The 57,160-nt window shown below is 29.6% G+C and carries 67 protein-coding genes and 2 tRNA genes (2 of these 69 running past the window's edge); 45 read left to right on the forward strand and 24 right to left on the reverse strand.

What is annotated here, in order from left to right; all coding sequences use genetic code 11:
* On the forward strand, positions 1-1,141 hold the 3' portion of the coding sequence (metH, locus tag EV02_RS07280) for a methionine synthase (protein ID WP_032518913.1). 2,426 nt of this gene lie to the left of the window's left edge; 1,141 of the gene's 3,567 nt are visible here — the last part of the coding sequence; its start codon lies off the left edge, out of view; its stop codon occupies positions 1,139-1,141.
* 9 nt (positions 1,142-1,150) lie between these two features.
* On the opposite strand, the gene EV02_RS07275 is transcribed toward metH, so the two are convergent.
* Entirely contained in the window at positions 1,151-1,369 is a 219-nt protein-coding gene (locus EV02_RS07275) for a hypothetical protein (protein ID WP_025888346.1), read from the reverse strand.
* 99 nt (positions 1,370-1,468) lie between these two features.
* Between EV02_RS07275 and EV02_RS07270 the strand changes: the two genes are divergently transcribed.
* Positions 1,469-1,852 (forward strand): DUF2237 family protein, encoded by a 384-nt coding sequence (locus EV02_RS07270; RefSeq protein ID WP_011862954.1) that lies wholly within the window; start codon positions 1,469-1,471, stop codon positions 1,850-1,852.
* Positions 1,853-1,900: 48 nt separating this feature from the next.
* A complete protein-coding gene (locus tag EV02_RS07265) occupies positions 1,901-2,731 on the forward strand; it encodes a DUF4922 domain-containing protein (protein WP_032518914.1) in 831 nt (276 codons plus the stop codon).
* A 3-nt stretch (positions 2,732-2,734) separates the two neighbouring features.
* Here the strand turns inward: EV02_RS07265 and EV02_RS07260 are convergent, their stop codons facing one another.
* Positions 2,735-2,914: a hypothetical protein gene (locus tag EV02_RS07260; protein ID WP_032518915.1), complete on the reverse strand. Its 180-nt coding sequence runs from the start codon at positions 2,912-2,914 to the stop codon at positions 2,735-2,737.
* 148 nt (positions 2,915-3,062) lie between these two features.
* Here EV02_RS07260 and EV02_RS07255 point away from each other — a divergent pair, with 148 nt between their 5' ends.
* Positions 3,063-4,073 (forward strand): molecular chaperone DnaJ, encoded by a 1,011-nt coding sequence (locus tag EV02_RS07255; protein WP_032518916.1) that lies wholly within the window; start codon positions 3,063-3,065, stop codon positions 4,071-4,073.
* A gap of 421 nt (positions 4,074-4,494) precedes the next feature.
* Here EV02_RS07255 and EV02_RS07250 read toward each other — a convergent pair whose 3' ends face one another.
* Both EV02_RS07250 and pheT read right to left on the reverse strand, forming a co-directional pair.
* Positions 4,495-4,743, reverse strand: coding sequence for a hypothetical protein (locus tag EV02_RS07250; protein WP_032519177.1), 249 nt, complete (start codon positions 4,741-4,743; stop codon positions 4,495-4,497).
* Between the two features lie 105 nt (positions 4,744-4,848).
* The gene (pheT, locus tag EV02_RS07245; RefSeq protein WP_032518917.1) at positions 4,849-7,293 is read right to left on the reverse strand and encodes a phenylalanine--tRNA ligase subunit beta; all 2,445 of its coding nucleotides are present in this window, start codon (positions 7,291-7,293) and stop codon (positions 4,849-4,851) included.
* Positions 7,294-7,394: 101 nt separating this feature from the next.
* On the opposite strand from pheT, the gene rpmG reads away from it, so the two are divergent.
* The 5 genes from rpmG to lptC all read left to right on the forward strand — a co-directional run bounded on the left by rpmG (position 7,395) and on the right by lptC (position 11,278).
* Entirely contained in the window at positions 7,395-7,589 is a 195-nt protein-coding gene (gene rpmG, locus EV02_RS07240; protein WP_002805540.1) for a 50S ribosomal protein L33, read from the forward strand.
* A gap of 17 nt (positions 7,590-7,606) precedes the next feature.
* The gene (gene rpsR / locus EV02_RS07235; protein WP_002806014.1) at positions 7,607-7,828 is read left to right on the forward strand and encodes a 30S ribosomal protein S18; all 222 of its coding nucleotides are present in this window, start codon (positions 7,607-7,609) and stop codon (positions 7,826-7,828) included.
* 45 nt (positions 7,829-7,873) lie between these two features.
* Positions 7,874-9,058 carry a ribonuclease catalytic domain-containing protein gene (locus EV02_RS07230; protein WP_032518918.1) on the forward strand — a complete coding sequence of 395 codons (1,185 nt, stop codon included), beginning with the start codon at positions 7,874-7,876 and terminating at the stop codon, positions 9,056-9,058.
* A gap of 68 nt (positions 9,059-9,126) precedes the next feature.
* Positions 9,127-10,671: a methionine--tRNA ligase gene (gene metG, locus EV02_RS07225; RefSeq protein WP_032518919.1), complete on the forward strand. Its 1,545-nt coding sequence runs from the start codon at positions 9,127-9,129 to the stop codon at positions 10,669-10,671.
* The gene (gene lptC, locus EV02_RS07220) at positions 10,655-11,278 is read left to right on the forward strand and encodes an LPS export ABC transporter periplasmic protein LptC (protein ID WP_241433694.1); all 624 of its coding nucleotides are present in this window, start codon (positions 10,655-10,657) and stop codon (positions 11,276-11,278) included. The genes metG and lptC overlap by 17 nt, the downstream gene beginning before the upstream one ends.
* On the opposite strand, the gene EV02_RS07215 is transcribed toward lptC, so the two are convergent.
* Positions 11,275-11,901, reverse strand: a complete 627-nt coding sequence (locus EV02_RS07215) for a cofactor assembly of complex C subunit B (protein WP_032518920.1) — start codon at positions 11,899-11,901, stop codon at positions 11,275-11,277. The two genes, lptC and EV02_RS07215, sit on opposite strands and share 4 nt — an antisense overlap.
* Positions 11,902-12,012: 111 nt before the next feature.
* Between EV02_RS07215 and EV02_RS07210 the strand changes: the two genes are divergently transcribed.
* From EV02_RS07210 to EV02_RS07185, 6 genes are all read left to right on the forward strand, one after another.
* Entirely contained in the window at positions 12,013-12,324 is a 312-nt protein-coding gene (locus EV02_RS07210) for a hypothetical protein (protein ID WP_032518921.1), read from the forward strand.
* A gap of 11 nt (positions 12,325-12,335) precedes the next feature.
* Entirely contained in the window at positions 12,336-12,896 is a 561-nt protein-coding gene (locus EV02_RS07205; protein ID WP_032518922.1) for a bifunctional adenosylcobinamide kinase/adenosylcobinamide-phosphate guanylyltransferase, read from the forward strand.
* A 2-nt stretch (positions 12,897-12,898) separates the two neighbouring features.
* The gene (locus EV02_RS07200; protein WP_032518923.1) at positions 12,899-13,381 is read left to right on the forward strand and encodes a tRNA (cytidine(34)-2'-O)-methyltransferase; all 483 of its coding nucleotides are present in this window, start codon (positions 12,899-12,901) and stop codon (positions 13,379-13,381) included.
* 29 nt (positions 13,382-13,410) lie between these two features.
* Positions 13,411-13,484: transfer RNA gene (locus EV02_RS07195), tRNA-Met, on the forward strand.
* A 62-nt stretch (positions 13,485-13,546) separates the two neighbouring features.
* Entirely contained in the window at positions 13,547-13,834 is a 288-nt protein-coding gene (gene clpS, locus EV02_RS07190; protein ID WP_032518924.1) for an ATP-dependent Clp protease adapter ClpS, read from the forward strand.
* Between the two features lie 11 nt (positions 13,835-13,845).
* Entirely contained in the window at positions 13,846-14,097 is a 252-nt protein-coding gene (locus EV02_RS07185) for a DUF1651 domain-containing protein (protein ID WP_032518925.1), read from the forward strand.
* Positions 14,098-14,619: 522 nt separating this feature from the next.
* Here EV02_RS07185 and EV02_RS07180 read toward each other — a convergent pair.
* Positions 14,620-15,009: a hypothetical protein gene (locus EV02_RS07180; RefSeq protein ID WP_032518926.1), complete on the reverse strand. Its 390-nt coding sequence runs from the start codon at positions 15,007-15,009 to the stop codon at positions 14,620-14,622.
* A 416-nt stretch (positions 15,010-15,425) separates the two neighbouring features.
* The gene (locus EV02_RS07175) at positions 15,426-15,791 is read right to left on the reverse strand and encodes a hypothetical protein (protein ID WP_032518927.1); all 366 of its coding nucleotides are present in this window, start codon (positions 15,789-15,791) and stop codon (positions 15,426-15,428) included.
* A 77-nt stretch (positions 15,792-15,868) separates the two neighbouring features.
* Between EV02_RS07175 and EV02_RS09395 the strand changes: the two genes are divergently transcribed.
* Complete coding sequence (locus EV02_RS09395; RefSeq protein ID WP_193742601.1) at positions 15,869-16,021, forward strand: hypothetical protein; 153 nt, start codon at positions 15,869-15,871, stop codon at positions 16,019-16,021.
* 338 nt (positions 16,022-16,359) lie between these two features.
* The gene (locus EV02_RS09400) at positions 16,360-16,533 is read left to right on the forward strand and encodes a hypothetical protein (RefSeq protein WP_193742602.1); all 174 of its coding nucleotides are present in this window, start codon (positions 16,360-16,362) and stop codon (positions 16,531-16,533) included.
* A 109-nt stretch (positions 16,534-16,642) separates the two neighbouring features.
* Here the strand turns inward: EV02_RS09400 and EV02_RS09405 are convergent, their stop codons facing one another.
* A complete protein-coding gene (locus tag EV02_RS09405) occupies positions 16,643-16,819 on the reverse strand; it encodes a hypothetical protein (RefSeq protein WP_193742603.1) in 177 nt (58 codons plus the stop codon).
* Positions 16,820-17,004: 185 nt separating this feature from the next.
* On the opposite strand from EV02_RS09405, the gene EV02_RS09410 reads away from it, so the two are divergent.
* Both EV02_RS09410 and EV02_RS07170 read left to right on the forward strand, forming a co-directional pair.
* The gene (locus EV02_RS09410) at positions 17,005-17,175 is read left to right on the forward strand and encodes a hypothetical protein (protein WP_187151015.1); all 171 of its coding nucleotides are present in this window, start codon (positions 17,005-17,007) and stop codon (positions 17,173-17,175) included.
* A 63-nt stretch (positions 17,176-17,238) separates the two neighbouring features.
* Complete coding sequence (locus EV02_RS07170; RefSeq protein ID WP_025891704.1) at positions 17,239-17,460, forward strand: hypothetical protein; 222 nt, start codon at positions 17,239-17,241, stop codon at positions 17,458-17,460.
* Positions 17,461-17,464: 4 nt separating this feature from the next.
* On the opposite strand, the gene EV02_RS09415 is transcribed toward EV02_RS07170, so the two are convergent.
* On the reverse strand, positions 17,465-17,623 hold the full coding sequence (locus EV02_RS09415) for a hypothetical protein (RefSeq protein WP_179852468.1): 159 nt from the start codon (positions 17,621-17,623) through the stop codon (positions 17,465-17,467).
* 303 nt (positions 17,624-17,926) lie between these two features.
* On the opposite strand from EV02_RS09415, the gene EV02_RS07165 reads away from it, so the two are divergent.
* Positions 17,927-18,511: a peroxiredoxin gene (locus tag EV02_RS07165; RefSeq protein ID WP_025881525.1), complete on the forward strand. Its 585-nt coding sequence runs from the start codon at positions 17,927-17,929 to the stop codon at positions 18,509-18,511.
* A gap of 801 nt (positions 18,512-19,312) precedes the next feature.
* On the opposite strand, the gene ftsH is transcribed toward EV02_RS07165, so the two are convergent.
* Positions 19,313-21,067 (reverse strand): ATP-dependent zinc metalloprotease FtsH, encoded by a 1,755-nt coding sequence (gene ftsH, locus EV02_RS07155; RefSeq protein ID WP_032518929.1) that lies wholly within the window; start codon positions 21,065-21,067, stop codon positions 19,313-19,315.
* A gap of 131 nt (positions 21,068-21,198) precedes the next feature.
* On the opposite strand from ftsH, the gene rpmF reads away from it, so the two are divergent.
* On the forward strand, positions 21,199-21,369 hold the full coding sequence (rpmF, locus tag EV02_RS07150; protein WP_002805281.1) for a 50S ribosomal protein L32: 171 nt from the start codon (positions 21,199-21,201) through the stop codon (positions 21,367-21,369).
* A gap of 3 nt (positions 21,370-21,372) precedes the next feature.
* Here the strand turns inward: rpmF and EV02_RS07145 are convergent, their stop codons facing one another.
* Genes EV02_RS07145 through psb30 form a run of 3 tightly spaced genes read right to left on the reverse strand, consistent with a single transcriptional unit; the run spans position 21,373 to position 22,538 of the window.
* Entirely contained in the window at positions 21,373-21,699 is a 327-nt protein-coding gene (locus EV02_RS07145) for a DUF565 domain-containing protein (RefSeq protein ID WP_032518930.1), read from the reverse strand.
* Positions 21,686-22,447: an HAD-IA family hydrolase gene (locus EV02_RS07140; RefSeq protein WP_032518931.1), complete on the reverse strand. Its 762-nt coding sequence runs from the start codon at positions 22,445-22,447 to the stop codon at positions 21,686-21,688. The genes EV02_RS07145 and EV02_RS07140 overlap by 14 nt, the downstream gene beginning before the upstream one ends.
* 13 nt (positions 22,448-22,460) lie before the next feature.
* Positions 22,461-22,538, reverse strand: a complete 78-nt coding sequence (gene psb30 / locus EV02_RS09875) for a photosystem II reaction center protein Ycf12/Psb30 (RefSeq protein WP_144010216.1) — start codon at positions 22,536-22,538, stop codon at positions 22,461-22,463.
* An 82-nt stretch (positions 22,539-22,620) separates the two neighbouring features.
* On the opposite strand from psb30, the gene EV02_RS07135 reads away from it, so the two are divergent.
* The 10 genes from EV02_RS07135 (at position 22,621) to fmt (ending at position 32,080) form a co-directional block, all read left to right on the forward strand.
* Entirely contained in the window at positions 22,621-22,968 is a 348-nt protein-coding gene (locus EV02_RS07135; protein WP_032518932.1) for a YkgJ family cysteine cluster protein, read from the forward strand.
* A complete protein-coding gene (locus EV02_RS07130) occupies positions 22,965-23,291 on the forward strand; it encodes a TMEM165/GDT1 family protein (protein ID WP_032518933.1) in 327 nt (108 codons plus the stop codon). Before EV02_RS07135 ends, EV02_RS07130 begins: the two co-directional genes overlap by 4 nt.
* Complete coding sequence (locus EV02_RS07125; RefSeq protein WP_032518934.1) at positions 23,292-23,603, forward strand: TMEM165/GDT1 family protein; 312 nt, start codon at positions 23,292-23,294, stop codon at positions 23,601-23,603. It begins immediately after the preceding gene.
* Between the two features lie 72 nt (positions 23,604-23,675).
* A complete protein-coding gene (locus EV02_RS07120; protein ID WP_032518935.1) occupies positions 23,676-25,898 on the forward strand; it encodes an RNB domain-containing ribonuclease in 2,223 nt (740 codons plus the stop codon).
* Between the two features lie 66 nt (positions 25,899-25,964).
* Positions 25,965-26,408 (forward strand): hypothetical protein, encoded by a 444-nt coding sequence (locus EV02_RS07115; protein ID WP_032518936.1) that lies wholly within the window; start codon positions 25,965-25,967, stop codon positions 26,406-26,408.
* A 58-nt stretch (positions 26,409-26,466) separates the two neighbouring features.
* Positions 26,467-27,033, forward strand: coding sequence for a DUF2996 domain-containing protein (locus tag EV02_RS07110; protein ID WP_032518937.1), 567 nt, complete (start codon positions 26,467-26,469; stop codon positions 27,031-27,033).
* A gap of 80 nt (positions 27,034-27,113) precedes the next feature.
* Positions 27,114-28,286, forward strand: a complete 1,173-nt coding sequence (gene acsF / locus EV02_RS07105) for a magnesium-protoporphyrin IX monomethyl ester (oxidative) cyclase (protein WP_032518938.1) — start codon at positions 27,114-27,116, stop codon at positions 28,284-28,286.
* A gap of 30 nt (positions 28,287-28,316) precedes the next feature.
* Complete coding sequence (locus EV02_RS07100; protein ID WP_032518939.1) at positions 28,317-29,741, forward strand: TldD/PmbA family protein; 1,425 nt, start codon at positions 28,317-28,319, stop codon at positions 29,739-29,741.
* A gap of 3 nt (positions 29,742-29,744) precedes the next feature.
* Complete coding sequence (locus tag EV02_RS07095) at positions 29,745-31,097, forward strand: TldD/PmbA family protein (RefSeq protein ID WP_032518940.1); 1,353 nt, start codon at positions 29,745-29,747, stop codon at positions 31,095-31,097.
* Positions 31,094-32,080 (forward strand): methionyl-tRNA formyltransferase, encoded by a 987-nt coding sequence (gene fmt / locus EV02_RS0108570; RefSeq protein WP_032518942.1) that lies wholly within the window; start codon positions 31,094-31,096, stop codon positions 32,078-32,080. The genes EV02_RS07095 and fmt overlap by 4 nt, the downstream gene beginning before the upstream one ends.
* Here fmt and EV02_RS0108575 read toward each other — a convergent pair.
* Complete coding sequence (locus tag EV02_RS0108575; protein ID WP_032518943.1) at positions 32,077-32,787, reverse strand: TerC family protein; 711 nt, start codon at positions 32,785-32,787, stop codon at positions 32,077-32,079. The genes fmt and EV02_RS0108575 overlap by 4 nt on opposite strands.
* 74 nt (positions 32,788-32,861) lie before the next feature.
* Here EV02_RS0108575 and mfd point away from each other — a divergent pair, with 74 nt between their 5' ends.
* Positions 32,862-36,371 carry a transcription-repair coupling factor gene (gene mfd, locus EV02_RS07090; RefSeq protein ID WP_032518944.1) on the forward strand — a complete coding sequence of 1,170 codons (3,510 nt, stop codon included), beginning with the start codon at positions 32,862-32,864 and terminating at the stop codon, positions 36,369-36,371.
* 72 nt (positions 36,372-36,443) lie between these two features.
* Entirely contained in the window at positions 36,444-36,605 is a 162-nt protein-coding gene (locus EV02_RS09420; RefSeq protein ID WP_193742604.1) for a hypothetical protein, read from the forward strand.
* 459 nt (positions 36,606-37,064) lie between these two features.
* On the opposite strand, the gene EV02_RS07080 is transcribed toward EV02_RS09420, so the two are convergent.
* From EV02_RS07080 to dapB, 6 genes are read right to left on the reverse strand one after another with little or no spacing between them, the layout of a single operon-like run.
* On the reverse strand, positions 37,065-37,652 hold the full coding sequence (locus EV02_RS07080; protein ID WP_032518946.1) for a DUF4335 domain-containing protein: 588 nt from the start codon (positions 37,650-37,652) through the stop codon (positions 37,065-37,067).
* Positions 37,653-37,656: 4 nt separating this feature from the next.
* Positions 37,657-38,181 carry a DUF3038 domain-containing protein gene (locus EV02_RS09170; protein ID WP_342665564.1) on the reverse strand — a complete coding sequence of 175 codons (525 nt, stop codon included), beginning with the start codon at positions 38,179-38,181 and terminating at the stop codon, positions 37,657-37,659.
* Positions 38,182-38,220: 39 nt separating this feature from the next.
* Positions 38,221-38,418, reverse strand: a complete 198-nt coding sequence (locus tag EV02_RS07070; RefSeq protein WP_032518947.1) for a DUF2949 domain-containing protein — start codon at positions 38,416-38,418, stop codon at positions 38,221-38,223.
* Between the two features lie 5 nt (positions 38,419-38,423).
* On the reverse strand, positions 38,424-39,578 hold the full coding sequence (locus tag EV02_RS07065) for an FAD-dependent monooxygenase (RefSeq protein ID WP_032518948.1): 1,155 nt from the start codon (positions 39,576-39,578) through the stop codon (positions 38,424-38,426).
* A gap of 19 nt (positions 39,579-39,597) precedes the next feature.
* Complete coding sequence (locus EV02_RS07060) at positions 39,598-40,239, reverse strand: hypothetical protein (protein ID WP_025952812.1); 642 nt, start codon at positions 40,237-40,239, stop codon at positions 39,598-39,600.
* A 1-nt stretch (position 40,240) separates the two neighbouring features.
* The gene (gene dapB / locus EV02_RS07055; protein ID WP_032518949.1) at positions 40,241-41,089 is read right to left on the reverse strand and encodes a 4-hydroxy-tetrahydrodipicolinate reductase; all 849 of its coding nucleotides are present in this window, start codon (positions 41,087-41,089) and stop codon (positions 40,241-40,243) included.
* Between the two features lie 102 nt (positions 41,090-41,191).
* On the opposite strand from dapB, the gene EV02_RS07050 reads away from it, so the two are divergent.
* A complete protein-coding gene (locus EV02_RS07050) occupies positions 41,192-45,202 on the forward strand; it encodes a magnesium chelatase subunit H (protein ID WP_032518950.1) in 4,011 nt (1,336 codons plus the stop codon).
* An 8-nt stretch (positions 45,203-45,210) separates the two neighbouring features.
* On the opposite strand, the gene folP is transcribed toward EV02_RS07050, so the two are convergent.
* Genes folP through EV02_RS07035 form a run of 3 tightly spaced genes read right to left on the reverse strand, consistent with a single transcriptional unit; the run spans position 45,211 to position 46,994 of the window.
* Entirely contained in the window at positions 45,211-46,056 is an 846-nt protein-coding gene (gene folP, locus EV02_RS07045) for a dihydropteroate synthase (RefSeq protein ID WP_032518951.1), read from the reverse strand.
* On the reverse strand, positions 46,040-46,765 hold the full coding sequence (tpiA, locus tag EV02_RS07040; RefSeq protein WP_032518952.1) for a triose-phosphate isomerase: 726 nt from the start codon (positions 46,763-46,765) through the stop codon (positions 46,040-46,042). Before tpiA ends, folP begins: the two co-directional genes overlap by 17 nt.
* 52 nt (positions 46,766-46,817) lie before the next feature.
* Positions 46,818-46,994: an RNA-binding S4 domain-containing protein gene (locus EV02_RS07035; protein WP_032518953.1), complete on the reverse strand. Its 177-nt coding sequence runs from the start codon at positions 46,992-46,994 to the stop codon at positions 46,818-46,820.
* A gap of 117 nt (positions 46,995-47,111) precedes the next feature.
* Here EV02_RS07035 and EV02_RS07030 point away from each other — a divergent pair, with 117 nt between their 5' ends.
* Entirely contained in the window at positions 47,112-48,758 is a 1,647-nt protein-coding gene (locus EV02_RS07030) for an ABC transporter ATP-binding protein (protein WP_052043478.1), read from the forward strand.
* A 31-nt stretch (positions 48,759-48,789) separates the two neighbouring features.
* Entirely contained in the window at positions 48,790-49,008 is a 219-nt protein-coding gene (locus tag EV02_RS07025) for a DUF6447 family protein (RefSeq protein ID WP_032519184.1), read from the forward strand.
* A gap of 4 nt (positions 49,009-49,012) precedes the next feature.
* Here EV02_RS07025 and carB read toward each other — a convergent pair whose 3' ends face one another.
* Positions 49,013-52,309 (reverse strand): carbamoyl-phosphate synthase large subunit, encoded by a 3,297-nt coding sequence (carB, locus tag EV02_RS07020; protein ID WP_032518955.1) that lies wholly within the window; start codon positions 52,307-52,309, stop codon positions 49,013-49,015.
* A gap of 107 nt (positions 52,310-52,416) precedes the next feature.
* On the opposite strand from carB, the gene EV02_RS07015 reads away from it, so the two are divergent.
* From EV02_RS07015 to EV02_RS06985, 9 genes are all read left to right on the forward strand, one after another.
* Positions 52,417-53,055 (forward strand): DUF3318 domain-containing protein, encoded by a 639-nt coding sequence (locus tag EV02_RS07015; RefSeq protein ID WP_032518956.1) that lies wholly within the window; start codon positions 52,417-52,419, stop codon positions 53,053-53,055.
* Complete coding sequence (gene rsfS, locus EV02_RS07010) at positions 53,045-53,389, forward strand: ribosome silencing factor (RefSeq protein WP_032519185.1); 345 nt, start codon at positions 53,045-53,047, stop codon at positions 53,387-53,389. Before EV02_RS07015 ends, rsfS begins: the two co-directional genes overlap by 11 nt.
* A 9-nt stretch (positions 53,390-53,398) precedes the next feature.
* Positions 53,399-53,893, forward strand: coding sequence for a CGLD27 family protein (locus tag EV02_RS07005; RefSeq protein WP_032518957.1), 495 nt, complete (start codon positions 53,399-53,401; stop codon positions 53,891-53,893).
* Complete coding sequence (locus EV02_RS07000; RefSeq protein ID WP_032518958.1) at positions 53,894-54,859, forward strand: asparaginase; 966 nt, start codon at positions 53,894-53,896, stop codon at positions 54,857-54,859. It abuts the gene before it with no gap.
* Positions 54,860-54,903: 44 nt separating this feature from the next.
* Positions 54,904-54,980 (forward strand) — tRNA-Met (locus EV02_RS0108580).
* Positions 54,981-55,343: 363 nt separating this feature from the next.
* The gene (locus EV02_RS09425; protein ID WP_193742605.1) at positions 55,344-55,490 is read left to right on the forward strand and encodes a hypothetical protein; all 147 of its coding nucleotides are present in this window, start codon (positions 55,344-55,346) and stop codon (positions 55,488-55,490) included.
* 70 nt (positions 55,491-55,560) lie between these two features.
* Complete coding sequence (gene petP / locus EV02_RS06995) at positions 55,561-55,950, forward strand: cytochrome b6-f complex subunit PetP (RefSeq protein ID WP_032518959.1); 390 nt, start codon at positions 55,561-55,563, stop codon at positions 55,948-55,950.
* Positions 55,951-56,027: 77 nt separating this feature from the next.
* Positions 56,028-57,023, forward strand: coding sequence for an ABC transporter ATP-binding protein (locus tag EV02_RS06990; protein ID WP_032518960.1), 996 nt, complete (start codon positions 56,028-56,030; stop codon positions 57,021-57,023).
* A protein-coding gene (locus tag EV02_RS06985; RefSeq protein ID WP_032518961.1) for an ABC transporter permease crosses the window boundary here: on the forward strand, positions 57,013-57,160 show its beginning. Its footprint extends 647 nt past the window's final position; 148 of the gene's 795 nt are visible here — the first part of the coding sequence; the start codon lies at positions 57,013-57,015; its stop codon lies beyond the right edge, outside the window. Before EV02_RS06990 ends, EV02_RS06985 begins: the two co-directional genes overlap by 11 nt.

Here is a 57,160-nt window from a genome sequence, read left to right on the forward strand (position 1 = left end):
CAATGAAGATATTAGTGTACCAGTAATATTAGGAGGTGCAGCCTTAACCCCAAAATTTGTAAATGAGGACTGCAGCAAAATATATAAAGGGAAAATTTTATACGGAAAAGATGCGTTCACTGATCTTAAATTCATGAATGAATATATGGACAATAAAAAAAAGGGTAATTGGTCAAATACAGAGGGATTCATCAACAATGAGGGAATAGATATTAATTTAGCCTCATCAAAGTCCAACTCTCAAGCAGTTAAAAAATCAATATCTATAGATATAGAGACTTCTAAATTAAATTTAAAAGAAAATTTTATAAGATCTAAATTTATAAATGAAGAAGAACCAATTCAAGCTCCTTTCTTGGGAACGAAAGTCTTGAACGAGATTGATATAGATTTAAATAAGTTAATTTTTTATTTAGATACAAAAGCTCTATTTAGCGGACAATGGCAAATAAAAAAAGGAAAAAACCAAAGCGTAGATGAATATAATAACTATTTGGATTCATATGCTAAACCATTGCTAGATAGATGGTTAGAGACAATTGTAGAAAAAAAACTTATTTCACCCAAAGCAGTTTATGGATATTTCAGATGCGGTAGAAAAGATAATAGTATTTTCTTATTTGATGATAAATCATTAAATAAAATTTCCGAATTTAATTTCCCAAGACAAAAATCTGGGAATAATTTATGCATAGCTGATTTTTATTGTGATTTGAAAAAGGATAAACCGATAGATATATTTCCTATGCAGGCAGTAACGATGGGCGATATTGCCAGTGAATATTCTCAAAAATTATTTAAAGAAGATAAATATAGCGATTATTTATTATTCCATGGACTTACAGTGCAATTAGCAGAAGCTCTAGCTGAGTATGTCCATGCATTAATTCGTATTGAATGTGGTTTTAGGACTGAAGAACCAGACAAAAATAGAGAAATACTAGCTCAAAAATATAGAGGAGCTAGATATTCATTTGGTTATCCTGCATGTCCAAAAGTATCTGATTCAAACATACAATTATCATTGTTGGATGCAAAAAGAATAAGCTTGACCATGGATGAATCTGAACAACTTCATCCAGAACAAAGTACTACAGCTATCATTTCACTGCACTCAAAAGCTAAATATTTCAGCGCTTAATCTAAATCTTTAGTTGTTTTCTAAATATTCAATAATTTCTTCTTGAAGTTCTTCCATCGTTTCATTATCACCTAAATCAAGTCCCTCACCCGCCGCGTCCTGTGTTAACTCAAGATAATATGAAGCGCCATCACTAGATAAAAATTCTAATGCGGAAGTTTCATCACTATCTTTAAAAGCTTCATAAAGAGCTTTAAATGCTATGTTTTCAGTAAAGTCCCAATCCATAATGAAAAAAACCTTATTAGAATTATTACCTCCTTACCCCCCATACTCGTCAACCTTTTTTAAAGAAATGTTGGTGTTTTATTATTATTAAAAAAATCTATGAACATAAATAATCAAAATCAATTAAATGTCCTTGGAGAAAAAATTGAGATTTGTAGTTGCGCACCTATGACAGGGTGGTTCAGGGATGGATTTTGCAACTATGACAAGAATGATGGAGGGAATCATTCCATATGTTGTGTGATGGATGATAATTTCCTGAAATATAGTAAATCACAAGGTAATGATTTAATTACTCCTATGCCTATTTATTCCTTCCCAGGACTAAAGGATGGTGATCATTGGTGTATTTGTCTTGATAGGTGGAAGCAAGCATTATTAGACGGTCTTGCACCAAAAGTCATATTAGAATCAACTAATATTGTAGTCTTAGAATCAGTACCTCTAGAAAAATTGAAAGAATATCAATTTAATAAAAAGTAACTACAAGTTTATTTTTTTTTTTAAAATGGTTATGATAATTTTTTTTTAATGAGTTTAGAAATATATTGGAAAAAAGCATTAGAACAAACTCGATTATCAATTGATGATGAATCTTTATATCCTCTCAAAACTGATATTATTACAAGAGATTTATATGAAAAAGACGACTTCATAATTAGGAAACTCGATACTTCAAAATTTATTAAAAAAAAAATTTATGGTCCTAAGCAAAATCCGTTTTGTCCTTGGGAAAAGATACTAGAAATTGATAAAATTGGTGATAATCATCAACTAATATTAAATAAGTACCCTGTACAAAAAGGTCATATTTTACTTATTACAAATAAATGGAAACCTCAAAATGGATGGTTAGATATTAAAGATTGGAGAGCGATCCAACAAGTTAATAATGATACTAGTGGATTATGGTTTTTCAATAGTTCTCCAATTGCGGGAGCAAGTCAACCTCACAGGCATTTTCAACTTCTGCGTAGATCTAAAGGTGAGATATCATGCCCTAGAGAAAAGTGGTTTTTAGAGATGAACTCATATCAAGATCTAGATAGTAAGCTTAAAAAAAATATTATTGTATCCAAATTTGATTTTTTAGAAAATCCATCATGTCTTTTTGAGTTTTACTTAGAATTATGCAAGAAATTGGGACTTGGGGATCCTATTAGTGATAAGAAACCGATATGTCCCTACAATATTTTAATAACTAATAAATGGATCGCTATTATAAAAAGAAAAAATGATCATATTCATGGTTTCAGTATTAACGGTTTAGGATTTGCAGGATATCTACTAGTAACTGAAAATTCAAATATTAATTATTTAAAGAAATTTGGCCCTGAAAAACTTCTAGAAAGTTTTGTTTGAATACTAATTAGTTACCTCAACTTTCTTATCCCTGCTTATTTGGCTTTCTAGAACTTCTATAGATGCTGTTACTGATGCAATTTTACGTTCAAGTGAATCCTTAATATAGTTGAGCATTTCTAATTTCTTGTGTTGATAAAAACTCTTTTTTTCTTTAGATGACTTGGAATAACAATTAAACATTTTTTTTTTTTTTTATTATAAAAAGATACTTAATTGACTTGTGACAGAAAAAATAAATTGGTTTTAATTTAAAAACAATATTCCTTATGGACTTTCAATATTTTTTGAATAAAATTAAATAAATTCCATACTCTTCAAGAAAATATTATTGAATAGTCCTGAAAATTCAAATACAAAAAGAATTTCAATTGATTTACCTGAGGAACTAATTTCCAGGTTTGATCAATTACGAAAAGAGTGGGGATTTAGAGCAAGAGGACCTGTAATAGAAAAGATACTTAAAGAACTTCTTCAAGAAGATGATTTACTACCTAAAAACCAACAGCAAGAAATAGACTTTAACGATAAGAATACTAATGAAAATTTAAATATTGATGAAGATACTGCATTGGTATTAATTAAATCAGACGTAAAAAAAGAAGTTAATGAGATATCTCTAAATAAAAGATCTACAAATAACAATCAATATAAAGAAACAGCCAACTCAAATATAAGCCTTCCCAATTTCGTTGAAAAAAAAGTAAAGAATCTAAGAAGAAGTATTAATAGTGAAAAATTAAAGGAGAATATTAATGATATTCAAATTAATACAATCAAAGAAACTGAATTAATAAAATGTCGAATTGAGTTAATTAGTCATTGGAAAACACTATATGGATCAGTTCCTAATGACCATGTAGTAGAAGCTTCAATGGATTGGTTTGAAAGGGATATATGGCCAAATCTTGATGGGACTGAAAATCTACCCTTTACTTGGAGTGCAGCCAATAAATTAATGTCAGAATTATGCCCATTTTGGATAAAGAAAAATCCATCACTTGAAATTGTTTTATTAATGATTGGCGTTTTAGAAGACCCTTTTGCAACATCAGATCTGATAAATAGAATACCAACACTTATGAGAAGGTTTGTAAGTAGATTTAAGCGAAATAATAGATCAAATTCATTTGAAACATTGGACTCAACAATGACAGTACATGGAGCACTTAAATTATTGAATTTATCAACATCAGCTGGATCAGCTCATACATTCCGCAAAATTAGGGAGGCCTATAAATCAATAGCTTTAGAGACACATCCAGATGCTGGAGGATCAACAGATCAAATGAGAAAATTAAATGAAGCGTATCAATTGCTAAAAAATCTATATAGAGACTAGTATAGTAATTCCCATATAAGACCAATAACAAGTCTAATTAATAGTCTCACATAAGATAGCTGTCAAGCAAATAATTTCAAATTTTAATCAATTATTTTTATTCAAATTTATGTAAACAAAAAATATATATTAATGAAATTAAGACAAAATTTGCTTTTAAAAAATAAAAATTTCTTTGTATAGTAATTCTCATATAAGACTTATTATTAGTCTATGATATAGTCTCAAAATAGATAAGTAAGATAAATAAATTAATCGATTTGAATGAATCATGCCCAAACTGCTTAATGCCTGGGAAAAAATAAAAATTGAATAATAAATCAATAAATTATGTCCTTTAAATGTCCAAGAAATTAATAAAGGCTAGAAAGCATTGCTATAAGGGCTTTTTATGTGCCTCCGTACTGCCTTAAAGACAGTACTACTTAGATTGAAGCTTCTCAATGGCAGTTTGCCTATCAATACTAGGAACATCACTTAATCCATTAGCATCGAACCAAGGGGCGCTAGCCCAATCAAAACCTTCGCCAAAAGTATTATCTGGTGCAGTTATGTACCAGTGACATGATGCATCTGGTATGTCAACAGCACATTTTGACCAATCATCTGACCACTGAGGGACTTGAACCCACAGCACTGAAGATAGAAGTAGAGAAAGTAGACTAATCATGACCTTTATCATACAACATTAATTACTTTTATAGGATTATTATTTATCTTATATAAGATTCATATATAGACTTATTTATAGTCTTATATGAGAATAGCAATACGTTTAATTCCTCAATTTAGTGTTAAAACATTTTTCAACATTAGAAATGATATTTGAATGTATTGATGTAATGTCAGAGTCCAGTAATGTTTTATCTTTATCTCTATAAGATAATCTAAATGTATAACTTATATGATCATCTCCAAATTTAGTATCTTCAAAAACATCAAGTAAATTTACATCCTCTAAGAGATTTTTTCCTGTTTTTCTTATTTGTGATGTTATTTCGCTAATTAAAAATTTCTTACTGAAAACAAAATTTATATCCCTTTCCATTTTCGGAACAATGGGGTATTGCTTATATATTGGAATCCATTTATTTTTTCTTGTACTAGCTCCCAAAAGGTTAGAAACATTTATGTTAAATAAATAAACTTTTTTTAATGACTTCTTTTCTAATATTAGTTTGGGATGTATTTCACCAAAATAACCTGCATCTTTCCCTTCAATAACTAATTTTGCAGTTCTTCCTGGATGAAGAAAATCAATTGAATCAGTAGGTTTATCATCAATTTTTATGTTCAAAGATGATAAAGCCTCCTTTAACTTTCCTCTGGCCTGGAAATAATTAAGATCATTATCTTTACCAGAATTTATCCATTTTCCAAATTTTTTATTTCCAAAAATCGCACCATTCAGAACTTCTTCTTGAATGAACTCAGTTTTCTTTTGAAAAACATTTCCAATTTCAAATATATAACAACTTGCTTGTCCAGCTTTTATATTACGGTTTACTATCTCCAAATGTTCTTTCCAGATATTATCTCTAAGACAGCTTGTTTCTAATAACAAAGGATTAGAAATCTTTATAAGTTTTTCATCGTCTTCAGGAACAAGAGAATAGCTTAGTACCTCGTTAAAACCATTTTCTATAAAACCATTTTTTAATTTTCTCAATGCCAACTGTTCTGATGACAATTTTCCAGGCTTAATTGGATTAGGAAGTTTTAAGTCGAATCTGTCATACCCTATTAATCTTGCTATTTCTTCTATTAAATCTATTTCTCTTGTTAAATCATGAGATCTATTTGGAATTACTGCTACATCCCAGCCATATTCTTTATTCTTTAAAGTACAACCTATGAGTGTTAATTTATCAACTATTTCATTATCAGATAAATTTCTTTTTTCAAATTGATCGTTAATAATTAATGGACCAAGAATTTTATGAATTCGATTTCTCCGTAGTTTAATAAAAATATCCTCATTACTTATTAAATTTGAAGTATTGATGATTGGTGAATTAATAGAAAAATATTCTTCTAAAAGATTAAATGCCCTTGTTACTGCACTTATTGTATTTTTTGATGAAATCCCTTTTTCATACCTGCTGCTAGATTCTGTTCTTATGCCAGCCGCCTTGGAAGATTTTCTTATAGTAACTGGATTAAAAACAGCGCCTTCAAGGTAAATAGATGAGGTAGTATTACTTACAGAAGTCTCTAAACCTCCTATAACCCCTGCAATAGCTACAGGTTTATCACAACAAGTAATAACTGTAATATTGTCATTTAAGTCATATTCTTTACCATCTAAGCAAATAAGGCTTTCGTTATCCTTGCCTTTTCTTACAGAGAAATCTTCTGGAGAAACTTCCTTACCAATTAAGTTTGACAATTTATCTTTATCAAACGCATGCAAAGGTTGACCTTGTTCTAATAGAATATAATTTGTCAAATCAACTAGAAGATTAATAGATTTTATACCTGATTTTTCTATACGGTCTTTAAGCCAATTTGGCGATAATTTCTCTCCATTTACTCCATCAATGCAGCTTATTGTATAAATGCAATTAGATTCTATAGCCTCTGGACAAAGTTTAATTCCCTTAAGTAAATGAATATTGTATTTATGGTTTAATTCTGGAAAATTTAAGGTGGATTCTAAAAGAGCAGAAATTTCACGGGCTATACCCATTACAGACATTCCATCAGGTCTATTAGCTGTAATGGCTAAATCATATATAAAATCATTTAATTGAAGCAATTCAGACCCTGGAGTCCCCAATTCATGTTTTAGGGCCAAACCTTCATCAATGATCTCTATCCCTTCGCTAGAGTCCTCTAAACCCAGTTCCTGCAGTGAACATATCATTCCTTCACTAATGACACCTCTAATTTCACTTCTTTTAATAGTTAAATCAACTGCATTTAATTTCGCGCCGACAGTAGCAACATAAACATAAATATTTGATTTAATATTGCGCGCACCACAGATAATTTGTAAATTCTTTGAATTACCAATATCGACTTGGCAAATTGAAAGTTTGTCAGATCCTTCGTGTTTTAAAACAGATAATACCTTTCCTAAAACAACACCATTTACATTTTTTGAACAATCTTCTAATGATTCAACCTCGAATCCACCAATAGATAATTTCTCAGAGAGATCTTCAGGAGTAGAAGTAATTTCTACTAAATTTTTCAACCAATTTTGAGAAACTTTCATATATATTTTTTAATCAATGATGGTAAAAGAAACAAGTATATCTTCAAAAAAGTTTGTTGAAGATGTACAATAGAAAATTATACAATAAAGTATTAATTAAAATGGCCAAAAAAGGGACAAGAGTTGTAGTGACCCTGGAATGTACTGAAGCTAGGACAAGCACAGATCCTAAGAGATCTAATGGTGTCTCAAGATATACTACTGAAAAGAATCGCAGAAATACAACAGAAAGATTAGAACTAAAAAAGTTTAATCCTCATTTAAACAGAATGACCATTCACAAAGAAATTAAGTAATCAAATCAAATTAAATCATGCCTAATTCAATTTTCAAAAAACAATTATCACCTATCAAACCAGGCGATCCTATTGACTATAAGGATGTAGAACTACTAAAAAAATTTATAACTGAGAGGGGCAAAATCCTACCAAGAAGAATGACAGGTTTAACCTCTAAGCAACAAAGAGATCTCACATTAGCTGTAAAAAGAGCCAGAATTGTAGCTCTTTTACCCTTTGTAAATCCTGAAGGATAATTTCTTATTGAATATAGTTGGCACTATAATTAAAATCTCAAATATTTGAAAGATTTAACTGATTTAAAAACATATATTATTGACTCTGATGATCCACATGAGGTTGATGACGCTATTTCATTAGAAATAAAAGAAGGAAATAAAAAAAATTTATGGATACATATTAGTAATCCATGCAAACTCTTTTTGCATGATTCTAATGTTGATTTAAATGCAAGGAAGAGAAATAGCAGTTTATATTTAATTGATCAATATGTCCCAATGCTTCCTAAAAATATTCTTGAAAAGGCAAATCTAGCTCAAAATAAAGTTTCAGAAACTATTAGTGCAGCAATAGAATTCAATGACGATGGATCAATAAATAAATATGAAATAACTGAAGCAATAATAAAACCAAAATATCAATTAACATATGAAGATGCAAATGAAATATTAGAAATAGAACCCAAAGAAGAAATAGAATTAATTGAGATTAAAAAATTATTAGATAAAAGTATTAAATTTAGAAAGAAACAAGGAGCAATTATTTTTGAAAGTCCAAATAATAAAATTAAATTATATGAAGATAAGATTATACTAACTAAATTAGAGAAAACAATATCACAAATTATAATTGAAGAATCAATGATATTAATGGGTTATGTAACAAGTTTATTTATAGATAAATATGATTTAGCGGCTGCATATAGGATTCAAAAAATAAACTGTAATCCATCTGAAATACTCGATAGATATAATGATAGTCATATTAAATTTATAATATTAAAACAATATATGGGAAGAAGTTATATAACAACTAAGCCAGGAAACCACGAATCATTAGGCCTTAAAATGTATGTACAATGCACATCACCACTACGTAGATATCTTGATTTGATTATACAAAGACAAGTATATAATAAAATTAATAATTACGAAGTTCTTAGTATAGATTCAGTATCTAAGATTATTGATTATTCAAAAAATAGACAATCAGAAAATAATAATATATTTAAAAATGATAAATATAAGTATTTAAAATTATTTTTTAAGAATGAAGAAAAAGCTTTTTATAAAATTATATTCGTTAAGTGGATTAATCAAAAAAAAAATATTGCTTTGGTTTATTTTCCAGATTATTCACTAGAAATACTTATTACTCTTTTTGTATCAATAGAAATATATAGTAATAAAATATATAAAGTTAAATATATTATAAATGATAGTAATCTTTTAGAATTTATTTATTAATAAGATAATCAATATAATGGGTTGTTATTAGTTTAAAAAATATCTGTTAGTATAAATAAAAAAGCTTTATGACTTTTGTCATTACTACACCTTTATATTATGTTAATGATAAACCACATTTAGGAAGTGTATATACAACAATAATTTGTGACTCAATAGCTAGGTACAAAAGGCTTGCAGGTGAAGAAGTTATTTTCATCACTGGTGTTGATGAACATGGTTTAAAAATACAAAGAACAGCTAATGAAAAGGGTATTGCTCCAAAATCACATTGTGATGAAATCTCAGAGGTCTTTAAAAATAATTGGAAAGATTGGAATATATCCTATGACAAATTTATAAGAACAAGCTCAAAAAATCATGAATTTGTTGTTAATGAATTTTATGAAAGAGTAAAAGCATCAGATGATATCTATATGGGAGTTCAAAAAGGTTGGTATTGTGTCGGTTGCGAAGAATTTAAAGATAATCCAGAAAATTCATCAACATACAAATGTCCAATACATCAAAAAAATCTAGAATGGAAAAATGAAGAGAATCTCTTTTTTAGGCTTTCAAAATATCAAAAAGAAATCGAGAAAATAATCAACGAACCTTCTTTTATAGAGCCAATAGAAAGAAAGAATGAAATTATAAATTTTGTTTCTAGAGGTTTAAAGGATTTTTCAATTTCAAGAACAAATGTTTCATGGGGAATTCCTGTCCCTGATTACGATAACCATACCTTTTATGTGTGGTTTGATGCTTTACTTGGATATGTAAGTGCCATTAGTTCTGATGCGACAGAACATTCATTGGAAAAGTCAATTAATGGAGGATGGCCAGCTGATGTTCATTTAATTGGTAAGGATATTCTGAGATTCCATGCTGTATATTGGCCTGCAATGCTCATTTCTGCCAAAATGAAAGTTCCTAAGAAGGTTTTTGGGCACGGATTTCTTACAAGAGAGGGGCAAAAAATGGGTAAAAGCTTAGGAAATGTACTCGACCCTGATTTATTGCTTACAAAATATGGAAATGATCCTGTAAGATGGTACCTCATTAAAGACATATCATTAGGAAATGATGGAGATTTTCAAGATAAAAGATTTGTTGACATCATCAATAATGACTTAGCTAATACAATTGGTAATTTATTAAATAGAACATTATCTATGTCTAGAAAATGGTTTGATAATAAAGTGCCAAATAATAAAAAAATTTTAAGTGAAAATAAATTAGAAAATTATGCCAAAATTGCAGTTGAAAACTATATTTATAACTTTGATAACTACAAATTAGATTTAGCAGCTAATGAAGTACTTAGCCTAGCAATTAATACAAATTTGTATTTGAATGATAATCAGCCATGGGTGCTAATAAAAGAGAAAGATAATCTACCTCTAGTTAAAGAAATTATTTATAACGTTTTAGAAAGTACCAGAATAATAGGATTATTATTACTACCTTTATTACCCGAATTATCTATAAAAATTAATGAACAACTTGGCTCTATATACAGAAAGGAAATTTCTTGGAAAAAACAATTAATTTGGGGATTATTAGTTAGCAACTCAAGTCTTCCTAAACCCACTCCAATCATAAATAAACTTGAGTATGAGCAAAAATTATAGATTAATAATTTTCCTTACATTATTTATGCTTGGTTGCGCTCCCAGTGTAATTGATGAAAATAAAGTTATCCAAAAAATAGACAGTTTAGATATGACTATATTCTCTAAAAGTGGAGATAAAATATATTCTATTACCAGTCCAAATTCAAGTTATGACAATATCGAATTAAAATTCGAATTAAAAAAACCTATTATTAATATTCTTAATGGGAAAGAAACTAAATATATTATTAGTTCAGAAGAATCTACATTATCAGACAATAATAAACTCTTGAAATTGAAAGGGAATGTTAAATTAAAAACTTTAAAAAATAATGAGGATATTTTAAATGCTGATAATTTTATTTGGAATATAGAAAATACTAACTATCTATTAGAGGGAAATATAAGATTTGAAAATCAAAATATCATCTTAAATTCAGGAAAAGCCATATTGGGTTCAGATGACATAATTGAATTTTTCAATCCAGTAAAATATATAATTAAAGAAGAAAATAACGAAAATAAATATGAAATAAACTCAGAAAATGCTTTCTATAATTTAAATACTGAATCAGTAAGCTTTGAAGCAAAAGATAAAAGAGTTAAATCAATAATATATTTTTAAATTTTATTTTTTGAGAAAATATTATTAATTTTTTTGGACCAGTTATTAATCCATTTTTCATCAGATTTCGTAAAACACTTAGCACTCCAGCCTCCTATCAATATGAAAGCCTTATTATTTATAGGTACAACTAAAATAGATGGAATTTCAGCGCAAAAATTATAAAATTCATCTCTTCCAGGATAAAATTTAGTGTTTGCCAATGATATTAATTTCATATCTTTAATAGATCTCAGACAAGTTTCCCCAGGTTTAAAATCATTACTTGAAGTGATACCCCTCCTCAATATATTAACGCCATCATTGTGGATTAATATTGCTGCTGCTGCTGTAGAAGTTAATATCGCTTCAGAACCCCATGCAAGTTCATCAATAACTTCATCCGGCATGTTTTTATCGAAGAGAAACATATTTTCTCCTTTTAAAAGAGCTTTCTCACCAGCTATGGGTTGGAATTGTTTAAATAAAAAACCTATCAAAATAATAATTAACGAAGCTATTGCAGCTAACACTTGTGCTCTTTCAAGCTCAGGAGTGATTGTTTCTATTGAAATGAAATTTGCTATCTGAAAAATAAATAGTATTACACCAACTGATATTAATGATTTCCCATTGAATCCCATATTTTAAATATGTTATTTCTAATTAAATTATGCAAATATTATATTGTTTAGTAGATTTAAAATTACTCAAACATATGGTTTTTAATATATAATTAACCAAAACCTCTCAAAATGAAACTAAACATCAATAAATATATACTTTCCCTTATCTTTACTGGCTTTATTTTTATTCTTATTCCTTCGACTACTTACGCAAATGAAATTAATACTATAAATAAATATTTTGGTATTACTCAACAGAAGGCTGTTATAAATTACGAAAAAAGTCAGCCCTCATCTATCGACAACCCTGTAGTGGATCCAAATTTTAACACTATGAGATCAAAAGATACTGAGAGTTCAACTGCTACTTATATAGTTATAGGTTTGTTAATTGCTGCCACGATTATTCCTCTAGCAACATGGTGGTATTTCTCTAAATAAATAGAGAATTTATGAATGCCAAGGTTTTAAATATTAGTGAATATTCATCTCATATAGTTTTAATTACAGGGGGGACAAAGAGTGGGAAAAGTGAATTCGCGGAGCATCTTGCAAAGGAGGTAAAAAAATTATCATATGTTGCCTTATCTGAAAACAATTTGGATGATAAAGAATGGCAAGATAAAATTAATTTACATAGAAAAAGAAGACCAAAAGATTGGAAATTAATAGAAACGACAGATCTATTAAATACATTAAGGAATGAAGAAGGTCCATTATTAATAGACTCTATTGGGGGATTCGTGATGAAAAGTATTGGCAAGGAACAAAATGAATGGTCAACAAAAATGAATTCACTTATAAGTCTTTTAATGAAAAGAAAAAGCATAACAATTATTGTTGGAGAACAAGTAGGTTGGAGTTTGGTCTCTGAATATAAAATTGGTAATACATATATTGAGAGAATCGGCGAACTTCAAAAGAGAATAACCAAAATATCAAAAGATAATTGGCTGGCCATAAACGGCAGAGCAATCAAAATAGATGAAATAAGTATTGAAATACCTACTTAAAATTGGAAGTCGCTCTTTTTGAACCAAGAATCCCACAAAATACTGGTAATATTGCCAGATCATGTGCTGCGTTTAATTTACCTTTAAATCTTATAGAGCCCTTGGGTTTTAAGCTAGAAGATAAATATTTAAAAAGAGCAGGATTAGACTATTGGCCTCTAGTTACTGTTAATCAGTATGAGAATTTTGAAAAATTTTTAGCCTCAAAATCAACAAAAAGAATAATTTCTTTTAGTAAAAAAAATGGATTATATTTGAATGATTTTAAATTTAAGCAAGATGATATTTTGCTATTTGGGAGAGAAGATTCAGGATTACCCGATTCCATAATTGATAAAAGCGACTTTTTAATTTCAATATTTATGCCGAATATACAGAATGGAAACAATGATCAAAAAGGTGTTAGAAGTCTAAACCTTTCTGTAGCATGCGGAATTGCTATATATGAGGCCCACAAACAAATAAATTTTCAAAATGGTAATTAAGTACAACCAATGCCTTACAATATTCCCATGTCTCGGTAGCTCAGCTGGTTAGAGCGGCGGATTCATAGCCCGCAGGTCGCGTGTTCAAGTCACGCTCGAGACATTTGCAATACTTTTCAATTAAAAAAGTGAAATTTTAATTTAATTAAACTATTAAAGACAATAATGTTTAATTCACTTAGCACAGTCCTAGATCCAAAAAAATCTAAAGCAAAATATCCAGAAGCAAGAGTTATAGTTCTTGATGACAATTTTAATACTTTTCAGCATGTCGCAAATTGTCTTCTAACAATTATTCCAAGCATGAGTAAACAAAGAGCATGGGATCTAACAATCAAAGTTGATAAAACAGGATCTGCAGAGGTATGGAGAGGTAATTTTGAACAGGCAGAGTTATATCATGAGCAACTAATCAGCAAAGGATTAACAATGGCTCCAATTGAGAAAACATAAAATAAGTAAGATTGACAGAAAATTTTTGGCTTATAAATTCGAATCGTTCAAGGGTTAAAAGGTTTTCAAAGAATAATCGAAATGAAGATAAATTTTTTGAATATATGTTTATTGACTCTGGAAGAATACTTGGTGTTTTAGGAAAAGAACCACCTCTTATGACAACCAGAGAAGAACTTAAAGTTGATAAAGCTAGAGATGAATGGAGAAAGTTAATCGCTCAAGGTTGGAGGAGAACCAAACCAGTTTGGGAAAACTATTAGTATCCAATATTGTTACTGGGATTAGTTATATAAATTATTAGATTTAGGACGTAGTTTGCGGGTAAATTTAATGGCTTCAAAAGTAACAAAGCCATTCCTTGAGTCACATTAAATTCCTTATTTTTCATAAAAAAATAAAAGTCTCATTTTAATTATAAAAAGACTGTCAAATACAAACTAAAAATACTAAAAAAAGATATATAAGCATTTATTGATTAAAGATTTTCAAGATATATAATATCTAAAACTTATTTTAGAAAATCATAGATTTAGGGATACTTGTTATTTTTTTTTTTAAATTCCACGTCATAATTTAATAATAACTTTGATTTTAGGTTATAAATACCCAATGAAGTATCTCATCTTAAGCAAAAAATCAAGAGCTTTATTTGGTATTGGAATAGTTGCTATAAGTATTGGATTAATATCAAAGAAAATAATTAACTATCCAGCTTGAGGATGTATGAAAGGTATTCAAGAAATAACCCTTAATATCTAGCCATTAATCATCTTACATTTTCCTTAATTATTAAATCCAGTCAATTTTGATAATTCTTTTAGTGAAAGTACACCCAAAATTAGTTTTTTATTTATTTCCCATGTGGGAAAGCCTTTAATTTTTTTATCAATGCATAATTGAGTTTGACTGTTTATGCCATCTCTTGCACATTCAACTACATTAAGTTCTCTATAAGCTTGCTTTCCAAATAATTCACTTTGTTTAAGGCAATTAGGACACCAATATGCTGAATATTTAACTACACCATTATCTTTAAGGTATTTAGCCAACTCGATAGATTCCCTAGTGCTTTCTGAGGTGACTATAAGTTCTTTCTGATTATTTAAGTGAGTGCTACGTACAACACTTGGTAAAGTTAGCAAAACTATTAGTGGTAATAATAGGCGGTTCATTTATTTACTACTTTTCCTCCATATTTTCTAACTATCTTATCAAGAAAATTCGTATATCTTTATTTTTAAGTTTCTCTATTTGCTGAAGATTTTCAAGAAGATCACATATTTGATCTTGTATATCTTCATTTAATTCACTTACTGCCATTTATATTTAGAGTTTTTATAATCCAATTTTAAATCAAAAGTAAATTTACATACTTATTGTATTTATATTTATTTATTGCTATTTTTTTAAAGCGGGCTAAGGTTCATATCTCCACGAGGATTTAGTCCGCTGAATTTTTAAAGATTCAATTTTTTTTGGATTCCTATTTAAAAAGTTGATTAGAAATATTTAAACATATTTATCTTTTCTTAATTTCTAAATTCCATTGAAAAGCATTCTCATATAAACATTAATAGTGTGACACTATTTATTCAATAATGTTGTTATTTCGCTTCATAACTTTCTTAAAATACTTAAACTCAATAAATTCATGCATCATTTTGATATTTTCAGATAATACTTTTTTATTAACTGCATATTCATCCACATTTAGTGGAGATTTATTATTTTCAGAAAATGTTTCGTGATCAAAAGAAATGTTTATAAAATCATCTTTATCATTTCGATTTTGACTAAAAGTTTCATTTAACACACCTCGAGACCTCAACGCTTCCTCAACCAATAAACCTGTGACCTTTGACTGACTAAACTCATTAGCTGTGCACAATTTTTCAATAATTTCATGCACTTCTTCACTTGGCAAAAAACCAATTCTTTTCCTCGGAGAGGGCATAATTAAAAAAAAATTAGTGTCACACTTGCACATTATAAGTGTTGCACTATATTTAATTTAAGTCAACTATTTTTGCTATGCATATTTTATTATTTCCTGTCGGATTTATTCTTTGGTATCTAGCTTATGAAGCAAAACCTATCATTAATGATGAAGTAACGCTGAATTGGGAAGAAACAAATACAATTAAAAGAAATAAACTTTTAAAATTAATCAACGAAAGCTTTTAAAATTAACTGTTAATCGATTTTGACCATTCCTTGTGTTTATTATCTAGATCTGAGATTAACTGTTTTTGATAAGTAAATTTGAGTTGATTTTCGTTAAGTGATTTTTTTGTGATAATCATCTCTTTAGAGAAAAAATTGGGAGTGTTAGAACTACTAATTTTTTTTTTGACTTCCATATAATAAATTCATCTATTTTTTTTATATGACTTATAAGGTTATAGTCTCAATATTTTTATATTCTTTTTACATTTCCTTCATATGTGTTTTTAGCACGTTTGTAAAAAATATTAGTTTATTAAATAATAAAGGCTATATTTAAACAAAATATATTTTTTATCATGAATCTAAAGGAGAGAGGGATTACTGTTGGAGATTTACTAATAATACTAATAATAATAATTACTTCTACACTATTAATTAAATCATTTAGCAAAGATAAGAAAACAACACTTAATTATAGTAATCAAGAGCAAGTTTCTTATAAGAAAAATTACTGTCAAAAATTTATTTGAATAGCTTATATAAATTATTTATAAACTCTTAATTAATACAATTAACTATTAAGTTTCTCTAATATCAATTTAAAGAATTAATAATTATCAAAAAAAGAGCTTATATAATTTAAATATTTTGATGAAATGATTTAGAACCTTCCCATTTCAAATTTTCCTTTAAATCATTGAAATCATTTGATATTGACACTAAATTCACCATTTGTAGAATTTGAGTTTTATTTAGCCTATTAATAGCAATAAGTTTATTAAGCATTTCTAAAACAGATTTATCATTGATATTCATTGTTTGTATAAAAAACTATGATCCTTTAATTTAAATACTTTATCTTATAATTTTAAAAGTTTCTCTTAAAATTTCATTATATATTTTATGCTAAATATATTATGATCAAAAAATAAAACTTCTACTGATAAGTAAAAATCTTTAGCTCACTTTCTTATAAATTCGTTTATTGTAAAAAGAAAAAAATGAAAAAAAACTCTAAGAAAGATTACCTTAATAGAGATGAAGTTAATGAAATGATTGAATCCGCTTTAAGGAGACACAATAGAAGATCTACAATAATATCAAGTGTACTTGGGTGGATTCTAATAGGAGGTTATTCGTTTGGACTTTTTCAAGCGGTTCAAAATGTCTAATTAATCTTTTCTTTAAAGCAGAACTTGCTAGATGATAAATTAATATAAGACTAAATATTTATTATGACGGAATATATTGAGGCAAATCTTAAAGCGATAAGAAAATATTTAAAAAAACGAAAACTATATACATCAAAATTAAATAATGCTTCGATAATGGAAGAATTCAAAGAATGGAGCAAAGATCCATTACCTGAGACAGAATCAATTTGGACTTTACCTGACTTAACGAGGAATGAAAGACTAAAAAATTTTTGTCGCTCAATTAAGAAGGAAATAAGATAAGTTTTTAACTACCTAGTTGTATATGATTTACCTTTAAGTAAAAATAACCCGCAAATCCAACTATATTCAAAATTACAACGAAAATCCAAGCTCCAATTGGCTGGTTAGAATCAAATTTTTTTATTTTAACTTTTTCCTTTAGTCTTTCAATATATTTAGCCATAATTAAAAATATTAAAAAGAATATTTACAATTATAGAGTGTTAAATTTTAAGGAATCTTAAATAAAATAAAATTTCTTTTAATTCGAATTTTTATTGTCAAACCTGTTAATGGGATATTTAATTAACTCCTTTTTAAGATTTTTTAAAAGTTTATTGTGATTCAAAATTGTAAATTTCTTAGTAAAGGAATAGTGCCATTTCATTGAATTAAAAAAAAACTTGCTAATTCATTATTAAAAAAATTATAATACTAATTACGGTCATTAAGACCATACATAATTTAAATAAGGACAAATTTTTTCATGAGCTTAAGAGTTGGCCAAGAAGCACCAGATTTTAGTGCTACAGCAGTATATGATCAAGAGTTTAAAGAGATTACACTTTCAGGTCTAAGAGGTAAATGGGTTGTTCTATTCTTTTACCCACTAGATTTTACATTTGTATGTCCAACTGAAATCACTGCATTTAGTGATAGATACCAAGATTTCTCGGCACTTAATACGGAAATACTTGGGGTATCAGTTGATAGCAAACACTGTCATTTGGCTTGGATACAAACCCCAAGAAATGAAGGTGGTATAGGTGATATTAACTATCCTTTAGTTTCTGACTTAAAAAGAGAAATTTGCCAGGCTTACAATGTTCTAAATGATGATGGGGAAGCTGATAGAGGTTTATTTCTTATCAATCCAGAAGGAGTAGTTATGCATACGACCGTTAACAAGGCTCCTGTAGGTAGAAATGTTGATGAAACGCTAAGGATTCTTCAAGGTTATCAATACGTAGCGGCAAACCCCGATGAAGTATGTCCAGCAAATTGGACCCCTGGGGAGAAAACAATGTTAGAGGACCCCAAAGGTAGTAAGGAATATTTTTCTGCGCTATAGAAGGATTAGAAACATTTAAGTAAGTATTGAGTAGTAAATAATTATAAAAAAATAAAAAATAAATATATTCAAAAAGGGGGCAATATCCTCCCTTTGAGGTTTGGGCACTATCCAATCGCTTAAATTAGTTTTATATGATATGAAGGACCACGTATAAAAAGAAATTTCTATGGTGACTAGGATAAAAAGATTAATTAAATTTAAGTCATTTAAACCAAAATATCTATAAATATGAAATTGATCATCAACACTAATATTATCAATTTGAAGATGCCAAAGACAGAGTGAAATCAAAATAAAATTTATCAATATTATTTTTTTTAACAGAAACCTAGATCTCTTAAAAATTAATAAGATAGAAATTAAAAATATGAAAAAACTTAACTGTTGAATATCCGGTTTTGGTACATTAATTCCTTCAAGAAATAAATTTAATATAAGATCAAAATTTATATATATATAATCAGCTATTAAGTAAGAAAGAAATATTAAATTTATTGCTACCAAGAATAATAGTCTTTTGCCTTTAATTACTTTTATACTATCAATTTTATCCTTATTAAATTTATAGTATGTATAGTTTTTTAAAGAGTTTAAACACACTAAAGATGGACATATTGCACCGCTCAAATAGTAAAGGATTGAATAAAAGGAAATATCATTAATATTAAGTGAATACAAATTAAACCATTGTTTTTGTACAAATGGAAGAATAAGTAAAAATGAAAGTGTAACTATTAACTTCGATGTATTGTTTTTAATTATCAAGAAAATATTTTTTTTTAATTTAAAACAATTAAATCAAACTTTCAATAATTTAGAAGTTGTTAATTTAAAAACTTTTTTATCTATAGTTTCTTGATTTAAAAGTATATCAACTAATTTATCTAGTAAGACTCTGTTTTTTTTCAATATTTTTATTGAATTATTTAATGAAATTTTTGAAATATTTATGATTTCATTATCTATTCTAGAACTGGTATTTTCTGCTATGAGAGGCTTTCTTCTGAATAATCCATCTCCTAAATACATTTCATTATTATCAGAATCCATTGAAATTGGACCAATAATTGAAAATCCATATTTTGTAACCATTTCCCTTACGATATTTGTCGCATAAGAGATATCATTCATGGAGCATTGAGTAATTTCACCTTCACCAAAAACTATGGTTTCTGCTGCTCTTCCAGCTAAAGCAACTTCAATTTTTGAAAATAATAATTTTTTTGAAATCAATCCACTAGAAATTACATCTTCGTCAGGACATATTTTTGTATATCCTCCTATAAATCCAGATCTAGGTAAAATCGTAATTTTATCAACTGATTCAATTCCATTTCTCACAGCAGATACAATTGCTCTACCTACTTCGTTATAAGCAATAATTTTTTTCATATTAGGAGAAGTTATTAATGAGCTTCTCAGGCCAATAGTAATTTTATCAAGAGCATTTTCTATATGAAGATCACTGATTAATTTAGATTCGTCTCTTGCACAGTGAATAGCACTCTCGTTCATCAAGTTTGCAAGATCTGCTCCCGAAAATCCAACTGTTCTAGAAGCCCAATATCCTAAGTCAACTTCGCTTGAAAGTGGTTTTGAAAGTGAGTGAACTGAAAGAATTTTTTTTCTTCCATCTAAATCTGGAAGCATTACTTCAATTTTCCTATCAAATCTACCTGGTCTTAATAATGCTGCATCCAAAATATCTGGTCTATTAGTTGCTGCTAAAACAATAATCCCAGAATTATCAGCAAAACCATCTAATTCAGTTAGAAGCTGATTAAGGGTTTGTTCTCTTTCATCATTTCCACCGCCGATCCCAGACCCTCTTTGCCTACCAATGGAATCAATTTCATCAATGAAAATTATACAAGGAGATTTTTCCTTAGCCTTGGAGAACAGATCACGAACTCGGCTAGCTCCAACACCAACAAAAAGTTCTACAAACTCTGATGCCGATATTGAGAGAAAAGGCACTCCTGATTCACCAGCAATTGCTTTAGCTAATAATGTTTTACCTGTTCCTGGTGGGCCTATTAGAAGAACTCCCTTAGGAACTTTTGCTCCAAGATCTTCAAATTTCTTTGGTTCTTTCAAAAATGTTATTACCTCTTTTAATTCCTCAGCGGCTTCAGGGACACCAGCTACATCATCGAATCTCGTTTCTACATCATCAATAGTTACAAATTTAGCTTGATTTTTGGTAAAACCAAAAGCTCTTGAAGCCAATTTTGATGTACTCCTCAAGATTAAGACTATAGCTAATATGAAAATCAGGAAAAGACTTATTGAAGCAAATGAATTAGCAGCTGAGGCTTCTTTTCTACTGTTGTTAATAGTTAGATCTACCTTATTTTCAGTAGCCTTTTCAAGGATTAATTGATCGTTGTAGAGGATAGGTATTTTAAATTTATCGCCATTTTTATACAAAACATCAATTTCTCTCTGTCTTGGATAGAAAAATATTGATTCTATTTTCCCCGTCTCTATATCTTCTAAAAGATCAGAATAACTTGATTTAGAATCTGAATATGAGAATTTTGATCTAAACACTAATCTTTATAAGTGATTAATAAAGCATATATGCTTATTTAAAAAATTGACGTATATAAACAAAATATACTCAAAAGTTTTGGAGATAACCAGTTAAAGGTTATATTATTATATGGAAATAAAGAAACAGAATGGCTGTACCAAAGAAGAAAAAATCAAAGAGCAAAAGGAACCAAAGGCATGCTGTTTGGAAAGGTAAAGCAGCAATAGCAGCTCAAAAAGCTATATCTTTAGGTAAATCAGTTTTAACTGGGAAAGCTCAAGGATTTGTTTATCCTATTGAAGAAGAAGAAGAAGAGTAGCTTTTAAGATCCTAATTTAAATGCTTCAAGTATAACAGCATAAATTGCACCAATTCTTAATTTATCAACTACGGTCCATAGATAATAAAATTTTGAACTTGCTGCAGGTTTAATTCTTATAATGATTTCAATAAAAATTATAATTATAGGGACCATTATCAACTCATTTTTACCTTCAGATATAAATTTTGTAATAAAATTTGCAAACAAAAAATAACCTGTCAAAACAGAAATTAGACCAATAGATTTTGTGCTCCAAGTATCACTTAGAAAACCAAAAAATAAATTATTTAACTGGTTGGTAATTCTTGAAAAATTAGTTTTTTGCATTACTAAAATACACTAAATAATCACTTAGAAAGTTATAGTCAATATATGATTTTTTTAGTTTAGGTCCTTTAATTACATTTGCCACATTATTCTGATCACCAAGACTGTCTAAAATACAATCTAATTTAATATTTTCCTCAAGAACAATTGGGATATTTGAAGGAACAAAAATTGTTGGCAAGTTAGCTGCCAAGGAAGATTTCAATCCTGGATTTGAGTCTTCAAAAACAATTGAGTTGTTTTTGTTTATACCACTTAATTGGATTGCCTTTAAATATGGTAATGGATTTGGTTTCTTTAATTCAACGTCTTCGCTTGAAATAATGAACTCAAAAGGATTGAAGCCATTAAAAAGATAATCAACAAGTAGATTAACTTGAATTCTTGAGCTTGAAGTAACAATAAATTGTCTTACTTTTTTTCTATGTAATTCATTTATTAATCTAAAAACACCAATATTTAAACTAACACAATTTTTTTTTATAATTTTTAAATAATGAAACTGCTTTGTTTCATGAATTTTGAGAATTAAATCTTCTGAGAAATTATCATTATTAGATTTAGCGTAATAAGCAATCCTATTTTTGCCCCCATTTATCTTCAGAAGTTTTATATATGTATTAGTATCCCAATCCCAATCAATACCAAGGTCATTAAAAGCATTATTAAAAGCAGGTAAATGAGCCTCTAATTCAGTATTTGCGATGGTACCATCTAAATCCCAATAAACACCCTCCAGATAAGTCACCAAAAAATTTATTTTATTTACGGTAAAATACAAGAGCAATTATTGCTGGTCCTGCCAGCGCAACTACAGCCAAAGGAATAAGTGTTGCCATGATTAATGAATATGTTTTGTGATACTATTTTTACAAATAAATGACGAAACTGTACTGATACGTTACAAGATTGAATTAAATCATGAAATCATGGACATGTATAGAAAATTGTGGAGCTTGTTGTAAATTCGACTTGAACGAAAGAAGCGATTTGGCTAACAAACTTAACAAAGAAGATATAGCTTTGATAAATTCGATGATGGCTAAAGACGGTTGGTGTAAAAACCTGGACAGAGAAAATAAAAAATGCTTAATTTATGAAACCAGACCACATTTTTGCCGTGTAAGTGAATTTTCAACTTTATTTAAAGGATATTTGAAATCTGGTGATGAATTTTTAATAGATTGCTGCAAACAACATATTTCATCAAATTATGGATACCAAAGTAAAGAGATGAAAACTTTTAAAATTGCTGTTTCAGAAAAATGAATAGTAAATTAGAAAAAAAGGAAAACAATATAGAAAAAAGTTTTTTTTCTATATTCATAACGACTTTTACAACAATCTTTATTGCTGAACTTGGCGATAAAACTCAGATAGCCACATTGATGCTTTCTGCGGAATCGGGCAAGCCAATTATTGTTTTTCTGGGAAGTTCTCTAGCATTAATAAGCTCTAGCATAGTAGGAGTTCTTATTGGTAAATGGGTATCAAAAAAAATATCTCCTAGCAAATTTGCTTTATCTACTGGTGCTTTAATGATAATAATAAGTATATTTTTAGCTTATGAAACTTTCAAAAATTATTTTTAAATGGTTTTAAGTCTATTACTATCAACATTTCTAACAGTTTTCATAGCTGAATTAGGTGACAAAACTCAACTAGCTACTTTAACTATAAGCGGCACTTCAAATAAACCATTAGCAGTTTTTCTGGGATCTTCTTCAGCACTTGTTTTTGCGAGTTTACTGGGAGCTTTAACAGGCGGTTCTATTTCAAGTTTTTTACCTGAAGTAGTTCTTAAGTCAATTGCCTCCATTACATTTTTGATTATTGGTATAAGGCTTTTTATCAACTCTTTCACTATTGAAAAAGAAGAAAAAGAAGAGAAAGAAAATAATTAGTTTTAAGCTTGGATAATAAGGTGTAATAATGAAGTGTATAACTTTAAATTAATTTATAATTTCATTTAGATCATGTTCACAGCATCCTCAATAATTGATAATCTTAATCAGTCAGAAAGATTAGAATATAAAAAATTATGCAGATTATTAAAAATAACAAAGAAATCTGATAAGGATAAATTGGATATTGCTTTAACAGCTCTAGAAAAACTTGAAATAATTAATAAAAATGAAGATGATGAATATTCCTGCATAAAAGATAGTGATCATCTTGTCGCCAAAATAAGGTGTAGTAGCAAAGGCTATTGCTTTGCTGTAAGAGGAAAAGACAAAGAAGATATTTACATTAAAGAAAATCTACTTAACTATGCATGGAATGGAGATAAAGTTTTAGTAAGGATAATAAAAGAGGCTTATAGAAGAAGATCACCTGAGGGAATAGTTGATTGTATTCTTGAAAGATCAAATCAAATACTTCTTTCTAAAGTTGAAATAATAAATAATGATGTATATGCAATACCAATAGACGATAGGATACTTTCTAAAATTAAACTTCCAAAAGAGAATAAAAAATACACTTTCAATCCAGACAATAAGAATATAGTAAAAGTTGAAATTGATAGATTCCCCATAGGTCAAGAAGAAGGACTAGGTCATGTGATACAGGAACTAAAACTAAACAATAATGAAGACTATGATACAGACTTTGTTTTATCTAAAAGCAATATCGTTAAATCATACGATTTAAATCATATTGAATCAAAAAAAATAGAAAAAAGGGAGAGAATAGACCTTACAGATAAAAACTCTTATTTATTCAAAAGTTGGAATTCTAATAATTCTCCAATGCTACCAATGATTCAAATAGAGCAGGGAAAAAATAAAAATACTAAATTATGGATACATACAAATAATCTTGCTGAAAGAGTAGATCTAAATAGTAAAAAATCTCTAGAAATATTATTCAAAAGCTTTGAATCATTACCCTTATTAAATGATTGGCAAAACTACCTTGGTGAAGCCATAAGAAATGATTCTCAATTTAAATTAGGTGAAAAGAATGAAGCAATAAGCCTCTGTGTCAATTTAAATAGTGATAACGAAATAATTGATTGGTCTTTTCATCTTACTTTAGTAAAGTGCACCCTTATTGTTGGAAGTGATCATACTGACGCGCTTCTATCTAGAAAAAGCAAATCAAGAATAACCTCTCGGTTATTAAAACCTATAAAGGAATATGTCGACGATTTAGATAAAATACTAGAAATTTCATGTTCATTCAGAGAAAACCATCTTTTGGAGGGTAAGGTAGAAATTCCTTCGCCACTGAATAATATTGAAGCACTAGAAGAATTTTTTATTCACAATCCTGCTGAATATTCAAAAGGATATTTTGAATCATTAAATAAAGAAGATTGCCAAACTTACCTTTCACCAATACTATATGAAGCTAATTTAATATGGTTCAAACATTCAAATCAATATGGCTTAAAAAGTGCAGGATACATTTCAAATGGAATAGATTACGTTAATGCTAATGAAATTATCAAATTCTCGGAATTTATTGATAATGGTGTAGAGCTTAATGAAGATGGTAATTTGACATTTAGTCAAGTAATTAAATTATGTGACGACGATAATAAAAAAAGAATCTTACATAAACTTCTAATTAATGAATTTAAGGACAATGAAATAAGTTTGATATCTAAAGATCCCGATAATGATGAATCAGAAAAAATATTTATTACTCCGTGGACAATTCCAGGATTTGACCTCACAAATCTTATAAATCAGTACTGTATTTTTAATATGATAATAAATGGTAAGAAATCAAAGAAAAATAATATAAATGAAATTAATATATCTCAGAGTAATTCATTAGAATTAGTAAATTGGGATATATTTAATTCATCAATTTCAAAAAATCTAGAAATATTATTTAACAAGTTTGTGATAGATAAACTTAATGAATTCAAGTACAAAGTTAACCAATATAAATCTAATATGATAAATATAAAAAAAGTAAGAAAAGCAGAAAAATTACTAGGTAATATTTATAGTGGTTTTATTTTATCAGTCCAAACATATGGTTTCTTTGTTGAGATATCAGAACTAAATGTAGAGGGTTTAGTACACGTAAGCACTCTTAATAATGATTGGTATGAATACAGGTCAAGGCAAAATCTATTGATTGGAAGAAAATCCAAAAAATCATATAAAGTTGGAGATGCAATAGAAGTAAAAATAATAAAAGTAGATATTCTTAAATATCAAATTGATTTAGAATTAACATAAATAAATTTTCACAAAATATATTATGGAAACATTAACCAAAAAAATTTAAGATAACTTTTTAAAATTATGTTTAAGAAAAAATATTTACTTTTAACTCTTTTTTTAATAATTATTTTTCAAGTTTTATTATATACAAATAATAATCAGAAGACTTCATTTAGATACTTTAAATGGACCTTCCAAGAAGTAAGTATAGGTAAGTTAATCAGTATTTCATTTTTTTCTGGTTTATTTGTAAGCACTTTATTGAATACAACAATTACTAGTTCTAGTTTCAGAAAAAAAACTTTAGACAATGTGGAAGATGATTTTGTATCAAATAATAATGAGGAAGAAATGAAACCAAACGTTGAGATGCCGCCACAAAGAGATATTAGAGAAACTCAACCAACAATTTCTGTTAATTACAGAGTAGTCAAAAATATGGATGATAATAATTTAAAAAAAGATCAAGGTTATTCAAATCAAGATATTAAAGATGACTGGGATAATGCTGATAATGATTGGTAGAAAAATAAATTAATTAAAAATGTTTTTTTAATTTATAATGGAATAAATTGTTTTTTTTATGGAAGAAAATTTAGACAAAAATAATGGAGTAAATAAAGAAAAATCTTACAAGGCTAATAAATCAAACTCTGAGGAAATAAAAGGTCCTAAATCAGAAAAAGTTATCAATATGAATATTGATAATAGTGATTCTGCCTCTAGAGTTGTTAAAAATAATGAAATTAATATTCCCGTAAAACCTACAATAAAACCCAAAAAAGAACTCCCATTAGAAAAAAAGCCTTTCCAAGAATTTATTAACCTACACCTAATTCCTTCACTTACTGAGGAAATTAATAAAAGGGGATTAGAAATAAACAATATTAACCTCACTAACACATCTAGACCTATTGCTGGAGATAAATGTTGGGTAATAAATTGTGAAATTAAAGACACTTGTAACTTTTGGCTATCCTTTGAGAAGGATGACATTAGTTCTTTAAAAAGTATTTCTTTATCAAAACCTAATCAAAAACCAAGCATTATTGAATCTTTTCTTATTGACGAAAAAAGAATCACCCTAAAATTAATTATTTCAAGGGTACTTCAAAGATTGAATGGGCAAAAGTTAATAGGAGTTAATTAGAAAAACAATAACACCAAGTTAACTTTTCCCTCGAAAAGACAAATCATAGTAAATAATAGTATTAATAAACCGAATAAAAAATGGCTCAATCAACTGTTGAATCAAAAAATAAAAAAGATATTAATAATGGAAAGATACCTGCAAAAGAAACAATTTTGTCTCCAAGATTCTATACAACAGACTTTGAGGCTATGGAAAATATGGATTTATCAATAAACGAGGAGGAATTGGAAGCTATATGTGAAGAATTTAGGAAAGATTACAATAGACATCATTTTGTAAGAAATAGTGAATTTGAAGGGGCTGCAGAAAAATTAGATCCTGAGACAAGAGAGCTTTTTGTTGATTTTCTCGAGGGAAGTTGTACTTCAGAATTTTCAGGTTTTTTACTTTATAAGGAACTTAGTAAGAGAATTAAAGTCAAAAACCCTCTACTTGCTGAATGTTTTGCTCATATGGCCAGAGATGAAGCAAGACATGCAGGTTTTTTAAATAAATCAATGAGTGACTTTGGACTTCAGTTAGATTTAGGTTTTTTAACAGCGAATAAAGATTACACTTATTTCCCACCAAGAAGTATTTTTTACGCTACTTATTTATCCGAAAAAATAGGTTATTGGAGATACATCGCAATTTATAGGCATCTAGAAAAGAATCCAGATAGCAAGATTTTTCCACTTTTTAATTACTTTGAGAATTGGTGTCAAGATGAAAATAGGCATGGTGACTTCTTTGACGCACTAATGAAAGCACAACCACGAACAGTTAAATCATTAAGCCAAAAAATTACCATTGGGGGCTCTACCTTTACACATCCACTATTTGACTATTTCCATAGATTTAGATACTTTTTGAACAATCTTCCATTAACATCCAAGTTATGGTCTAGGTTTTTCTTACTTGCTGTATTTGCCACTATGTATGCAAGGGATCTGGGGATCAAAAAGGATTTCTACGCTTCTTTAGGATTAGATGCGAGAGATTACGACCAGTATGTAATTAATAAAACTAATGAAACTTCTGCTAGAGTTTTTCCTGTAGTGTTAGACGTTTATGATAAATCCTTCTACGGAAGATTAGATAAAATAGTAGAAAATAATAAGGTTCTTTCCGATATTGCAAGCAGTGAGGGAAATACATTATCTAAAACTTTTAAAAAATTACCTAAATATTTATCAAACGGTTACCAGTTATTGAGACTATACTTATTAAAACCTCTTGATAGCAAAGATTTCCAACCTTCGATTAGATAATCTTTATACAGAGAAGAATTATAGACTCAAATGCTTTCGTCACAAATCAAATCAAATGAAATTATTTTTGGCAGTTGCAATAAGGATTTGTTAGAAGAAATTATTTTCTATGGGATTAGACTAGGGGCTGATTTTGTGGAAATATTTATAGAAAATACCGATAACTCAAGTGTTTTAGCTGAGGAAGATTTCATTACAAGTGTAAGTCCATCATTTGGAAGGGGTGCTGGTATTAGGATCTTTAAAGAAAAAAAGGATGGATTTGTAAGTACAAATGATTTAACAAAGCATGGCTTGATGAGATCGGTATCTCAGGCTATTGAGATGTTAGACATAACAAACAACAATAAAGGGGATTCATTTAACGGTTTAAATGAACATAGGGACTATAGCTTATCCAAGAAAAAATGGATTAATGAAGTCCCATCTATTCATGAGATAAGTGAAAAACTACTACTCAGCTCAAAATCTCTAAAAAAGAATAACAAAATAATAACTAGAAAAGGAAGTTACTCAAGAAATTTGCAAGAAGTAATTATAGCTTGCAGTGATGGAACCTATGTCTCAGATATTAGGTTGCATCAAACAGTTGGACTCAATGTAATTGCTAGTGATGCCCAATATAGATCTAGTGGAAGTAGAAGATTTGGATCGTCAGGAATGCCTAATGAATTCAGATTATGGGATCACGAAAAAGCAGCTAATGAGGTGTTTGAAAGTTCAATGAATATGTTGTATGCAGATTATGTTGATGCGGGACAAATGCCTGTTGTATTAGCTAATAAATTTGGTGGCGTTATATTCCACGAAGCCTGCGGTCATTTACTTGAAACTACTCAAATAGAAAGAGGAACAACACCATTTGAGAATAAATTGAATGAAAAAATTGCACATGAATCAGTAACAGCAATTGATGAAGGAATATCAGAAGGATCCTTTGGTTCATTATCTGTAGATGATGAAGGTATGGAACCAGAAAAATCAGTTCTTATAAAAAATGGAATTTTAAAAAAATTCATATCTGACAGAGCTGGTGAATTAAGAACTGGTCATAAAAGGACAGGGAGTGGAAGAAGACAAAATTATTCCTTTGCTGCAGCTTCAAGAATGAGAAATACTTATATAGCTAAGGGTGATCACTCGAAAGAGGATTTAATCAATAGTATTAGCGATGGACTTTACTGCAAATCAATGGGGGGTGGCAGTGTAGGTGCTACAGGACAATTTAATTTTGCGGTGGAAGAAGGATATCTTATCAAAAACGGAAAATTAACTACTCCAGTAAAGGGAGCAACTTTGATTGGTGAGGCAAAAGAAGTTATGCCAAAAATATCAATGTGCGGTAATGACCTCGAATTGGCTCCTGGATTCTGTGGATCCATTAGTGGAAGTGTCAACGTAACTGTTGGCCAACCTCATATTAAGGTTGATTCAATCACTGTTGGCGGTAGATAGGATATGAATTCAAAAGAAATTACAACACAAATCTCCAAAGCTGCAGATTTCCTAAATCTTAAAAAATGGGATTATGGTGCAAGCTTTTCTAATGACTATTCTGTGCAAGTAGATAAAGGTGAGGCTAAACAACTTAAGGCAACACAAAAGCAAATTTTAACTTTAAGAGTTTGGAATGAATCTAATTTAGTCGGTATTACAACAACAAGTGATATCAGTGAATCTGGTATTAAAAAGGCTCTGAATCAAGCAAATATTGCATCTGATTTTGGCAACAAGAATGAAAGAACAGAATTCTCTCCACTAGCTAAGTATCCTATTGAAGTTAAGGACGCAAAAAAAAGAGATCCTGTTGGAATTAAAAAATTACTTACGATTTTAAGAGAAGCAGAAGAAAAACTATTAGAAAGCCATGAATCCATAAAATCTGTTCCATATAATGGTCTATCTGAGAGTTTTTATGAAAGAGTTTATGCAAATAGTGATGGTGCATTTCGCAGTTATACCAAAAGTCAAGCTGCACTTTATTTATATGCAAGAGCACAAGAGAAAAATAAGAAACCTCGTAGCTCAGGTTCTGTAAAACTAGGATATGGAGTTGAAGATATAGATATTGAGTCTTGTATTAAAGACGCATCTAATAAAACAATTTCTCATTTAAATTATTCATCTATTGAAACTGCTAAATATTTAATATGTTTTTCCCCTGAGTCTTTTTTAACGATCATTAACGCCTTTAGTTCAATGTTTAATGCTAGAAGCATTTTAGATGGTGTCAGCTTATCAAATAAAAATTCTATTGGAGAGAAGCTATCTACAGAAGCACTTAATATTTATGATGATGGTCTTCACGAAGAGAATATTTCTTCATCACCATTTGATGGAGAAGGAACTCCTACCAAAAGACTATGTTTAATTAAAAAAGGTAGAATTGAAAATTTTATACATTCTGAATCAACTGCAAGAATATTTAAAACAATCCCTACAGGCCACGCTGGACTAGGATCAAAAGTCTCAGTATCTCCTGATTGGATAGTAGTTGAGAAATCAGAGGGGAACTCTGATCTAAAAATATCATTAGATCATTCAACTTATGAGGGAGAATTTGTTTATATTGAAGAATTAAATGCGATCCATGCAGGTGTAAGAGCAAGCCAAGGTTCATTCTCTCTTCCATTTGATGGATGGCTCTATAAAAACGGTAAAAAAACCTCAATAGATTCTGCCACCGTAGCAGGAGACATCAAATATCTTATGAAAAACATAGTAAATATTGAATCAAGCCAAGAGGTAACAACAAGTGGAATTTCTCCACATATATGGGTAGATGAATTATCAATAACTGGTGACGCGTGAGAATTATATTCTGGGGAACACCTGAGTATTCAATCGCTAGCCTTGATATTTTTATTAAATCTAAGCATGAGGTAATTGCAGTAGTTAGCCAACCGGATAAGAAAAGATCTAGGGGAAATAAATTAATACCCTCTCCTGTCAAAAGCTTTGCCGAGCAAGAAAATTTAAAAATTTATACTCCAGCAAAAATCAAGGACAATATACATTTTATAAATGAACTTAAATCACTTTCTTGTGATTTATTTATTGTTATAGCTTACGGGAAAATTTTACCCAAAGAGATATTGGAGATCCCAAAATTTGGTTGTTGGAACGCACATGCTTCATTACTTCCAAGATGGCGTGGTGCTGCTCCAATTCAATGGTCTCTAATAAAAGGTGATGAATTTACTGGTGTAGGAATTATGAAAATGAATGAGGGACTAGATACTGGGGACTTATTATTGGAAGAAAAAATTAAAATCGATAATGACGATAATTTAAATACACTATCGGAAAGACTTAGTATTTTATCTGCAAAATTATTTTTAAATGCTACATATTTAATAGAAGAAAATATTAAGAAAAATACTAATTTTCAATTAACAAAACAACATAGCCTTGGAAGAGAAATTACTTACGCAAGAATGATTGAAAAATCAGACTTTAAAGTTGATTGGGGTAATGAGGCAATTAAAATTTCTCAAAAAATAAAAGCATTATACCCACGAGCAAATACAACTTTTAGAGGTAAGAACCTTAAAATACTTAAAATCAAAGTTTTGACTAGTGATGAAATTAAAAATGAAAAATACCTTTTAATGAGCCATTATTCAAGACCAGGTATTATTCTTGATGTAATAGAAAATGAAGGAATTATAATTTCAACTAAAACTGATCCGATTATTTTGTTAGTAGGAAAACTTGAAGGCAAAAACATTTCTAGCAAGAAGCAATTGATTCAACAGTTAAAGCCTTCAGCAGGTGAATATTTCTCAGATTAAGTTTTAGATTCTTTTTTTGAGAATCCCCAAATGAAAGCAAAAAGAATCAAAAAATAAAAATAATAATCTGGCAGAATAGACTCTTTAATTAACGTATTTAGTAATAGCTTAATCCCAACTATCAAAATTGCTACATAACCGGCTGTTTCTAATCTAGAAAATATATCCAGAAGTTTTAGAAAAATCCCCGATGTAAATCTTAATGCTAATACACCAATTACTGCTCCAAATATAATTAATATATACTGATCGCTTATAGCCACTGCAGTAGTAATACTGTCTATGGAAAAAGCAAAATCAGTAATTGAAAGAAGTGCTACAACTCTTAAGAACCTAAAATTATTATTTTTATTTTCTTTACCATTTTCAGCGTTGTCTATATCTGAATTTAAAAAAACATTAGAGAAGAATAAATAAATTAAATAAAAACCTGCAAAAACTCTTATGAGAATAAACTTTAGAAGAACATTAGATAATATGATTAGAATAATTCTAAATAATAAAGATATTGTTATGCCAATATTTAAGGCTCTTGACCTTAATTCTGAACTATCGAGGGATTTTGTAAGAGAAGCTAATGCTACAGCATTATCTGCCGATAATAATAATTCTAGAGCAATTAATATTGGTAAAAGTGTAAAGATTTCGTACCAACTGTCTACCTGATCTAGTGTGGGTATAAAAGAATTTATTGCGGCTGAATCCATCAAATATTATTCACAATCAGTATAAAATCTAATATAATGTATCGGATATTTGTAATCAAGATTGATAGTTATAAATGAGTTTAAATACTTTAGTTGATTATATTTCGAACTCACAAATTACTTCTGAATTAATAAAAAGAATTTCAAAAAGTAATGAATTAAATATTATTGGTTCAAGTAGATATGCAAAATCAATAATATTAGATAGCATCGCAAAAAAAGAGAAAAAAAATATATTATTAATTTGTCCTAATGTAGAAATTGCCTACAAATGGATTGGTTATTTTGAAAGTATAAATGATAAAGCAGTTTTATATTATCCTCCAACAGAACATCTACCATACTTATCAATTAACAAATCCAAAGAGATTGAATTTAGTCAGCTTACTGTTTTATCCAAATTAATAAAAAAAAAGAAAAATGAACCTAATATTGTTATATCAACTGAGAGATCACTACAACCTCATCTCATAAATAAAAACCTATTAATTGAAAACAAGTTAGATTTGCAAAAAGGGGTTCAAATCGAGATTCAAGAATTAGCAAATAAACTTACTTTGCTGGGTTATACGAAGGATAATGTAACTTCAACAGAAGGATTCTGGAGTAGGAGAGGGGAAATAATAGATATTTATCCTGTCAATAATGAGTTTCCTATAAGATTAGAATTTTTTGATAATGTAATTGAGAAAATAAGAGAATATGATCCTCATACACAGAAAACTTTAGAAAGTATAAATAATATTGAAATAATACAGGCTGGATTTGATTCGCTAATAAAAGATAAGTTAAATAATTTATCTAAGAACAATCTTTTTAATTCAGAAGATATAAATAAAAATAATCTTGATCGTTATTTAGGAATAATTGAAGAAGAACCCTCAAACATAATAGATTTTATAAATAGGGAAACAATTCTTGTAATTGATGAATTAGAAGATTGTAAAAAATTTGCAAATAATTGGTATCTAGATTCAGAAAGTAATTTTGATAATTGTACGTATGAAGTAAATGAGAACCTTAAAAATAATGACATTAATTTAGAGGCCAAACCTAATTTGCATTTAAAGTTTGACGAAATATTAAATTCACTAGGAAATTTTAATTTAATAAAATTTTATGAATTTGAATCTAAAATCAATATTGATAATAGATTTTTGTTAAACGATAAAAGATTAAATTCATACTCTAAAAATGTAGGTAAATTATCCAATGATATAAATAAAAATATAAAAAACAATGAAAAAGTATGGATATTATCAGCACAACCATTGAGAACAAGGACTTTACTTTTTGAGCACGAATGTAATGCAAACTACTTAAACAATCCTAATGATATTGATGAAGCATATAAGTCAATTAATAATTCAACTCCTCTAATTTTAAAAAATAAGAACAATTACGAAATAGAGGGGTTTTATCTACCGATATGGAAAATTGTCCTGATAACAGATAAAGAATTATTTTCACAACAATCTCTTTTTAATAACGTATTCATAAGAAGAAAAAAAAGAAGTGTCAATTCAAATATAAATGTAAATAAGATTAGTCCCGGTGATTTTATAGTTCATAAAAATCATGGAATAGGGAAATTTTTAAAAATAGAAAAAATAAATATAACCGGAGATTCAAGAGATTATTTAGTCATTCAATATCAAGATGGGAAGATAAGTGTTGCAGCTGATCAACTTGGTAGTGTTAACAGATATAGATCAAGCGGAAAAATAAAGCCGAAAATAAATAAATTAGGAGGGACAGAATGGGAAAAAATAAAAGATAAAAATAAGAAACAAATCAAAAAAGTTGCTGTCGATATTTTAAAACTTTATGCAAAGAGAGAAAAATTAAAGGGTTACATTTACCCAGAAGATGGTCCTTGGCAAGATGAATTAGAGGAATCATTCCCTTATCAACCAACACCTGACCAAATTTCTGCTGTAGAAGAAATAAAATCTGATATGGAAAGCGATAAGCCAATGGACAGGCTTGTTTGTGGAGATGTAGGATTTGGAAAAACAGAAGTAGCTGTTCGGGCTATTTTTAAGGCTATTACATCAGGCAAACAGGTAATATTACTCGCACCCACAACAATCCTAGCTCAGCAACATTGGAGAACAATAAGTAATAGATTTTCACCTTACCCAATAAAAGTATCTTTACTCAATAGATTCAAAACCGTTAATGAAAGAAAGGAAATCTATGCAGGTTTGAAAAATAACAAAATTGATTTAGTTGTAGCAACGCATCAAATTTTAGGAAAAGAAATAGAAATTAAAAACTTAGGACTACTAGTTATTGATGAAGAACAAAGATTTGGAGTAAGGCAAAAGGAGAAAATAAAAAAAATCAAAACCAACATAGACGTTTTAACTCTTTCGGCAACTCCAATTCCAAGAACTCTTTATATGAGCTTATCTGGACTAAGACAAATGAGCTTACTAAATACTCCTCCACCATCAAGAAGATCAATAAAAACATATTTATCTGAAATAGATATGGATGTTATAAGAACTGCAATAAATCAAGAACTTGATAGGGGAGGTCAAATTTTTTATGTTCTTCCAAGAATTTCTGATATAGATCAAGCTGTTAACAAATTAAAAAATATGTTTCCCAACTTAAAATTTATTGTTGCTCATGGGCAAATGAACGAAACAGAGCTTGAAAATGCAATGATTGCTTTTAATAATGGAGAAGTAGATCTAATGATATGCACAACGATAATTGAAAGTGGATTAGACATCCCTAAAGTAAATACAATCATTATTGAAGATTCTCACAAATTTGGCCTTTCACAACTTTATCAACTTAGAGGAAGAGTTGGTAGAAGCGGTGTACAAGCACATGCTTGGTTATTTTATCCAAATATAAATAAAATTAATGACGCTGCAAAACAAAGATTGAAAGCGATAAAAGACTTTTCAGAACTAGGTAGTGGATACCAACTTGCAATGAAAGATATGGAAATAAGAGGTGTTGGTAGTTTACTAGGAGAAGAACAAAGTGGAAAGGTTAATGCTATTGGATATGATTTATATATAGAAATGCTCCATGAGGCTATTTCAGAAATCAGCGGACAAGAAATACCTGAAGTTAACGACACTCAAATTGATCTACCAATAAATGCATTTATACCTGCAACATGGATATTAAATAGAGAAGAGAAGCTTGAGGCTTACAAATCTGCTACTGAATGTTCAAATAATGATGAATTAACTGAATTAGCTACAGACTGGGTAAATAGATATGGAAACTTACCCAAACCTGTTGAGTCACTAATTATGATAATGAGACTAAAATTACTAGCTAAAAAATGTGGTTTTAATAAAATCAAGCTAAAAAAGCCAAACATCTTAATAGAGACAAAATTAAAAAATTCTACTTTTAAAATACTCAAAAATTCTTTGGCAAGTAGCGTTCATAATAAATTTAATTTTAATGAAGGCGAACAATTATCTACCATCACAATAAGGGGTTTAGGTGCAACTGAAATTCAGAATCAAATTGATCAACTAATATTGTGGTTCGGGTCTTTTGAAAGAGAAATAAAGAATTTCGACAAAGACCTTATTAAAATAGAATAAATTATTAAATAATTATTTAAAATCCGCGAAACAGTTTGATTTCGGTTAGGTTTATAAAAATTTATTTAATTTATGGGTGAATATATAGACGTCGGAATCCAAAATTCGATTTTACCTTTATCAATTATTCTTTCATCAATTGTAATTGGCATATTTGCATTATTTGAAGAAGAAACAGAAAATGATGACGATGACTCAGATTCAGGAAGTGGCGGCCTAATGCAACCTATTTGAAATTATTTATAAACAATTTGTTTTGACTTTCTCTTAGAGATTTTAAATAACCTATTAAAAGAACCTACCATTAAAATAAGAGCAGTAAAAGTAGATACGAAAATAAAAATCACCAAAAATATCTCATAGAGATATGAAAGGAGTTCAATTAATAACAAAAAAGTTTTATGAAATGTCGAGGTTAGATTTTTTAAAAGCAAATTCTTATTAGGAATTAAATAATTTATATAAACTAATAAAACACTCAAAATAAACAAAAAGAAAGATTCAGTAAATAGTCTTCTTTTAGATTTTCTTCTTAAATTTAATTTTTTTTTAAAAATATATTTATCATTTTTAATATTCAAATTTGGGATGTTTAAATCTGCCATTCATCAAAGCTCAAAGAATAAATTTGAATTACTCTGAAAAGAAATTAACCTATAGTATCGTGTTTGTATTTAAGATGCTAATTACTCTTTATTCAGAGTTTATTAGTTCTTTTTTTTCTATATTTTCAAAAGGACTATAAAAATAAATAAAAGAAGAAGAGAATAGAATTAAAGAGCAAATTGCAATAAAAGGTGGAATAAAGAAATTAAAAAATTTAACTTTTTTATTTAACCCAAATCTTAATTTTTTTGGAATGTTAGTAGTTATATCAGTTTTTTTAATTCTTACTTTTGGAGATTCATTTAACTGATCAAAACAATTTATGGTATCTGAAAGCAATGAATTACCAATCTTTAGAACTAAAGGCTTTACATTTGCTTTAGAGCTTTTGAGAACAATATTATGCATGTGGAGATTATCCGCTTTTAAATCGATTAATTTAGACTCATATATTGGAATTTCGTTTTTGATTAAAAGATTTGAATAAATATAAAAAGCATCCATAATAGGCCCTAAATGTTCAATTTTGCCCTCAATAAGTGGTTTATTAACTATAGTTAATTTCCACTGAGAAATTATAGATATTTGATCTTTATTTTCATTATTGGAATAATCTGGCAATCCGATTATTTCGAGACTTACTGAAGATTGATGAAATGACAATTTATTTTGCATTATATTAAAAATCGTATAAAAAATTCTTCAACTTTTGATAACCCTGATTTGAGATACAAAAAGATAACATTAGCAATGATTTTATTATAATCTCACCATTTTCAGCTTGATTTAAAAGCTTTTTCACTCTCATACTATCTAAATTAAATCTCTCTTTAATCAACTCAATAAATCTCTTATTGAAATCAGTCCAAATAATTGAATTCTTTTTATTATCTTCTTTAGATTTCAGTATCTCTCTTATATAAGGATATAAATATTTAGACATTTCAACGGTGATTTTAATTAAGGCATCGAATTCGTTTAATTTAATATTATTATTAACATAAGATTTTCTCAATGGATTATTATTCCTTAATTTCCAAATAGTAATTTTATTTGGAAGAACATCATTTAAATCAAGTTTATTTGATAAAGCGTAAAGGGATTGAATACCATTTAAATCAATAGTTTCTAGAATTAATAATAATAAATCAAGTTTCTCTATAGATTGTCTTGATACCTGATTTCCCTTAGTTAAATCTGTAATTGTTCTCGATTAAGATATAAGAAAATTATAACAGAATTATTAATCCATTTTTTGAAATAAAAATGAATATAACTTATCTAGTTCTTCAATAGTTAGAATTCCATAACTCCATAATAATATTGGTAATGGAGTGTTATTTCTTACAGATAATTTTATACCGAGTTCAATAGTTGATTCATCTAAACCTAATACATTAAATAAATAAATTATCATTTCTCTTGATAAATAATTATTCATGAATTTTATTTAATACTTGAGTAAATGAGAGATTTAGTCATTTGATTAAGGACTAATTTTCTTGTAAAAAGAAATTTATTTAAAAGTAAAAATGAAAATTTCCTTATTGGAAATAAAAAAACGTTTCGATTAGCAAAAATTGATATCAACGAGTCAGTTATAAAAATAGTGACAATAATATCTAAAATTCTGCTTGAAAAATACTTAAATTTAAATAATATCAATTGCAATTTAGTAATAGCAGTTTTTTTATTAAAAAGATCATAAATAGTATTAACATCTCTCCAGCAAGTATTTAGACCCTGACCACCAACAGGATGAAATGTATGAAATGCATCTCCTACAAAAACTAATTTTTTAAAATTTAAAACTGGTAAATTTAAGGATAATGAAACAGGAAAAATATTAAATTCGCCAATTATTTGGTCCAACTTAAATTCATTAGGCAATATTGTTGATAAATTATCCATTAAAAAATTCTTGTCAGAATTGAACCTTTCAATTGCCTTTAATGTACTGGAAGTCCAAATTACTTGATATAAATTTTTTTCTAAAGGTAATAATGCAAGTGGGCCTTCTTTTCTAAAAATTTCATAGGCTCGTTTTTCACAATGACCTCTAAGAGAAACTTTAAAAGTTAAACAAGACTGACTATAAGATTTTTTTATATCAACAAAATCTATGAATTTTTTATCAAGTGAGTTTGCTCCTGTTGAAAAGAATTGATAATCAAATAATATTTTTTTACTTAACAATCTCTTTGGTGTCATAAAAAAAATATTTTCATAATTGTCAATCTCTTGAAAAAATACCTTCATGAGATCCGAATGTTTAACTACCCAGCCTATATTTTCGGCAGAACTTATATCATCATCTAAGTCAGAAGTTGATAAATTGGTAAAAGCAGAAGTTACGCTATCTGAAATTGAAAGGGTATCAAAGCCGAATAAAAATGGTTCTAATTTTTCCCAAAGTCTGAATTTAGATAAGATTTTTCTCGTTGAGTGAGTAATTGCATAAGTTTTATCTTTATCAATTAATCTATCTTTTGTTAATAAATCAGTTAAAAAAATATTGCAATCAAATTTTGAAAGTGCAATTGAAAGTAATAAACCTGTAGGACCTGATCCAACAATTTTAAAATTGAATTTATTTTTCATCGTATTATATAAGCGTCAACTATCTATTCAGATAAATATAGCAAATTTCCTCAAATGCCGGTCTTAATAAATATGGGTACTCACCAACCCATAAGTTAATTTCAGGAAGCCAAGCATCGGTCAAATAAAAATCTCTGTCAAAATTACGGTTATCAGATGTAATTAAACATCTAATACTCGAACCCACCCTAATTTGACTGTGCTTATTTTCCATAGGAAAACTTAATTTTTCCAAATAACCATCTTCATCTTCTAATTCAAGTACTAACCAAGTCCTTTTGTTTTCGATAACTTCTAATCGACCTTGCCTATTAGATTGTTCTCTTGAACTTTCAATCTTTTCTGTTTTATAGATATCTGATACATAGCCATCAAATATAGAAAAAAATTTATATTTTCTTAATTGCAAGTTTTTTCTACTTGATTCAAGAATAGGGCCCCAGATGATATACAAAAAGAAACCTACACATAGAAATAACCAGAAATTATTAGTTTGATCTCCAGTCGAACTAATAATTAATGAGATAAATCCACCAATTGAAGAAACTATTACTCTTTGAAGAATTTTTCTAGGATTCCCCAACGCGTACTTAAATTGACTTCCTGTACCGACTGCAGGAATAAGTTTTGAAATTTGACTTGAATTAATTGGAATTATCATTTTAAAAAATCAATTTTTCAAGTCCGTAAACTAAAGTTTCATAATTACCAATTTTTTTAATTGCCTGTAAAACTCCTGGCATATATGCCTTTCTATCAATAGTGTCATGTTTAATTGTGTAAGTTTCACCTGGAGATCCCATAATTACTAACTGATGAGCGAGTAATCCTGGTAATCGTACAGAATGTATATTAATTCCTGAATCTCTGAGCCCACCGCGTACACCTTTCAATGACTCAGACTCTTTTACTAAATTCTGATTAAATTTCTTTGGATATTCTTCAATCATTTCTGCAGTTTTTATACACGTCCCACTAGGAGAATCAGCTTTTTGATTATGATGCATCTCAATTAATTCAATATTGTCGTAAAACCTTGCAGCTACAGATGCCGCCTGCTGAAGAAGAACCATACCTACTGAAAAATTTGGAATTATTGCACAACCAACCGATGCTTTCTGAGCAAAAACAGACAAATCTTGTATTTGAGAAGGGCTTAGACCTGTAGTTCCTACTACTGGTGATACCCCATATGCAATAGCTGATCTGGTATTTTCATATACAGAATCAGGATGAGTAAAATCAACCAAAACCGGTTTGATTTTTTCATTTCTAAAATTTTGACTAACGGAACACATAGTCCCTTCAAAATCATTTGAAACAAAAACATCACAATTATTTACCTTCAATAATTCAGAAATATTTGAGCCATTGTTCTTTTCGTTTATGTCGATTGCTGCGACAAGTTCACAATCTTTAGAATTTAGTACAGTATTAACAACTTCGCTACCCATTCTGCCTAAAGCTCCGGAAACTAGTACTGGTATGGGTTTTTTAGAATTTTCAATCATTTTTTTAAAAAATTTTTTTTTAAAGGTTGTTACACGCTATTTATATTGCACACAATAACGTCTTTTCATTCGTAGGCTGGTAGAAATACTTAAAGAAAATCAATGTTTACGCAGGTCCGCTCAGCAAACCGCAGAGTATCTCCTGTTGAGGATAACAAACACAAAGTTGTAATAAAAGCAGTTTATGTTGTCCTTGAGCCACAATACCAAAATTCCTTAACGGAAGCTGCAAAGTCAATAAACAAAATGAATGGGCCCATAGGTATAGACCTTAGCGGTTATCTTATCGAAGAACTTAGGAATGATAGTAATTTTGAAGATTTCAAAGAAGATATAGCTAATGCAGATATATTCGTGGCTTCTCTAATTTTCATTGAAGACCTTGCTCAAAAAGTGGTTGATGCAGTATCTCCATTTAAAGACAAACTTAAAGCATCAATAGTTTTTCCCTCTATGCCAGAGGTAATGAGATTAAATAAGTTAGGTTCATTTAGCATGGCCCAACTTGGTCAATCTAAAAGTATTATTGGAGATTTAATAAAAAAGAAAAAAGAATCTGATGGAGCAAGTTTCCAAGATTCAATGTTGAAGTTATTAAATACACTACCTTCAATACTTAAATATCTACCAGTAGAAAAAGCTCAAGATGCTAGAACATTTATTCTGAGTTTTCAGTACTGGTTAGGTGGTACCACTGAGAACTTAAAAAACTTCTTGTTAATGATTTCTGAAAAGTATGCTGTTTCAGAGATCATAAAAGATCAAATAGAAGAATTCAAAATTCAAGACCCAGAAACATTCCCAGATTTAGGAATTTGGCATCCTCTTGCTCCTTGCATGTTTGAAAGTCTTAAAGAATATCAAAATTGGGAAAATAATAGGAAAGATATAAATCCTAAAGATGACAAAACTCCAACAATTGGTTTAGTCCTTCAAAGGAGTCATATCGTTACAGGGGATGATGCTCATTACGTTGCTGTTATTCAAGAATTGGAATACAGAGGTGCGAGAGTACTACCTATTTTTTGTGGAGGTCTAGATTTTTCTAAACCAGTTAATGAATTTTATTATGATTCCATAAATAAGGATCAACCTACAGTAGACGGAGTTGTATCTCTAACAGGATTTGCACTAGTTGGCGGACCTGCAAGACAAGATCATCCTAAAGCTATTGAAGCCCTAAAAAGGTTAAACAGGCCCTATATGGTTGCACTTCCATTAGTCTTCCAAACCACGCAAGAATGGGAAGATAGTGATCTAGGGTTACACCCAGTTCAGGTAGCACTTCAAATTGCAATTCCAGAGCTTGATGGTGCTATTGAACCTATTATTCTCTCAGGTCGTGATGATGCTACAGGTAAGGCGCATACGCTCCAAGATCGAGTTGATGTTATAGCTGAAAGAGCCATAAAATGGTCAACTTTAAGAGTCAAACAAAGAAAGGACAAAAAATTAGCCATCACAGTATTTAGTTTTCCGCCAGACAAAGGAAATGTTGGTACGGCAGCATACTTAAATGTTTTCGGTTCAATTTATAGAGTACTCCTCGAAATGAAATCGAAAGGATATCAAATAGATGAACTTCCAAGTAATTCAAAAGAATTAATGGAAAAAGTAATTAATAACCCTGAAGCAATGGACGGCTCTCCAGAGTTAAATATTGCTCATAAAATGTCAGTAAAAGAATACGAAGAATTCACACCATATTCACAAAGACTTGAAGAGAATTGGGGTAAACCTCCTGGAAATCTAAATAGTGACGGACAAAATTTACTTATTTATGGAAAACATTTTGGAAATGTTTTTATAGGCGTACAACCTACATTCGGTTATGAAGGTGATCCGATGAGGTTACTTTATTCAAGAAGTGCCAGTCCTCATCATGGTTTTGCCGCTTATTACACCTATGTAGAAAAAATCTGGGGAGCTGATGCTGTTCTTCATTTTGGAACTCACGGATCACTCGAATTTATGCCTGGTAAACAGATGGGAATGAGTGAAACATGCTATCCTGATTCCCTCATTGGATCATTACCTAATTTGTATTACTATGCTGCTAATAATCCTTCTGAAGCAACAATCGCGAAGAGAAGAGGGTACGCCTCAACCATTAGCTATCTAACTCCTCCAGCAGAAAATGCAGGACTCTACAAAGGACTTAAAGAACTAAGCGAACTTGTTGGTTCTTATCAACAATTAAGAGAAAATAGTAGGGGTATTCAAATAGTTAATGCAATAGTTGAGACTTCTAAACAATGTAATCTTGACAAAGATGTTCAGCTCCCTTCAAAAGATGTAGAGGAACTCTCAATTGATGAAAGAGATTTATTTGTTGGTAATATCTATAAACAGTTGATGGAAATTGAAAGTAGATTATTACCTTGCGGTCTTCATACTATTGGAGAAGCTCCAACAGCAGAAGAAGCAGTCGCAACTCTTGTAAATATTGCATCATTAGAGAGAGAGCAAGAGGGATTAAGATCTCTTCCTGGATTACTAGCTGAATCCATGGGGCTGAATATTGAACAAATTTATGATGGCAATAATAAAGGTGAACTCAAATTTGTAGAGCTAAATGAAAAAATCATAAAGACAGCGAGAGAGTCAATTTTTGCTATGGTCAACTCTTTAAAAATTGTAGATGGCCGAGTTTATTTAGAAAAATCATTTCTTTCCAAATTGTTTGACTTCCTTAAAGTTTTTGGTTTGAATTTACCTACCCCTTGGCTTAGGGTCTGTAACTTAAATGGATTCAATGAAGTTAACCAGAAGGAATTAAATAAATTATTTGATTACTTACTTTTCTGTTTGGAACAGGTCTGTGCTGATAAAGAAATGGATAGCCTCATTAAAGCATTAGATGGAAATTATGTTTTACCTGGACCAGGTGGAGATCCTATACGAAATCCAGGTGTTTTACCCAGTGGTAAAAATATCCATGCACTTGATCCACAGTCAATACCTACCACAGCAGCAGTAGCTGCTGCAAAGTCGGTTGTTGACAAATTAATTGAGAGACAAAAGGAAGAGCAAGGGACTTGGCCTGAAACAATTGCTTGTGTTTTATGGGGTACTGATAACATCAAAACTTATGGAGAATCACTTGCTCAAATCTTATGGTTTGTTGGTGTAAAACCAAAACCAGATTCTGTTGGCAGAATCAACAAATTAGAATTAATCCCTTTAGAAGAATTAGGTAGGCCAAGAATAGATGTGGTCGTTAACTGCTCAGGAGTTTTTCGAGATTTATTCATAAATCAGATGGCATTAATAGATCAGGCGGTCAAATTAGCTGCTGAGGCTGATGAACCATTGGAATCTAATTTTGTAAGGAAACATTCATTAGAACAAGCAGAAAAAGAAGGTACCTCTATCAGAGAAGCTTCAGCGAGAGTATTCTCTAACGCAAGTGGAAGCTACAGTTCAAATGTTAATTTAGCTGTAGAAAATTCAACTTGGGAGGAAGAAAATGAATTACAAGAAATGTATTTATCACGCAAAACATATGCTTTTAATGCCGATAATCCAGGTGAGATGAATCAAAAAAGAGAGGTATTTGAGTCAGTAATGAAAACAGCAGATGTAACATTTCAAAACCTTGATTCCTCTGAGATTTCATTAACAGATGTAAGTCATTACTTTGATTCAGATCCAACAAAATTGATTAAGACACTTAGAGATGACGGGAAAGAACCAAGTAGCTACATAGCAGACACTACTACTTCTAATGCTCAAGTTAGAACACTTGGAGAAACCATCAGATTAGACTCAAGGACAAAACTTTTAAACCCAAAGTGGTATGAAGGTATGCTTAAATCTGGTTACGAAGGAGTTAGAGAACTTTCTAATAGACTTAATTACACTCTTGGTTGGAGTGCAACAAGTGGTCAAGTAGATAATTTTGTATATGAAGAAACTAATGAAACATTTATAAATGACGAAGAGATGAGGAAAAGATTAATGGATCTTAATCCTAATAGTTTCAGAAGAATTGTTGGAACTTTGCTAGAAGTTAATGGTAGGGGATATTGGGAAACTTCAGATGAGAATATTGAACAGTTGAAAGAACTTTACCAAGAGGTAGAGGATAAAATCGAAGGAGTTAAAGAATAATAAATTTATTATTTTCTGTAAATCTTATCAGCTACTTTCAGGACTTGATAATTTAGTTTGACGTTGTGTACCCTCACAATGTCAATATTAAATTGAGAACAAAGACAACTTATTGCAAGTGTTCCTATATCTCTTTCTTTAGGATTTTTCTCATTCAAAATTTCACCTATAAATCTCTTCCTTGATGCACCTATCAAAATTGGCAAATTCCATTTTTTAAATAGATCTAAGTTTCTCAAGATTTCCAAATTATGAATGATATCCTTTGAAAAACCAATACCAGGATCCACTATTATATTTCTTTCAGATATATTTTTTTCTAAAGCGTTTTTTATTAAATTATCAAGCGAGCACTTAACATCACTTAATACATTATGGTAACTAGAGAGTTGATTCATATTTTGACTATTACCACGACTATGAGTTATGACGTATGGACAGTTGAATTTTGATACAACATCCAAAATTTTTATATCTCTTCTTCCTCCCGTGACATCATTTATCCAGTTAGCACCATTTAAAAGAGCTTCGTAAGCCACTTCAGAATTAAAAGTATCAATAGAAATTAAAACATCTGGAAATTCAGATTTTATTAATTTTAGATATGGGATCAATCTTTTTATTTCTTTACTAGATCCAACTTCTTCAGCCCCAGGTCTCGTACTTTGAGCCCCAAGATCAATAACATCAACACCATTACTCAAGAAATGGTCTACTTGATCTATAACTTTTTTTGAGGAGTTTAATTCTCCACCATCACTAAATGAATCAGGAGTTAAATTAATAACTCCCATAATTGAAGTTTTTTGGCCCCACCCTTTTGGCCATGGATTTTTGTTATTGATAATTTGCAATTCTCGCAAAACTATTCGGATCTAATGAAGCCCCTCCAACTAACACCCCATCTATATCACTCATTGACATGATTTCGTCAATATTATTAGGTTTAACAGATCCACCATATTGAATAATTACATCATCAAAACCTATTAATTTCCGAATCAAAGAACATATCTTATTAGCGTCTTCTGCCTCACATGTTTTACCGGTGCCAATAGCCCATATTGGTTCATAGGCAACAATTAAATTAGATGGATCTGTATTTTCTAATCCTTGTTCAACCTGTCTAGTAATAACTCTAACAGCTTCTCCTCTCTCTCTTTGTTCTAATGTTTCTCCTACACAAACTATTGGAGTAAGTCCACTAGATTGAGCAAAAACTGCTCTTTTATTAATTTGTTCATCACTTTCACTAAAATATTTCCTTGGTTCACTATGTCCAACGATTGCATATGAGACACCATGTTCAAGAAGCATTTTTGGAGATATTTCTGCAGTAAATGCCCCTTGATCTTCCCAATGAATATTTTGACTAGAAATATCTAAATAATCAAAATCAGAATGATCTGAAAAGGTTGAAATAGCTGTAAAAGGTGGCGCAATAACAACTTTACGATCTTCTTTAATGTTTTTAATTAAAGGAATAAACTCTTCTAAATAGGATTTAGCTTCAGCACAAGTCATGTGCATTTTCCAATTACCAGCAATTACAGATTTTCTCAAAATACTATCTCCAAGAAAAACATATTAATACAAAGTGAGTTGAATAAGGTAACTATTCAAAAATTAATTCATTTTTTAGAAATATTACTTTATCTCCCTTATTTAATTTTCTTCCTCTCCTAGTTTCTATTACACCATTAACCCTAACAGAACCAGATTTAATAAAAATCTTTGCTTCTCCACCAGAGGATACCAAATTTTTCCATTTTAAGAATTGATCCAATTTCATTGTTTTTATACACAAAGATATTGATAAAGTAGGATAAACAATCAAATATATAATATCTTGAGACTAATACCACCAGTCAGACCATATTCAAATAGGTTTATCAAGGGTTTTGTATGCATGCTCATTTACGTAGCTTGTTGGCCTTTATTAGCTTATTTAGCTGGAAACCTAATCCCTGCAATTGGATCAGGTGATCTTTCAAAAGTTTCTAGTATTATATTTAAGTCTTTATTCGTATTTTTAGTTCAGAAAACTGCTCAATTTGGACAGGATGTATTCATAGCAAAACCATCATTAGAAATTAGTGAAGTGATGAGAGGAAATTTATTTAGCAGAATTCAAAAAATAAAGATGAATTCTTTTGAAAATATTTCAGCCGGGGACATCACATATAGACTTACAGAAGATGCCGACAGGGTAAGCGAAGTTATTTATAAAACAGCTCAAGATACTATTCCCTGCACTTTACAGTTGTTAGCGGTAATAATCTACATGTTTTATTTAGACTGGTCACTAACAGTATCAACATTCGTTTTAGCACCATTGATTATTCTCTCAGTTAACAGTTTTGGAAGAAGAGTTTTAATAGCATCCGAAAAAAGTCAAGAATCAACAAGTAATTTAGCAGGTTTAATAGGTGAATCTATAAATGGAATGTCTACGATAAGAGCATTTGCTGCAGAAAATTGGATTGAGAAAAGATTTTATAAAAGATTAAGTACAAATAAAAAAGCAAAATATAAAACATTAAAACTACTTGCATTTCAACATCCAGTTGTAGGATTTGTTGAAGCATTTGGAATATTAGCAATATTAGGTTTAGGAGCCGCAAGAATCAATCTAGGCCTTCTAACAAGCGAAGAATTTAGTAGTTTTTTTGCTGCAATATTAATGCTTATCGATCCAATAAGCCATGTAAGTACAAATTTTAATGACTATAAACAGGCAGAAGCCTCAATAAAAAGGTTGAAAAACATAAATCAAGAACCTGTAGAAGATGATAAAGAAAATTTACTAAGGGTATCCAATTTTGTAGGCAAAATAAGTTTCAAGAAAGTAAATTTCGCTTACAAAAAAGATAATCAAGTACTTAAAAATATCAATTTAGAAATAAAAAGAGGGGAAGTCACAGCATTTGTTGGAGCTTCTGGAGCTGGTAAAAGTACAATGTTGGCTTTGATATTAAAGTTTATAACTCCAAATAATGGAGACATCTTTATAGATGATAAAAATCTCAAAATATTAAATACAAAAGATATTAGAAAAAAGATTGCATTAGTACAACAACAGCCTTTTTTGTTTTCAGGAACAATTATTGATGTAATAAGAATGGGCAGAAATTTCACTAAAGAAGAAGTTATTGAATCAGCAAAAAAAGCAAACGCTCACAACTTCATTCAAAAGCTTCCTGAGAAATATGAAACTGAAATAACTGAAAGAGGATCAAATTTTTCAGGTGGTCAAATCCAGCGGATAGCAATTGCAAGAGCAATACTCGGGAATCCCTCAATCCTTCTTTTAGATGAGGCCACAAGTGCATTGGATGCAGAATCAGAATCTGAAGTACAAAAAGGACTTAATAGAGCTATGAAAGATAGAACAGTTATTGTAATTGCTCATAGATTAGCCACCACTCAAGAGGCTAATAAAATAGTTGTTTTCGATAAAGGTGAAATTATTGAGGTTGGCGAACACATAGATTTAATAAATAAATCTGGAATTTATAAAGAATTATGTGAAAAACAATTTATTAAAAAATTATAATACTATTTTACTTATTAAAAAAAGTAAATTCATGAGCGAAAACACAAATGACTCTTCAAATCCAGTTTTAACCTTTGAAGGGAAAAAATATTTAATAAATGAACTTTCTAATGAAATAAAAGAATCTATAAAAGTACTACAAATCGCGGAGACACAACTCAAGATGCATCAAGATACTCTCAAATTACTTTCAATTAGTCGAAACTTCTTAGTAAATCAATTGAGAGAAAAACTAAAAAACTTAGAATAAAATATTAACAATTATGGATTTCCTGTAGAGAGTAGGTATTAATTTTATTGCATTGCAAAGCTTTGATCGCCTTAATGGCTGCCTTTGCTCCAGGAATAGTTGTAAAAGTTGGAATATTATATTCTAAAGCAGCACGTCTTAAATAAGCATCATCATGAAGAGCCTGTGGGCCTATTGGAGTATTAATTATTAATTGAACAAGTCCTGAACGAATTAGGTCCTCAATATTTGGTCTTCCTTCATGAACTTTTAGCACTTCTTCAACATGAATTCCTAAATTAACCAAATATGAAGCTGTACCTTTTGTTGCGATTAATTTAAATCCTAAATTCAACAGTTCTCTAGCAACTTCCTCAAGATTTTTTTTATCTAAATCATTTGTAGATAAAAAAGCAACTCCTTCTGAAGGAACACCATTACCTGCTGCCAATTCCGACTTGGCATAAGCAATTCCAAAATCTTTAGCTAAACCCATCACTTCTCCAGTAGATCTCATTTCAGGACCAAGTAATGTATCAGACCCAGGAAATCTTTTAAAAGGTAAAACGGCCTCTTTTACTGCCTGAAATTTTGGAGAAAATTCTTCTGTGAAATTAAGATCTTCTAATGTAAAACCTTGCATTAACTGAGTAGCTAATTTTGCAATTGGTTTGCCAATGGCTTTTGAAACAAATGGAACTGTTCTGGATGCTCTTGGATTTGCTTCGAGAATAAACAATTTATTTTCTCTATTATTTGTATTTATTACTGCAAATTGCAAATTAATTAAACCAACAACATTTAGTCTTTGTGCAATTAATTTAGTCCAGTTCCTTACATTTTCTATTGTAGATATTGAAAGAGAAATTGATGGTAAGCAACAAGCTGAATCCCCTGAATGAATTCCTGCAGGTTCCACATGTTCCATTAGGCCTGCAATTACAACCGATCCCTTTGAATCACATAAAGCATCAACATCGATCTCAATTGCATTATTCAAATATTGATCAAGAAGGATTGGATGATCAGGTGATACCATAACTGCTTCAGAAATGTATCTCGATAATTCATTCTCATCTTTAACAATTTCCATTGCCCTTCCACCCAAAACATAAGAAGGTCTTACAACCAAGGGGAATCCTATATTTTTTGCTACTATTTCTGCTTCATTTTGATTACGTGCAACACCGTTTAAAGGTTGTCTAATACTTAATTCTTCAAGAATTTTTGTAAATTCCTCTCTATCTTCTGCTAAATCGATAGATATTGGAGAAGTCCCAAGAATTTTTGATCCAGTTCTTATCCCATCATTAGATTTAAGCCATTCAAATAAAGGTAATGATAATTTCAATGGAGTTTGACCTCCAAATTGAACAATCAACCCATAAGGATTTTCAGCTTCTATTATGTTAAGCACATCCTCTAAAGTTACAGGCTCAAAATATAAAATATCGCTAGTATCATAATCTGTTGATACAGTTTCAGGATTACTATTAACCATTATTGTTTTGTAGCCATTTGTAGAAGCTTGATATGATGCATGGCAACAACAATAATCAAATTCTATTCCCTGACCTATTCTGTTTGGACCTCCTCCTAAAATCATAATTTTTTTTGATTTACTATTTTCTGAAATCTCGCTATCAAAAATTTGAGAATTTAAATTAATGAAAGATTCTTCGTAAGTTGAATAATGATAGGGAGTTGAGGATGAGAATTCTGCTGAGCAAGTATCAACAGTTTTATAAATTGGAATTATATTAAGTGTTTTTCTATATCTTCTTACTTCAAAAAACTCAGAATTAGTTAACTTCGCTATCTGTTGATCTGAAAAGCCTAATTGTTTAGCATGTAACATCAAATCTCTATCTAGTGTATAAAGTTGCTTATCTTTCAAAAAATCATTTTCAAAATTAAAGATATTACGTAATTTTTCGATAAACCATAAATCTATATTTGTAACTTCTTGAATATAATTATTAGTCTTCCCAAGTTTCATAGCTTTTTTAATTAGGAGAATTCTTTCAGATGTAGGGTTTCTTAAACTATTTTTAATTTGACTCTCATCCTTAAATTCATCTTGTGAATCACATTCCCATCCACAAATACCTACTTCTAATGACCTTAATGCTTTCTGAAATGATTCTTCAAAAGAACGACCTATTGCCATTGACTCACCAACAGATTTCATAGCAGTGCTTAATGTATTAGATGATCCTTTAAACTTTTCAAAAGCAAATCTTGGGATCTTAGTAACTACATAATCAATTGATGGCTCAAAACATGCAGGTGTTTTTTTTGTAATGTCATTAATAATCTCATCAAGTGTATAGCCAACAGATAATAAAGCTGCAATCTTAGCTATGGGGAATCCAGTTGCCTTACTTGCTAAAGCAGAGGATCTACTTACACGAGGATTCATTTCTATAACAATTACTTCTCCATTAGATGGATTTATTGCAAATTGAATATTACTCCCTCCTGTTTCAACTCCCACCTCTCTAATAATCTTCAATGACAAATCCCGCAACCTCTGATACTCCTTATCTGTTAAGGTCTGTGCAGGAGCTACAGTAATCGAATCTCCAGTGTGGACTCCCATTGGGTCTAAATTTTCAATACTGCAAACAATTACCACATTGTCAGCAGTATCTCTCATTACCTCCAGTTCAAACTCCTTCCATCCAATGAGTGATTTTTCAATTAATATTTGATTACTTGGACTTTCTTCTAAACCTGATTTACACAACTCGACAAATTCTTCAAGGTTAAAAGCAATTCCACCCCCTACTCCACCTAAAGTAAACGCAGGTCTTATTATAAGTGGATAGGAACTAATTTTTTTTGATACCTCAATAGCTTCATCTAGATTAGATGCAATACCAGATGGACAAACATTCACATTAATTTTCTCCATCGATTCTTTAAATAATTTCCTATCTTCAGCTTTATTAATCGCTCTTAAATCAGCTCCAATTAATTCAATATTATTTTGTTTTAAAAAATCTGACTCTGATAATTTAACCGCAAGATTCAAAGCGGTTTGACCTCCCATAGTGGGAAGAATGGCATCAGGTTTTTCTCTTAAAATGATCTGAGAAACTATTTCAGGAGTCAATGGTTCAATATATGTTTTGCTTGCGATATCAGGATCGGTCATTATTGATGCTGGGTTTGAATTTATCAAGACAATTTCATAACCAGCATTTCTTAATGCTTTGCAAGCTTGAGTACCAGAGTAATCAAATTCGCATGCTTGCCCTATAACAATCGGTCCCGAACCTAAAATAAGAATTTTTTTTAGATCACCTCTTTGAGGCATAATTTAAACATTCATTTATCTCATGCTACTTATAAATCATCAGATGTTAATCAAGTTACTTGAAAAGCAACATTTGTTTCTATAGTATTGAAAGAAATTAATTTTTTATGAGCGAACTTCAGCGACTTAAAAGTTTGTTGCCTCCAGAGAATGAAAGTTGGGTATTTGTTGAAGCTGCTGCGGCTATAGATCCACCTTTAATAACACTTGAGGAAATCGGTCGTGACGAAGTAGAAATTCAAATAGATTTGGATGAATGGGATAACTTTGCTATTGACCATAGAAATTTATTATTTTGGCACGAGGTTGGGAAAATCCAAAATGATACAATTCCAAGAGATGGATGGGAAATGGCAGCTCTAGCCATAGGACTTGGAGGGGCGATAGGAGAGTTGTGGGTACAAGATGGGTTACTTTTATTACTTGCTCTTGGTTTATCAAGTTTTGCAGGATATCGATTATATTTAAAAAATAATTCTGAAAAAAAGCTTCAAGATGCTATTTATGCAGATGAAAGAGCCATAGATCTTGCTTGTAGATTTGGATACAGCATTCCAAATGCTTATAAAAGTCTTGGAGGAGCATTAAAGGAGTTAATAGATAAAACACGAAAAAAGAAAAAAAGAAGTTTCTTTGAAGATAGATTAGATGCCTTAAGAAAAAGTGCAGAAAAAGCAAGATCAGAATTATCTCAGCAAGAAGGCTCTGATAAATCAGTTTCAAGTGAAAATGTTTATGGACAATAAAAGTTTGGTTTTAATAGCAGCCAAAGCATGTGATGAAAAAAAAGCAAGAGATATAAAACTTATAAAAATTGACAAAGTATCATATATAAGTGAATGGATTTTGATTGCAGAAGGATTATCTGATGTACAGGTTAGATCTATAACTAACTCTGTAGAGGGAGAGCTAAGAGAAAAGGCTAAAGTTGAACCTATACGAAAAGAAGGAATTAACGAAGCAAAATGGGCTTTACTCGATTATGGTGATTTAATAGTAAATATTTTTCAACCAGAAATAAGAAAATATTATGACCTTGAATCATTCTGGAGTAATGGAGATAATCTTTTATTTCCATAATTTTATTTTATGAATCAATCTAAATGTCCTGTCCCTAGAGAACAGCAACCCACAAATGAATTCATAGAATTATCAAAATCTAAAATTTTTTCTTGGCCAAAAACAAAAAAGTCACTAATTCTTACATTGATAAAGTTCTGGGTAGGTGCTTTTGTTCTATTTCTTGTTATTTCTTCAGGAAGTGTATATTTCAAAACGTCCCTTTTCAAATATATTCTATTAAGTTTTTTTAGCAGCTTATCAATACCTCTTTTAATTTCAATAAGGTTATATCTAGGTTGGAAGCATATATTTAATAGATTAATTTCTGAAAAAGTTGAATATGAGGAATCTGGTTGGTATGACGGTCAAGTTTGGGAAAAACCATTAGTTTTGAAAGAAAAAGAATCACTTATTGCTTCAATTGAGGTAAAACCTATTTTAACAAATTTAATTCAAATTTTTTCTATTATTTCAGTCTTAGCTTTATCTGGCATTCTGATTTTTCAATATAACAATTTCTAAATGAGTTCTAATTTCAAAAACCTCTACACCTCTAACAATCCTCCCTTACAAGCAACCTTAATTAGAGGATCAAATATTGAGTCGATCCATAAAATTCATGCTGTTATTACTGATAAAAAAGGGAGGGTTTTAATGTGCGCAGGTAACCCAGAATATAAAAGTTTCATAAGATCAGCACTAAAACCATTTCAAGCAATACCATTTGTTAGTAGTGGAGCTGCATCAAAAATCAATAATGAATCAAAATCAATTGCGTTGGCATGCGGTTCACATAGTGGATCAAAACTTCATTCAAGAGAAGCCTTCAAAATTTTATGGGAATATGACATTGACATTAATAATCTTAAATGTCCAAAATCCAAGACAAGTCCATTAGAACATAATTGTTCGGGTAAACATGCTGCTTTTTTAGCTACATGCAAAAAAATGAATTGGCCATTAGATAGTTACCTAAAAGGGGATCATCCTCTTCAAATAGAAATATTCAGAATTGTTTCTGAATTACTTGAAATCCCGCCATCTGAAATAAACGCAGAACGTGATGATTGTGGTGCACCCACTCTTTTTTTAAAACTATTAGAAATGTCGAGGTTATATTCACTTCTGAGCAGCTCCGAAAATGCTGAATTAGAACAAATCAGTAGAGCTATGACAATAAATCCAATAATGATAAGTGATAACAATAAATTTGATACAGAAATAATTAAAGCTTCTCATGGGAACGTTATAGGTAAAGGTGGAGCCGAGGGAATACAATGTCTATGTAAAGTAAATGAAGGGATAGGTTTAGCTTTAAAAGTAGAAGACGGATCAAAAAGAGCAAAGCATGCTGTTAGTCTTCACTTACTAAAACAGTTAGAGTGGATATCTGAATTAAGAATTCAAGACATCGAAGAAAAAGTTTTTAATTTTCCTGAAGGAGTGCGACTTGAAGTTAAAGGTAAAGTAAAATTCCAAGAATCCTAAAAAACAGGAAAAATAACTCATTCAGATGTATGCTATGTATATGTCGCGGGGTAGAGCAGTCTGGTAGCTCGTCGGGCTCATAACCCGAAGGTCGGAAGTTCAAATCTCCCCCCCGCCACCAAATAGAAGCAGCTTTACTGCTGCTTTTTTAGTATTCGAAGTACAGCAATTATAAAACTAAAAATTATAAAGTCTTAACTAAAAAGAGTTTATTAAAAATTATTTGAAATCTTTTTGAATAGAAAATTTCAAGTCAACTCTAACTAATAATCCAGTAACAATAAAAAGTATTCCAATGTATGAATTCAAAGATAGGTCCAAAATATTAAATTAATTTCTAAGTGAATTTTAACTCACAAATCATATCTATTAAATACCTCAATAAAAAAGATTTTTTTTTTAATAAATCTGAATTTTGAACATTTGCATCTTTAATAAGTTGTTTAATAAAGTAGAGTAAAATTTATCTAATTCAGAAAAATATATGCAGAATTTGCTTCAGCGTGATTTAGGTTCCAGTATGTTATCAATAGCTGTCATATTAGGTTGGTTAGGTCTGTTTTTTGTATTTTTGAGAGTATTAACAATTTCAATAAAGAGAATCCTTGAAGCTGTTTTCAAAAAATCTTAATTATTGAAATAAATCAATAATCCTGAATTCATCGCATAAATCCTTTATCAATAGGTATAATAACCTAAAAATGTCAATTTTAGATAAGGTTAAAATAGGTAATTCTGTTCAAGTTAACTTAGAACTATCTAAGGATAGACTTAACAAAGAAACTATTGATGCAATAAATGTTTCTTCATTAGGAAAGGTAAGTGATTTCAGAATAACTGATGGCAAAGGTATAGGAGTTGTCTTGCAATTATCTAATGGACAAGAGAAATGGTTTTTTGAGGATGAAATTGATCTTCTCGACGAAAATGGTAATGTAATAAAGAAAAATTATGATAAACAAGACGATAGTAATTTTATACTTGATTTTTTAAAAGGATTAAATTATGAAAATAAAAATAACGTAAGAGAGTTACTTAATCCAATTAACTTTTTTATCTGGCTGCTTGTATCGTTTAAAGATATTTTTTGATTTGTTAAAAAATTTTCTAAAATAAAATTAATATAACAAATTATTTAAAAATTAAATTTCAGTAATTAAAAATTTAAATGGTAAAAAATATTATCGATGTAAAAAATTTATCTAAGTCATTTGATATCTCTTCCAAAGAACCAGGCTTTAAAGGAACAATTAAACATTTTTTTAGAAGACAAACAAAAAGTTTAAAAGTTATAAAAGATATAAGTTTTGAAATTAAAGAAGGAGAAATAGTAGGTTTTCTAGGTGCTAATGGAGCTGGGAAAACAACAATATTAAAAATGCTTTGTGGCTTAATTTATCCAAGTGAAGGTTCGATTTTGGTTTCAGGCTATTTACCTTTCAGGAGAAAAGAAAATTTCCTAAAGAATATCACCTTAATAATGGGACAAAAGCAACAGCTTATATGGGATCTTCCTCCAATTGAATCATTCTATTTGAATGCATCAATATATGACTTAGATAAGTTCGAAGCTAAAAAGAGAATAAAAAAACTATCGGAAATGCTTGAAATTGATGAAGAGCTTTTCATACCTGTTAGAAAACTTTCACTAGGGCAACGTATGAAATCAGAATTACTAGCAGCTTTGATACATGAACCAAATATTCTATTTTTAGACGAGCCGACACTTGGATTAGATATTAATGCACAGAGAAATTTAAGAAAATTCCTTCAAAAATATAATAAGGAAACTAATGCAACGATATGCCTAACAAGTCATTACATGAAAGATATTACATCGCTATGCAAGAGAGTTATATGTGTGCACGAAGGGGCGATATCATATGATGGGAAACTTGACATGTTATTAAAAAAACTTTCTCCTGTTAAAGAAATATTAATAGTTTGTCGATCAGAAGAGGATGCAATTAGATTAGAAAATTTCGGTTTTAATGTTAAAAATAAAATAAAGAATGAAATAACTATAAAAATTGAAAACAATACTATTACCTCTTCACTAAAAACTATCCTAAATAATTTTGATATTGAAGACCTTTTTATAAATGAACCACCCATTGATGAAGTTATTGGGAAGGTTTTAATCAAAAAAGATTATGTTTTCTAATTTAATTAACCGTAAAATATTCACTTTATTAAAAGTTCAATATTCAAACATGTTGGAGTATAGGGTAGAAATTGCATTGTGGGCAATTTCAGGGATTATTCCTTTTTTCATGTTAAACATTTGGACAAATAATAATC

Origin of the sequence: Prochlorococcus marinus str. SB (assembly GCF_000760115.1) — a bacterium.
In the GTDB taxonomy this organism is placed as follows: Bacteria; Cyanobacteriota; Cyanobacteriia; order PCC-6307; family Cyanobiaceae; genus Prochlorococcus_A; species Prochlorococcus_A marinus_D.

Bases quoted from the DNA above. Each gene is read 5' to 3' on its own strand.
- EV02_RS07275 (WP_025888346.1), bottom strand. From the start codon at position 1,369: ATGGATTGGGACTTTACTGAAAACATAGCATTTAAAGCTCTTTATGAA.
- EV02_RS07270 (WP_011862954.1), top strand. From the start codon at position 1,469: ATGAACATAAATAATCAAAATCAATTAAATGTCCTTGGAGAAAAAATT.
- EV02_RS07265 (WP_032518914.1), top strand. From the start codon at position 1,901: ATGAGTTTAGAAATATATTGGAAAAAAGCATTAGAACAAACTCGATTA.
- EV02_RS07260 (WP_032518915.1), bottom strand. From the start codon at position 2,914: ATGTTTAATTGTTATTCCAAGTCATCTAAAGAAAAAAAGAGTTTTTAT.
- EV02_RS07250 (WP_032519177.1), bottom strand. From the start codon at position 4,743: ATGATTAGTCTACTTTCTCTACTTCTATCTTCAGTGCTGTGGGTTCAA.
- pheT (WP_032518917.1), bottom strand. From the start codon at position 7,293: ATGAAAGTTTCTCAAAATTGGTTGAAAAATTTAGTAGAAATTACTTCT.
- rpmG (WP_002805540.1), top strand. From the start codon at position 7,395: ATGGCCAAAAAAGGGACAAGAGTTGTAGTGACCCTGGAATGTACTGAA.
- rpsR (WP_002806014.1), top strand. From the start codon at position 7,607: ATGCCTAATTCAATTTTCAAAAAACAATTATCACCTATCAAACCAGGC.
- metG (WP_032518919.1), top strand. From the start codon at position 9,127: ATGACTTTTGTCATTACTACACCTTTATATTATGTTAATGATAAACCA.
- lptC (WP_241433694.1), top strand. From the start codon at position 10,655: ATGAGCAAAAATTATAGATTAATAATTTTCCTTACATTATTTATGCTT.
- EV02_RS07215 (WP_032518920.1), bottom strand. From the start codon at position 11,901: ATGGGATTCAATGGGAAATCATTAATATCAGTTGGTGTAATACTATTT.
- EV02_RS07210 (WP_032518921.1), top strand. From the start codon at position 12,013: ATGAAACTAAACATCAATAAATATATACTTTCCCTTATCTTTACTGGC.
- EV02_RS07205 (WP_032518922.1), top strand. From the start codon at position 12,336: ATGAATGCCAAGGTTTTAAATATTAGTGAATATTCATCTCATATAGTT.
- clpS (WP_032518924.1), top strand. From the start codon at position 13,547: ATGTTTAATTCACTTAGCACAGTCCTAGATCCAAAAAAATCTAAAGCA.
- EV02_RS07180 (WP_032518926.1), bottom strand. From the start codon at position 15,009: ATGAACCGCCTATTATTACCACTAATAGTTTTGCTAACTTTACCAAGT.
- EV02_RS07175 (WP_032518927.1), bottom strand. From the start codon at position 15,791: ATGCCCTCTCCGAGGAAAAGAATTGGTTTTTTGCCAAGTGAAGAAGTG.
- EV02_RS09395 (WP_193742601.1), top strand. From the start codon at position 15,869: ATGCATATTTTATTATTTCCTGTCGGATTTATTCTTTGGTATCTAGCT.
- EV02_RS09400 (WP_193742602.1), top strand. From the start codon at position 16,360: ATGAATCTAAAGGAGAGAGGGATTACTGTTGGAGATTTACTAATAATA.
- EV02_RS09405 (WP_193742603.1), bottom strand. From the start codon at position 16,819: ATGAATATCAATGATAAATCTGTTTTAGAAATGCTTAATAAACTTATT.
- EV02_RS09410 (WP_187151015.1), top strand. From the start codon at position 17,005: ATGAAAAAAAACTCTAAGAAAGATTACCTTAATAGAGATGAAGTTAAT.
- EV02_RS07170 (WP_025891704.1), top strand. From the start codon at position 17,239: ATGACGGAATATATTGAGGCAAATCTTAAAGCGATAAGAAAATATTTA.
- EV02_RS09415 (WP_179852468.1), bottom strand. From the start codon at position 17,623: ATGGCTAAATATATTGAAAGACTAAAGGAAAAAGTTAAAATAAAAAAA.
- EV02_RS07165 (WP_025881525.1), top strand. From the start codon at position 17,927: ATGAGCTTAAGAGTTGGCCAAGAAGCACCAGATTTTAGTGCTACAGCA.
- rpmF (WP_002805281.1), top strand. From the start codon at position 21,199: ATGGCTGTACCAAAGAAGAAAAAATCAAAGAGCAAAAGGAACCAAAGG.
- EV02_RS07145 (WP_032518930.1), bottom strand. From the start codon at position 21,699: ATGCAAAAAACTAATTTTTCAAGAATTACCAACCAGTTAAATAATTTA.
- psb30 (WP_144010216.1), bottom strand. From the start codon at position 22,538: ATGGCAACACTTATTCCTTTGGCTGTAGTTGCGCTGGCAGGACCAGCA.
- EV02_RS07135 (WP_032518932.1), top strand. From the start codon at position 22,621: ATGAAATCATGGACATGTATAGAAAATTGTGGAGCTTGTTGTAAATTC.
- EV02_RS07130 (WP_032518933.1), top strand. From the start codon at position 22,965: ATGAATAGTAAATTAGAAAAAAAGGAAAACAATATAGAAAAAAGTTTT.
- EV02_RS07125 (WP_032518934.1), top strand. From the start codon at position 23,292: ATGGTTTTAAGTCTATTACTATCAACATTTCTAACAGTTTTCATAGCT.
- EV02_RS07120 (WP_032518935.1), top strand. From the start codon at position 23,676: ATGTTCACAGCATCCTCAATAATTGATAATCTTAATCAGTCAGAAAGA.
- EV02_RS07115 (WP_032518936.1), top strand. From the start codon at position 25,965: ATGTTTAAGAAAAAATATTTACTTTTAACTCTTTTTTTAATAATTATT.
- EV02_RS07110 (WP_032518937.1), top strand. From the start codon at position 26,467: ATGGAAGAAAATTTAGACAAAAATAATGGAGTAAATAAAGAAAAATCT.
- acsF (WP_032518938.1), top strand. From the start codon at position 27,114: ATGGCTCAATCAACTGTTGAATCAAAAAATAAAAAAGATATTAATAAT.
- EV02_RS07100 (WP_032518939.1), top strand. From the start codon at position 28,317: ATGCTTTCGTCACAAATCAAATCAAATGAAATTATTTTTGGCAGTTGC.
- EV02_RS07095 (WP_032518940.1), top strand. From the start codon at position 29,745: ATGAATTCAAAAGAAATTACAACACAAATCTCCAAAGCTGCAGATTTC.
- EV02_RS0108575 (WP_032518943.1), bottom strand. From the start codon at position 32,787: ATGGATTCAGCCGCAATAAATTCTTTTATACCCACACTAGATCAGGTA.
- mfd (WP_032518944.1), top strand. From the start codon at position 32,862: ATGAGTTTAAATACTTTAGTTGATTATATTTCGAACTCACAAATTACT.
- EV02_RS09420 (WP_193742604.1), top strand. From the start codon at position 36,444: ATGGGTGAATATATAGACGTCGGAATCCAAAATTCGATTTTACCTTTA.
- EV02_RS07080 (WP_032518946.1), bottom strand. From the start codon at position 37,652: ATGCAAAATAAATTGTCATTTCATCAATCTTCAGTAAGTCTCGAAATA.
- EV02_RS07070 (WP_032518947.1), bottom strand. From the start codon at position 38,418: ATGAATAATTATTTATCAAGAGAAATGATAATTTATTTATTTAATGTA.
- EV02_RS07065 (WP_032518948.1), bottom strand. From the start codon at position 39,578: ATGAAAAATAAATTCAATTTTAAAATTGTTGGATCAGGTCCTACAGGT.
- EV02_RS07060 (WP_025952812.1), bottom strand. From the start codon at position 40,239: ATGATAATTCCAATTAATTCAAGTCAAATTTCAAAACTTATTCCTGCA.
- dapB (WP_032518949.1), bottom strand. From the start codon at position 41,089: ATGATTGAAAATTCTAAAAAACCCATACCAGTACTAGTTTCCGGAGCT.
- EV02_RS07050 (WP_032518950.1), top strand. From the start codon at position 41,192: ATGTTTACGCAGGTCCGCTCAGCAAACCGCAGAGTATCTCCTGTTGAG.
- EV02_RS07035 (WP_032518953.1), bottom strand. From the start codon at position 46,994: ATGAAATTGGATCAATTCTTAAAATGGAAAAATTTGGTATCCTCTGGT.
- EV02_RS07030 (WP_052043478.1), top strand. From the start codon at position 47,112: ATGCTCATTTACGTAGCTTGTTGGCCTTTATTAGCTTATTTAGCTGGA.
- EV02_RS07025 (WP_032519184.1), top strand. From the start codon at position 48,790: ATGAGCGAAAACACAAATGACTCTTCAAATCCAGTTTTAACCTTTGAA.
- carB (WP_032518955.1), bottom strand. From the start codon at position 52,309: ATGCCTCAAAGAGGTGATCTAAAAAAAATTCTTATTTTAGGTTCGGGA.
- EV02_RS07015 (WP_032518956.1), top strand. From the start codon at position 52,417: ATGAGCGAACTTCAGCGACTTAAAAGTTTGTTGCCTCCAGAGAATGAA.
- rsfS (WP_032519185.1), top strand. From the start codon at position 53,045: ATGGACAATAAAAGTTTGGTTTTAATAGCAGCCAAAGCATGTGATGAA.
- EV02_RS07005 (WP_032518957.1), top strand. From the start codon at position 53,399: ATGAATCAATCTAAATGTCCTGTCCCTAGAGAACAGCAACCCACAAAT.
- EV02_RS07000 (WP_032518958.1), top strand. From the start codon at position 53,894: ATGAGTTCTAATTTCAAAAACCTCTACACCTCTAACAATCCTCCCTTA.
- EV02_RS09425 (WP_193742605.1), top strand. From the start codon at position 55,344: ATGCAGAATTTGCTTCAGCGTGATTTAGGTTCCAGTATGTTATCAATA.
- petP (WP_032518959.1), top strand. From the start codon at position 55,561: ATGTCAATTTTAGATAAGGTTAAAATAGGTAATTCTGTTCAAGTTAAC.
- EV02_RS06990 (WP_032518960.1), top strand. From the start codon at position 56,028: ATGGTAAAAAATATTATCGATGTAAAAAATTTATCTAAGTCATTTGAT.